This window comes from Streptomyces sp. AA1529 (genome assembly GCF_000280905.1).
Lineage (GTDB): Bacteria > Actinomycetota > Actinomycetes > Streptomycetales > Streptomycetaceae > Streptomyces.
On sequence record NZ_ALAP01000009.1, the window covers coordinates 1 to 57,671 of the forward strand.

Here is a 57,671-nt window from a genome sequence, read left to right on the forward strand (position 1 = left end):
GACCGATTCGCTTCCGGACTTCGGTCTCCCTCGGCCGGCGGACTGACGAGAACTCGGGACGACCGAATGGCGATCCCCATGACGAGTCCGAAGATTCTTACGGTGTGAAGAAATCGGCGAGCGCGCGGCCGATTTGGTCGGGGGCGTTCTCCGTGGGGATGTGATCCGCATTCGGGATGCGGATGAGCGTGGTACGGGGCATCTCTGCGGCGAACCGTTCGGCGTATTCCACCCTCTCGTGGAGGTCATCTTCCCCCCAGATCAACAACTTGGGGGTGGTGGACCGCTGCAACGCTGGAACGAGGTCAAGGGTGTAGCGGTTGTCGGCTGCGCCTGCCAGGGCCGTCCAGGAACTGCGCACCCGCTCTTCGGTCCACGGATCCGCGTAGTCCGCTGTCAACGACTCAGTGGCGATGCCGGCGAGCACCCTCGAAATCGCCTGCCGGCGGGCGGCCAGCACGCCCTCGCCCGTGTCTCCGTCCTGGAATCGGGCCACGTGGGGCGCGGGCCAGGAGTCGTAGAGGACCGAGTTGACCAAGGCGAACCGGGACACCTCGAGCAGGTTGTGGGCAAGAAGGTGCTGGGCGATGGCGCCGCCGATGTCGTGTCCTGCCAGGGCGATGGGACCGGAGAGGCCCAGTGCGGAGACGAATCGCGTCACCCAGTCGGCGAGGGCCGGGACGGTGGCCGTTTCGGGACTGAGCCGGCCTCCTGAGCGTCCCAGTCCGGGGAGGTCGACCGCGAGGGGCCGTAGCCCCGCCTCGGCGAGGTGGCCGAGTACGGGGAGCCAGACACGGCTCCAGTACGTTCCGTGCAGCATCAGCACGGGCGGGGCGTCCTGCCGTCCTGCGGTCAGATAGCTGGCCATCTCGCCGTCGACCTGGACCGCGGTCCTCAGCGGTGTCGCTTCGGTGGTTTCGCTCATGGGACCACTGTGTCCTGCGCGGATCATCCGGCCGAGAGTCCAGAAAGACACCAGGAAGTACTATCCTGTCATGTGCCCTCATCGGGTGGTGGCCCTGGTCAATCCGCCTCAGTCGCCCTTCGAACTCTCCTGCCCCGGCGAGGTCTTCGGCACCGCCCCACTGGACGGGCCGCCCCGCTACAGCTTCGGGGTCTGCGCCGAGAACCCCGGCCCACTGCCGACCACCGCCGGCTATGCGATGGTCGTCGACGCCGGGCTGGAGGCCCTGGAGCATGCGGATACCGTGATCGTTCCCGGCTGGCAGCCGCCCGGTGCGCCCGCACCACCAGCAGTCACCACCGCATTGCGGGCTGCCCACCGCCGCGGGGCGCGGATCGTCGCCATCTGCACGGGAGCCTTCGTCCTCGCCCAGGCCGGACTGCTCGACGGCCGTCGCGCCACCACCCATTGGCGCCACACCACCCAACTCGCCGCCGCCTTCCCCCAGGTGCACCTCGAGCAGGACGTGCTCTTCGTGGACCACGGCGACGTGGCCACCAGTGCGGGAACCGGCGCAGGTATCGACCTGTGCCTGCACCTGGTCCGCTGCGACCACGGCGCTGCATACGCCGCCCGGATCGCCAGGAACATGGTCCTGCCGCCGCACCGCGAGGGCAGCCAACTCCAGTACGCCGTACAGCCTGCACCGGCCAAGGCGGACGAGTCATTGGCACCCCTGCTGGAGTGGGCCACTTCCCGGCTCGACACCCGACTGACCCTCGACCGGCTCGCCGAACGCGCCGGGCTCTCCAGCCGGACCCTCGCCCGGCGGTTCACCGAGCAGCTCGGCACCAGCCCAGGGCAGTGGCTGCTCGATCAGCGTATCGACGCGGCACGCGTCCTGCTGGAACAGACCGACCTGCCGGTCGAAGCCGTCGCCGCCCGCGTCGGACTCGCCTCGGCGGTCAACCTGCGCCGCCGCTTCCGGGCGCATCTCGGCACCACTCCCGGCGCCTACCGACGCACCTTCAGCCAGATCTGAGGGCGAGGCCGGGCGTCTGGTCCGCCGGTGCGGGCGGCACCCAACCACCCTGCTGCCGCGCGGAATCGACCGGAGTCGACAGGGTCCCGTCCAGTGTTCACAGCCGTCCCGCCGCTTTGAGCGAGAGGTAGGCGTCGGTCAGTGCGGAGGCGAGACGGGACGGAGGCTCGTCCACGACCGTCACGCCGTGCCGGCGCAGACGCTCGGCCGTCTCGTGCCGTTCAGCCCGTGACTGCGCTGCCGCCGCCGCGCCGTACACCGCTTCGAGAGTGCCCCGTCCGCTCGCCATCTCCTCGATGCGGGGATCGGATACCGAGGCGACAAGAACGGTGTGCCGTCGGGTGAGGAGCGGCAGAGCAGGCAGCAGACCCTCGTCGACCGGTGCTCGGTCGAGTCCGGTCAGGAGGACCAGGAGCGATCCGCTGGGCGTCGTACGGAGGGCTCTTGCCGCCAGAGCCCGCAGGTCGGATTCCGTGAGAGCGGGCTCGAGAGGAGCCATGGCCGCCACGAGTGCGGGCAGAGTGCCGGTACCGGCCCGGCCCGTGACGCTCGTCCTGGTGACACGGTCATGGGCGAGCAGGTCGATGCGGTCGCCGGCGCGGACGGCCGAGGCGGCCAGCAGGAGTGCTGCGTCCATGGCCACGTCGAGGCGGGGAACGTCGCCGACGCGGCCTGCCGAGGTACGGCCCGTGTCGAGGACGAGCAGGATCCGCCGGTCCCGCTCCGGCCGCCAGGTCCGGACGGCCACATCCGCCCGGCGCGCCGTGGCACGCCAGTCGATGGAACGGGTGTCGTCTCCGGGCGAGTAGTCCCGCAGGCTGTCGAACTCGGTCCCCTCGCCGCTGGTCAGGATGCTGGTGCGGCCGTCGAGTTCGCGGAGGCGGGCCAGTTTGCCCGGCAGGAGTCTTCGGCTGGGGAAGGCGGGAAGGACGCGGACGGTCCAGGGGACCTCGTGATGACCTTGGCGGGCGGCGAGCCCGAGAGGGCCGTACGAACGGACCGTGACACGTACCGCTTCGCGGTCTCCGCGGCGGGTGGGCTGCAGCCGGGTGGTGACACGGCGCCGCTCTCCCGGGGGTACGCGGAGCGGATGGCGGCTCGCGGGCTCGGAGAGGTCCGGCGGCCAACTGCTGGGCGGCCAGGCGTCGCGGAGATGCGCGTGCAAGGTGCGACTACCGGGATTCGTGACGACGAGAGAGACGAGTGCCTGTTCGCCGAGTCGAACTGAGGTGTCACCGCTTCGGGTGAACAGGAGTCGGCGCACTGGCGCCGCCAGGAGCAGATCGGCCACGATGGCAGTCAGCAGGAGGAGTTCGACGGCGAGGACCCCGGTCCAACTGGGCAGCAGGAAGCCCACGACGAGCGTGGCCAGGGTGGCCGCGAGGGCCGTTCTGCCGGTGAGGGCCATGGTGGGAACCGGAATTCTCAGCGGGGAACTGGAGTGTGAGTGAGAACGGAGTGCAGCACGCTGTCAGGGGTGACGCCTTCCATCTCGGCCTCCGGCCGTAGCCGGACGCGGTGTCGGAGCGCGGGCGGGGCGAACGCCTTGACGTCGTCCGGCGTGACGTAGTCGCGGCCGGTGAGCCAGGCCCAGGCGCGGGCGGCGGAGAGCAGAGCGGTAGCGCCTCGGGGGGAGACCCCGAGGGAGAGCGAGGGGGAATCGCGGGTGGCACGGCAGATATCGACGACGTAGCCGGTGACGTCTGAGGACACCGTGGTCCGGGCGACGGCTGCGCGCGCGGCTTCGATCTCGGCGGGGCCCGCGACGGGGCGTACGCCCATGGCGGCCAGGTCCCGGGGGTCGAAGCCCTCGGCGTGCCGGGTGAGCACATCGAGTTCGGTCTCCCGCGAGGGAAGTGGGATGTTCAGTTTGAGCAGGAAGCGGTCGAGCTGTGCTTCGGGCAGGGGATAGGTCCCCTCGTACTCGACGGGGTTCTGGGTTGCGGCTACCAGGAAAGGCTCGGGAAGCGGGCGAGGCCTGCCGTCGACAGAGACCTGGTGTTCTTCCATCGCCTCCAGCAGGGATGCCTGCGTCTTGGGCGGAGTGCGGTTGATCTCGTCGGCGAGCAGCAGATTGGTGAACACCGGGCCCGGCTGGAAGGAGAACGTGGCCGCGCGCGAGTCGTAGATCAGTGAACCGGTGACATCGCCCGGCATCAGGTCCGGGGTGAACTGCACCCGCTTGGTGTCGAGTTCGAGTGCGGTGGCCAGTGTGCGGACGAGCAGCGTCTTGGCGACGCCCGGCACGCCCTCGAGCAGTACGTGCCCTCGGCACAGCAGGGCGATGACGAGTCCGGTGACTGCGGCGTCCTGTCCTACGACGGCCTTGGAGATCTCCTCACGGAGGGCTTCGAGGGCGCTGCGGGCGCTTTCTGCGGAGGGGGTGCTCACGGGGTGATGTCCTTGTCTGTCCTTCGACGGTGCTGCTGGGAGCCGGAGGGGGCGAAGAGTTCTTCAAGGCGGTCGAGTTCGTCCGCGAGGTGGAGCAGCGCGGTGTCGTTCGCAGGAGCGGAGCCGAAGAGGAGGGAGCGGATCCTGGCCTCGTCGTATGCCGGTTCATCCGGTGCGGGTGATGCTCGGTGGACTACTCGGGCGGCCAGGGCAGGGACGAGGACCTCGCGGTCGTGGGCCTGCGGGCGAGGCACCCCGGCCAGCAGGGCGAGCCGGCCGCGGCAGGCGGTCCGGAGGGTGTCGGCCGCGTGGCCGCGGTCCTCGGCTTTCCGGTAGAGGCGGGATCTTCCCTCAGTCGTCTCGGCCGCGGGTACGGCGACGGGGAGCTGTTCGGTGGCGAGTGGGCCCAGCCGTCGTGCCCTCCACAGGGCGGCGAGGAGGGCCGCGACGGCGAGCTGTACGGCCGCCCAGGACCAGCCGCCGGGCAGCAGGTCGAAGAAGCTGCGCTCCTGGTCGTCGGAGGGGGCTGCACCGCTGTCGGAGGGGAGGTACCAGAGGAGCTGTGCATGCGGTCCGAGGAGTTGGAGGGCCAGGGAAGCGTTGCCGTGGTGGTCGAGGTGTTCGTTGCGGAGGGGGTCGGTCGTGCCCAGGAGGACGGTGTCGCCGTGGGAGGGCGAGTGGAGGCGCAGCAGGGTGGCGCGGCCGTTCCGCGGATAGCAGCTCTCGGCGGGTCGGGCGGTGCTGCTGTAGCGGCGTCCGCCGAGATCCGCACCGCCGGCGCGGCGGGCCGCGGGCAGGTCGCAGTCCGGACGTGTCGGCTGGACGGGCCGGGCGGCGAAGGTGCGGACGCCGGGGGTGAGAGCGGAGGTCGTTCTCGTATCCGGTGCCAGCAGGACGGTGCGGCCGGAGTCCTCGGCCGCCTTGCGGACGGCGGTGCGCTGGCGCTCGGTGAGGGAGTCGGGGAAGGGGACCAGGAGTGTGGTGTCGGGGCCGGATTCTCGGCGCAGAGCTGCGGCGTCGGTGAGGACCGTGGTGTGCACGCCCCGGTGGGTGAGGAGACGGGCGAGGGCTTTGCTGCCGTCGGGGGAGGCCGAGCGGGGGTCCAGTGGGGCGGTGTGCTCCGCGGAGCGGAGTGCGGCGAGGGCCACCCCGGCGGCGGCGAGGAGCGCGGCGGCGAGCAGGAGCCCGCGGGCCCGCTGCCATATGTGACGTGCGAGGGGCGAGGTGGATGTGGGGGCCGTGGTGGTCACACGGCCCACCCGTGGGATGCCGGGGCTGCGGAGGTGCGGCTTGCGGGCGGGGCGGGGGTGGTGCGGAGGAGGGCGTCGTCCAGGTCGCGGAGGAGTGCGTAGTCGGCGGGGTCGGCCGGCCGGCCGGCGTAGCTGACCTCGTCGAAGATGCGGGCAGCGGCGCGCAGCCGATCGGCGAGCTGGGGGAGATCGACGGCGGCCTCGCCGGTGGCTTCGTCGGCTGTGCGGCCCGGGCGGGGGTCGAGCAGTGCGCGCTCCTCCAGGGAGCGGACCAGCGCGCGCATCCGCTCCTGGACGGCCGGGGTCCAGCGGTCGGCCCGGGCGTGTGATGCGGCGGCCGTGCGGTGGTCGGCCGCGCTGCGGAGCCGGTCGGGGAACAGGGCCGCGGAGCCCGTGGTGCGCTTTGCGCGGAGGGAGCCGAGACGGAGACGGAGAGCGAGGAGGAGCAGGACGAGGACGAGAGCCAGGACCGTGAGGCCCACCGACCCGCCCGGGGCGCCTTCGGCGGCGATGCGGAGCAGGTCGCCGAGGCGGTCCCACAACCAGTCGAGGGCGCGCTGCAGCAGGGAGGGGTCGTGCTGGTGGTACTCGGACCGGGACAGTTCCCGCTCGGCGTCCTCGCGGGCCGGCAGCCGGGGGGTGGTGACAGGGCCGCCGCCCTCGGCGGCATGGGCCGTCTGGTGGAGAGTGGCGGCACAGCAGCGGGAGAGCGCGTCGGTGTGTCCCCCCGGCACGGTGTCAGCTTCCCGCGGCGGGAGGCTCGGTGTCCTGGGTCTCGAAGCCGGGGACACCCGCCGCGCGGGCCAGTTCGAGGTCGAGAGCCTCACGGCGGATGCGTTGGTCGAGGTAGAGGAGGGCGGTGATGCCTGCGCTGAGGGGCAGGGCCACGGTCGAGGCCAGCACGGAGCCGATGCCGTTGATGACGAGGGAGGTCCAGGTCGTCGCGGCCGCGGGGTCGGTGAGGGTGTCGCCGCCGCTGACGAGTGCGGAGACGGCGGTGGCCGGCAGCGAGACGACGAAGGAGACGGCGGTGATCAGGACCAGGGTGAGCAGCTGAATGCCCAGGATGCGCCACCAGCTTCCCGTCACCAGTTTGGCCGAGCGCCGCATGGCGTCGAACAGTCCCTGCTTCTCCAGCATCAGCGCGGGCGGTGCGAGGCAGAACCGGACCCAGACCCAGGCCGCGGCGGCGATTCCGCCGAGCAGCCCGAGGAACAGCAGGAGGAGCGCCGGTCCGACGGGGCCCGCGAGCGCGACGAGGATCCCGGGGAGCAGGCAGCCGAAGAGGACGAGGCAGACCAGGAGGGGAAGGAGGAGGAGCAGGCCGAGCAGGCGGGGGAGCTGGGGGCGTGCGTCGCGCCAGGCCTCACCGGGAGTGACCTGGCGGCCGAGGACCGCACGGCTGACGACCACGGTGAGCATCGCGGTGGCGATCACGGTGCCGAGCATGCCGACGACCCAGGTCACGCTCAGAGTGCTGAGCGTGTCGGTGAGGGCGTTGTTCAGTTCCTCGAGGCTGGGTTCGTCGTTCTTGGTCAGCGCCTCGAACGCGGTGGAGTCGCCGAGCCAGAGGCGCATGGTGAGGACCGAGACGAGCTCGGTGAGGACGGCGACGACGAGGGCGATCCCCAGTGCGGTGCGCCAGTGGGCGCGCATGGCGCTGACGGAGCCGTCCAGGATCTCGCCGATGCCCAGGGGGCGGAGCGGGACGACGCCGGGCTTCGCGGCCTGCGGCGGGTGTGCCCAGGCGGTGGGCGGGCCGTTGTGGTGCCAGCCCTGGGCGGGGCCGGGACCCGCTGTCCGTCCTCGGGGGCCGCCGGGGTGCTGCCGCGGGATCTGTCCCCGGCCGCTGCGCCGGCCGCGGCTGTCGTCCTGGTCGCCCCAGTTCCATCCCCGGGGGGCGGCCGGTGGCTGGTCGGCGGCCCAGTTGCGGGGGCGGTCGTCCCTCGCGGGCCGCGGTGCCTCGGGTGCGGCGCGCTCCGTGTCGTCGCCCGTCGGCTCCCCGGTGTGCTGTCCGGGCGTGCCGGAAGGGCGGGGGTCGGGCGAAGCGGATCCGGGCGAAGCCCGGTCCGGGGAGTCGTTCACGTGAGGTCACCTCGTGCAATCCCGGGCCTGGTGGGCTGCCCATCGTGCCACGGGGTGGTGCGGGTGCGGCCAGTCGGGAGCCTGCGACGCCCTTCAAGGGGCCCGCGCCGAGCGGGCAGACTGGACGGATGGCTGACGCGTGTGTGCCCGTGATCCGTTACGAGGAGTCACCGGAGGGGCCCGCTGTGGTCCTTCTCGACCAGACCCGGCTGCCGGTGGAGGAGGCGGAGCTGGTGTGCGCGGATGTGCCCGCGCTGGTGGCCGCCATCCGGTCGCTGGCGGTGCGGGGCGCGCCGGTTCTGGGTATCGCCGGTGGTTACGGGGTCGCCTTGGCCGCGGCGCTGGGTTCCGACGTGGTGGAGGCCGCGGAGCAGCTGGCGCATGCCCGGCCGACGGCGGTGAATCTCGCCTACGGGGCGCGGCGGGTGAAGGCCGCGTACCGGGAGGCTGCCGGTGGCGGTGCGGCGCACGCGGCTGCCCGGGCGCTGGCTGCGGCGCGGGCGCTGCACCGGGAGGACGCAGAGGCGAGCGAGCGGATGGCCGGGCACGGGAGGGAGCTGCTGGCGGGTCTGGTGCCCGATGGCGGACTGCGGATTCTGACACACTGCAACACCGGGAGGCTGGTGTCCGGTGGTGAGGGCACGGCACTGGCCGTGGTGAAGGCCGTGCACCGGGCCGGTGGGCTGCGGCGGCTGTGGGTGGGGGAGACGCGTCCGCTGCTGCAGGGGTCGAGGCTGACGGCGTACGAGGCGGCCGAGGCGGGGATGGCCTACAGCGTGCTGGCGGACGGTGCCGCCGGGTCGCTGTTCGCGGCCGGTGAGGTGGATGCGGTGCTCGTGGGTGCCGACCGGATCGCGGCGGACGGTTCGGTGGCCAACAAGGTCGGCACGTATCCGCTGGCGGTGCTGGCGAGTCACCATGGGGTGCCGTTCGTGGTGGTGGCTCCGGTGACCACGATCGATCCGGAGACGGAGCGGGGCAGCGGTATCGAGGTGGAGCAGCGGGCGGCGCACGAGGTGACGGTGGGGCCCGGAGCCGGGCCGGGACGGGGTCCGGCGGGTGCTGGAGGGGGCCCGGCGCTGGCTCCGGTGGGGGCGCACGCCTACAATCCGGCGTTCGATGTGACGCCGTCCGCCCTGGTCACGGCAGTGGTCACGGATGAGGGGACAGCCTCTCCCGTGACGGCCGCCGGCATTGTGGAACTGTGTTCCACATCACGAAAGCGAGCGTCACGATTGGCTAATGGGATGATGAAGACATGAAGGGACGCGTCCTTGTCGTCGATGACGACACCGCACTGGCAGAAATGCTCGGCATTGTGCTGCGCGGAGAAGGTTTTGAACCGTCGTTCGTCGCGGACGGCGACAAGGCGCTCGCCGCCTTTCGGGAGACCAAGCCGGATCTGGTGCTCCTCGACTTGATGCTGCCGGGGAGGGACGGTATCGAGGTGTGCCGTCTGATCCGGGCGGAATCCGGGGTACCGGTGGTCATGCTCACGGCCAAGAGCGACACGGTCGACGTGGTGGTCGGGCTCGAGTCGGGGGCCGACGACTACATCGTCAAGCCGTTCAAGCCCAAGGAGCTGGTGGCGCGGATCAGGGCACGGCTGCGGCGCTCGGAGGAGCCCGCGCCTGAGCAGTTGGCCATCGGCGACCTGGTGATCGACGTGGCCGGGCACTCGGTCAAGCGGGAGGGCCGGTCCATAGCCCTGACCCCGCTCGAGTTCGATCTCCTGGTGGCCCTGGCGCGGAAGCCGTGGCAGGTCTTCACCCGGGAGGTGCTGCTGGAGCAGGTGTGGGGCTACCGGCACGCTGCGGACACCAGGCTGGTCAATGTGCACGTGCAGCGGCTGCGCTCGAAGGTCGAGAAGGACCCGGAGCGGCCGGAGATCGTCGTGACCGTGCGGGGTGTGGGCTACAAGGCCGGGCCGGGCTGAGCATGGTCCGGAACACCGCGCCGAACCGCACCGGTGGGGGGCGGGGAACAGGCCGCAAGTCCGACGTGTCCAAGTTCGGACGCCTGTGGAGGAGCGGGGTCCTGTTCTCCGACGGTCTGCTCCCCGAGGGGGCGACCGGTCCCGGTGCGCGCCCCATGGTGCGGTTCTTCGTGCGGTGGGTGCGCAGGCCGCTGCTGCCGGTGATGCGGCTGTGGCGGCGGAACATCCAGCTTCGGGTGGTCGTGGCGACGCTGCTGCTCTCACTCGGAGTCGTGCTGCTCCTGGGGCTCGTCGTCATCGGGCAGGTGCGCAACGGCTTGCTGGAGGCCAAGGAGCAGACCGCGCAGAGCCAGGCGTCCGGCGGTTTCGCCGCCGCCGAGCGGATGGCCGACAGCGCCGGCAGCGGCCCCAGCGGCGGTGAGGACAGCATCCGCGGCAGCAGGGGTGCGCAGAACTCCGGCACCTGGTTGACCAACCTGGTCGAACAGCTCGCCAGCAGCGGCCAGGGCGTCTATTCGGTGGTGGCACTCGGTTCCGACACCAGCGAGGCGCCCTTTCTCGGCAACAGCAGCCTCACCACGCGCGGCCCCCGCGCGGGCGGCGACATCCGTCCGGAGAGCATCCCCGCAGACCTGCGCAAGGCTCTCGACGACGAGCCCGGTCCGCACCGCCGGTACGCCCGGGTCTACCGGCAGGACTCGAGCCGCGAACCGGCGCTGATCGTCGGCAAGCGCCTCAACGACGCGCGCGGCAACCCCTTCCAGCTCTACTACGTCTTCCCCTTCACCCAGGAGGAGGAGTCGCTGAGCCTGGTCAAGGGGACGCTGGCGACGGCCGGGGTGTTCGTCGTGGTGCTGCTGGGCGCGATCGCGTGGCTGGTCGTGCGGCAGGTGGTGACGCCCGTACGGATGGCGGCCGGGATCTCCGAGCGGCTGGCGGCCGGGCGGCTCCAGGAGCGGATGAAGGTCACCGGCGAGGACGACATCGCCCGGCTGGGGGAGTCGTTCAACAAGATGGCGCAGAACCTCCAGCTCAAGATCCAGCAGTTGGAGGAGCTGTCCCGGATGCAGCGCCGTTTCGTCTCGGATGTCTCGCACGAGCTGCGGACGCCCCTGACGACGGTGCGGATGGCGGCCGATGTGATCCACGAGGCGCGTGAGGACTTCGATCCGGTGACCGCCCGCTCGGCTGAGCTGCTGCTCGGGCAGCTCGACCGGTTCGAGTCACTGCTGGCGGACCTGCTGGAGATCAGCCGGTTCGACGCGGGCGCCGCCAACCTCGAGCCGAGCGCCGTCGATCTGCGGGACGTGGTCCACCGGGTGGTGGAGGGCAGCGAGCCGCTCGCCGAGCGCAAGGGCAGCAGGATCCTGGTGAAGGGTGACGAGCAGCCCGTGGTCGCCGAGATGGACGGCCGCAGGATCGAGCGGGTGCTGCGCAACCTGGTCGACAACGCGGTGGAGCACGGCGAGGGCCGGGATGTGGTGGTGCGGCTGGCTACCGGGGGCGGTGCCGTGGCCGTGGCCGTGCGGGACTACGGCGTCGGCCTCAAGGAGGGCGAGGCCGAGCGCGTCTTCAACCGCTTCTGGCGGGCCGACCCGGCCCGGGCCCGCACCACGGGTGGTACCGGACTGGGGCTGTCCATCGCACTGGAGGACGCCCGGCTGCACGGTGGATGGCTGCGCGCCTGGGGCGCGCCGGGCGACGGATCGCAGTTCCTGCTGGTCCTGCCCTGCACGGCCGGGGAGCCGCTGCGCGGCTCTCCGCTGCGGCTGGAGCCGGAGGACTCGCGCCGGAAGCGGGAGCGGGCCAGGGAGCGGGAGCGGCAGGCGGTCGCGGCGGGGACCGCGTCGGCCCCGGCCGCCGACGGGTCGCGGAACGACGAGCGGGCAGGGCACTCCGGAGAGGAGCGGGGATGAGTACGGCCGAGGAGCCTGCACGGCGGCGTGGAACCGCCGCGCGGCGGCGGCGTGCGCTGATCGTGCTCGCCTCGTGCGGGGCGCTGCTGGCCGGGTGCGCGTCGATGCCGGACGGGGGCAAGGTCAAGCACGTCAGCTCCTCGCACCGCAGCGGAACCGACTCCCAGGTGCGGGTCTACAGCGTCAGTCCGCAGAAGGGCGAGGCGCCGACCCAGATAGTCCGGGGCTTTCTGGAGGCGACGACCAGCGACGAGGCCACATTCCGCACCGCGCGCGAGTACATGACCCCCGGCATGGCCCGCAGATGGGACCCGTTCGCGTCGACGACGGTGCTCTCGGACGCGCCGGGTGCGGTGAAGGCGCCGCCGGAGAGCACGGCTGTCAAGGGCGGCTACTCGGTGGAGGTCTCGGGTGACCGGATGGCCGAGGTGGACGGCAAGCACGCCTACTCGCCCTCCGAGGGAAAGTACCGCGAGGTCTTCCGGCTGACCGAGGTCAAGGGGGAGTGGCGCATCGACGAGATGCCGGACGGCCTCGTGCTCGGCGAGTCCGACTTCCAGCGCATCTACCGCCCCATCAACACCTACTACTACGCGCAGCTCGGGCCGGATGCGGATTCGATCACTGACGGACAGAACGTGCTCGTCGCCGATCCGGTCTATCTTCGGCGACGCATCGACCCGGTCACCGAGACGGTCTCCGCGCTTCTGCAGGGGCCGTCCGGCTGGATCGACCCCGTCGTCGGCTCCTCCTTCCCGCGCGGCAGCCGCCTGGCGCGCGGACAGCACCTCTCGCTCGACGACTCGGGTGTCCTGCGGCTGCGGCTCAACGCCCGCGCCGCCGAGGCCGGCGGCAGGAGATGCGCGCGGATGGCGGCGCAGGTGCTGTACTCCGTGCAGGACCAGGCGTCGGCGAAGGTCGGCAAGGTGGAACTGGCCGGTCCCAAGGACCGCTTGCTCTGTTCCCGGACCCGGGAGCAGGTGGCCGCCTTCCAGCCGGGCCGCCTCAACGGCAGCGCCAAGCGGGCGTACTTCATCGACGGCAAGCACCGCGTCGCGTCCTTCAAGAGCAAGAGCGCGTCGGCGCGGCCGGTCGAAGGCCCGCTGGGCAGCGGGCAGGTGGAGATGGGCGCGGTCGCGGTCAACCGGATCGAGAGCGAGGGCGCTGCCGTCTCGCGCGGCCGGCGCGCCCTCTACGTCGCCTCCCTGGAGGGCAGCAGCGCCACCACCGCGCTCGGCGATCCGGTGCTCACCAGCGCGGCGGAGAAGGAGAAGGACCGGCTGACGGCACCGAGCTGGGACGGACTGGGCGACCTGTGGGTCGCCGACCGGGACCCGGACGCTCCCCGGCTGCTGCGGCTGCGCAGCGGCAAGGAGCAGCCCGACGAGGTGAGAGTCCCGGACCTGGGCGAGGACGAGCGCATCGAGTCGCTGCGGATCGCCTCCGACGGGGTGCGGATCCTGCTGCGGGTGCGGGACGGCGAGGGCCATGCCTCGCTGCAGCTCGGCCGGGTGGTACGCGGGGGGACGGCGGAGAACTCCCGGGTGACGGTCGAGCAGCTGCGTCCGGTCGCCCCCCAGCTGGTGGACGTCTCGGCGGCCTCGTGGGCGGGCGGCAGCCGCCTCGTGGTGGTGGGGCGCGAGCAGGGGAGCGTGCAGCAACTGCAGTACATGGAGACCGACGGCTCGGTCTCCGACCAGCCGACGCTCCCGGGGATCACCGACGTGACGGGGGTCGCCGCCTCCGAGGACGAGAGCAAGCCGCTGCTCGCCGATTCCGAGGACGGCATCGTGCGGCTGCCGCCCGACGCGAACTGGCGGATGCTCACCGAGCACGGCTCGGCCCCCGCCTACCCGGGCTGAGCCTGCCCGGCGTGCCGCTCCGCAGCCCGGGCCGGCTCCGGCGCCCCGGACGCCTCCCGACCGCGGTGTCGCGGCGCGTGGGCGCTGCCGCCCGGGGCCGGCCCGCGGGCCTTCCGGGAGTTTTCCACAGGGGTGGTGGCGCCGGATCCCCGGTGCCAGAGTGGGGGCATGTCGAGGACCTTGCTGGGACTTCGGCGGGAACTCGCAGGTCTGGTGCTGCCCGTGGGGTGCGCCGGATGCGGTCGCCCGCGTACGCGGGACCGCTTGTGCGAAGAGTGCAGCAGCGTGCTGAATGGCGCGGTGCCGCGGCGGGTCCGTCCCTCGCGCGTGCCGTCCGGACTGCCGCAGGTGTATGGAGCCCTCACCTACACCGACGAGGCCCGAGCCGCGCTGCTCGCTCACAAGGAGCGCGGTGCCCTGGGGCTGGCCGCGCCACTGGGAGCGGTGCTCGCACGTGCCGTCGCACGCGCCTCGCGTGCGGCGGGCACCTCTGTGCCGGCCGCACCCGTGCCGGGCGGGCCGTCCGTCGCGGCAGGCCGCCCGTCGGCCCGGTGCCCTGTCCCGGCCCTGCTCGTTCCGGTGCCCTCCATGCGGCGGGCGGTCGCGGGGCGGGGACACGACCCGGTGCGGCGCATGGCGCGGGAGGCCGCGGCGGTGCTGAGAGGGGAGGGCATGGCCGCGCAGGTGCTGCCGGTGCTGTGCCTGCGCCGGAGGGTGGCCGACCAGGCGGGGCTGGGCGCAGCGGAGCGGACCGCGAATCTTGCCGGAGCTCTGGAGATGGTGCCAGGCGGCGTACGGCTGCTCGGCGGGGGCCGGGTCGTGCTGGTGGACGACGTGATGACGACGGGCGCGACGCTCGCGGAGGCGTCGCGGGCGCTGGGCGGGGTGGCCTCGGCCGCGGTGCTCGCGGTGCGCTCGGTCGAGTGATCAAGAAGAACGGAAAGTTGCCTGGCGTGACGCGATGGAACTATCAGATCGCGGACGTCGTTGCAGGTGGTACCAGGGTTCACTCCCCTGATCGGAGGTACGTGCCGGTAGGGGGTGCCGAGCCTCCCCCAGTGGAGGTACGTTCGGATTGAGTGGCGATCTCTCCTCCGGGGGAGAAGGAGGTGAAACTCGCAAGCCGACTCGAGCCGGAGAGCCAAACGGCGGGAGGGCCGAGCCTCCGGCGTCAGTGCACCAAGGATGGTCGCACCGAATTGTGGGACCGTCCGGGAACGGAGTTCTGCGTGGACATCGTCGTCAAGGGTCGCAAGACAGAGGTGCCCGACCGGTTCCGCAAGCACGTGGCCGAAAAGCTGGAGAAGGTTCAGAAGCTCGACGGCAAGGTGATCAACCTTGAGGTCGAGGTGGCCAAGGAGCACAACCCCCGGCAGGCCGACCGTTCCGACAGGGTTGAGATCACCCTGCGTACGCGTGGACCGGTCATTCGTGCGGAGGCAGCAGCCTCCGACCCGTACGCGGCGCTCGACCTGGCCTCCAGCAAGCTGGAAGCCCGGCTGCGCAAGCAGGCCGACAAGCGTCGCGTCCACCGCGGCGGCAGCCGCGCACCGATGAGTGTGGCGGCGGCGACCGCCCACCTCGCGTCGGAACTCAACGGAGAACTGGACGCCGCCGCCGGATCGGTGGCCGTGGCATCGGAGGCCGACGGCCAGCCCGTGGTCACCAAGATGGGACCGTTGGAGGTCCGCGGCGAAGGACCGCTCATCGTCCGCGAGAAGACGCACGCGGCAGCGCCGATGACGCTGGACCAGGCGCTCTACGAGATGGAGTTGGTGGGCCACGACTTCTATCTGTTCGTCGACTCCGAGACCAAGCAGCCCAGTGTCGTCTACCGGCGGCACGGCTATGACTACGGCGTGATTCATCTGGAGCCGGACCCGTTCGTACAGGAGCCGCCGCCCGGAGCGGGCGGGGCGTTGGGCGGCTGACACCGTCCGGCGCCGGTCAGGTGCGGTCCACCGGCGATCCGCCGGGCACGGCCCGGCACCCGCTCTGCGCCCCACCGGCTTGATGTTCGCGCCCCCGGCCGGATCTCGGGACCCGGCCGGGGGCGTCGGCATGAGTAACATCAAGGCCCGGGCCAATCTCCGTTGGCCGTAGCGGGGTTGGTGGGAGATCAGGGTGCAGGGGGAGGAACGATGGTGGACAGCTTCGGGCCCGTGATGCCCGTGCCCGACGCACACCCGGGCCCGGTGGCGGAGGAGGAGCCCTACGAGCGGGAGCGGCGCAAGGAGCCGATCCGGGTGCTGGTCGTCGACGACCACGCGCTGTTCCGGCGGGGGTTGGAGATCGTGCTGGCCCAGGAGGAGGACATCCAGGTCGTCGGAGAGGCCGGGGACGGGGCCGAGGCGGTGGACAAGGCGGCGGATCTGCTGCCCGACATCGTGCTGATGGATGTGCGGATGCCGAAGCGGGGCGGGATCGAGGCGTGCACCTCCATCAAGGAGGTCGCACCGAGCGCGAAGATCATCATGCTGACGATCAGCGACGAGGAGGCCGACCTCTACGACGCCATCAAGGCGGGTGCGACCGGATATCTGCTCAAGGAGATCTCCACGGACGAGGTCTCCACGGCGATCCGGGCCGTGGCCGACGGCCAGTCGCAGATCAGTCCCTCGATGGCGGCGAAGCTCCTCACCGAGTTCAAATCCATGATCCAGCGCACCGACGAGAGCAAACTGGTGCCCGCGCCCAAGCTCACCGACCGGGAGCTGGAGGTGCTCAAGCTGGTGGCCACCGGGATGAACAACCGGGACATCGCCAAGGAGCTGTTCATCAGCGAGAACACCGTGAAGAACCACGTCCGCAACATCCTGGAGAAGCTTCAGCTGCACTCCCGGATGGAGGCCGTGGTCTACGCGATGCGGGAGAAGATCCTCGAAATCCGCTGACGCGCGGGCAGCGACCGCCGGGGGCGGACCGGGAACACCGCGAACGAGCGGCGGGCCGCCGCCCGCGGGCCGAGAGCCGCCGGGCTGCGGGCGGGGCTCACCCGCCCAGCGCGTCGAGGGCGCTGCGGAGCCGGGGCCGCAGCTCCTCGGGGGCGCAGCGCTCCACCCGCACCGCGTCGCAGCCCACCCATGCGGCGGCTTCGCACAGCGCCTGCGCCATCGGCTCCACGGCTTTCGTGCTCTCCAGGGAGAGCTGGCGGGCGACCAGCGTGGTGCCCTCCCGGGCCGGGTCCACCCGGCCCACGAGCCGGCCGCCCGCCAGCAGCGGCATCGCGAAGTAGCCGTGCACCCGCTTCGGCTTGGGCACATATGCCTCCAGCCGGTGCTGGAAGCCGAAGACGCGTTCCGTGCGGGGGCGGTCCCAGACCAGTGAGTCGAACGGGGAGAGCAGCGTCGTACGGTGCCGGCCGCGCGGCGCGGACTCCAGGGCCGCCGGGTCGGCCCAGCCGGGCTTGGGCCAGCCCTGCACCCGGACCGGCACCAGCCCGGTGTCCGGCAGCACCGACTCCACCTGTTCGGCCTTGAGGCGGTGGTAGTCGGCCAGATCGGCCCGGGTGGCGACGCCCAGCGCCGAGCCCGCCTGGGCGACGAGCCGCCGCAGGCATGCCCGGTCGTCCAGGTCGTCGTGGAACAGGGCACCGGGGATCGCGCGCTCCGCGAGGTCGTAGACGCGCTTCCAGCCGCGCCGCTCGGTGACCACGACCTCCCCGATGTCCAGCAGCCACTCGACCGCGATCTTGCTCTCGGACCAGTCCCACCACTCGCCGCCGTTCCGGCCGCCGCCCAGGTCCGCCGTGGTCAGCGGCCCCTCCGCACGGAGCCGGTCGCGCACGGCGGCGCACGAGCCCTCCCGGTCCTTCATCCGGTGCCAGCGGTGGCCGCGGTCGCGGAAGGCACGGCGGCGGAAGGCGAAGTGCGGCCACTCCTCGATCGGCAGCACGCACGCGGCGTGCGACCAGTACTCGAAGCTGTGTGCTCCGGACCAGTAGGCCGACTCCACGGCCCGCCGTCCCACAGCACCCAGCCGGGCGTAGGGCACCAGCTCGTGCGAACGGGCCAGGACCGAGATCGTGTCCAGCTGGACCGCGCCCAGGTGCCGCAGCACTCCGCGCGCTCCTGCCCTGCGGTCCGGGGCTCCCAGCAGACCCTGCGCACGCAGTGCGATCCGCCGGGCCTCGGCGGCGGAGAGGGAGGCCTGCGGCGCGTGGGCGCCGCCGGCCGGGACAGCGGTGGCAGGCAGACCGGTCGTCATGCGGCACACCCTAGGCGGGACCACTGACACCCCCCGCGCCCAGCCGTCGGCCCCGAGCGGGCGGCGGGTGGCGGGTGGCGGGGCCGTCGGAGTCACGCGGACTGTTCCGCGGGAGCTATCCGCGCGGCGGCGAGGGCAGGTAGGGGGTCGGCTGCGGGTGGCCCAGGTCCGAGGGGAGCAGGGCGGCGACGCGGGCGTCACGGCGTGTTCCCCTGTGCACGATGCGTGCCCGCGCGATGCCCTCCTCCACGAAGCCGAGCCGTTGCGCCACGGCGCGTGACCCGGTGTTCTCCACCTGGGCCAGCCACTCCAGCCGTTCCACTCCCAGCGCGGAGAACGCCCAGTCCGCCACGGCACGCGCGGCCTCCGCCGTGTAGCCCTTGCGCCGGTGGCCGCGCGCTGTCCAGAAGCCCAGTTCGGCTTGGCGTTCGGCGGTGCGCAGGGAGAGCCGGACCAGTCCCATGGAGCCCACCAGTTCGCCGCCGGGGCCGCCGCCGTCCGCACCGCCGTCGCCGCCCTTGTCCGCGCCGTCGCCCGGGGCGCCGCGGGTGAAGACGCCGAAGTTGTACATCGTGTCCTCCCGCCAGCCGTTCGCGCTCACACCGCGGACGAACTCCTCGGCGTCCTTGAGCGTGTACGGTTCGGGCACCGGGACGAAGCGCTGGATGTCCGGATCGTCGCAGGCCGCGGCGAGCGCCGCCTCGTCCCGTTCCTCGAAGGGACGCAGCAGCAGCCGCTCGGTGCGCAGTGTGATCGGTTCCATGGACCGATTGTGCCGCCGGGGTCGGCGGCACCTTCGGGGGCTCCGGCACGTTGGGGGTACAGGGGCAGTCGTCCCTCGCATACGATGGCCGGTGCGGTACAGGCCCTCGGCAAGGAGAGGACCTCGGTGATCCGCACCGATATCCGCACTGACCGTGCAGACCGTGCCAGGCCCGACCGGCAAGGAGCCACCTTAAGTGTCCGTCTTCGGCAAGCTCATGCGTGCAGGTGAAGGGAAGATCCTGCGCAAGCTGGACCGCGTCGCGCGGCAGGTGAATTCCATCGAAGAGGACTTCGTCGACCTGTCCGACGCCGAGCTGCGCGCGCTCACGGACGAGTACAAGGAGCGGTACGCCGAGGGCGAGAGTCTGGACGACCTGATGCCGGAGGCGTTCGCGACCGTCCGCGAGGCCGCCAAGCGCGTGCTGGGCGAGCGGCACTACGACGTCCAGCTGATGGGCGGCGCCGCGCTGCACCTCGGCTATGTGGCCGAGATGAAGACCGGTGAGGGCAAGACGCTGGTCGGTACGCTGCCCGCGTATCTGAACGGGCTGTCGGGCGACGGCGTGCACATCGTCACGGTCAACGACTACCTGGCGCAGCGCGACTCCGAGTGGATGGGGCGGGTGCACCGCTTCCTCGGGCTGCAGGTCGGCTGCATCGTCGCCAACATGTCCCCCGCCGAGCGCCGCGAGCAGTACGCCTGCGACATCACCTACGGCACCAACAACGAGTTCGGGTTCGACTACCTGCGCGACAACATGGCGTGGTCGAAGGACGAACTGGTGCAGCGGGGCCACAACTTCGCCATCGTCGACGAGGTCGACTCGATCCTCGTCGACGAGGCCCGTACGCCGCTGATCATCTCCGGCCCCGCGGACCAGGCCACGAAGTGGTACAGCGACTTCGCGAAGCTGGTCAAGCGGCTGGAGAAGGGCGAGCCGGGCGACCCGCGCACCCAGAAGCCGGAGACCGGCGACTACGAGGTAGACGAGAAGAAGCGCACGGTCGGCATCCACGAGTCCGGCGTCGCCAAGGTCGAGGACTGGCTGGGCATCGACAACCTCTACGAGTCGGTCAACACCCCGCTGGTCGGATACCTCAACAACGCGATCAAGGCCAAGGAGCTCTACAAGAACGACAAGGACTACGTCGTCATGGACGGCGAAGTCATGATCGTCGACGAGCACACCGGCCGTATCCTCGCCGGACGCCGCTACAACGAGGGCATGCACCAGGCGATCGAGGCCAAGGAGGGGGTGGACATCAAGGACGAGAACCAGACGCTCGCCACGATCACCCTCCAGAACTTCTTCCGCCTCTACAACACCCTTTCGGGTATGACCGGTACGGCCATGACCGAGGCCGCCGAGTTCCACCAGATCTACAAGCTCGGCGTGGTCCCCATCCCGACCAACCGCCCGCTGGCCCGGTTGGACCAGGCCGACCTGATCTACCGCACCGAGGTCGCCAAGTTCGACGCGGTCGTGGACGACATCGCGGACAAGCACGAGTCGGGGCAGCCGATCCTGGTCGGCACCACCTCGGTCGAGAAGTCCGAGTACCTCTCCAAGCAGCTCACCAAGCGCGGCGTCGCGCACCAGGTGCTCAACGCGAAGAACCACGAGCGTGAGGCGCTGATCGTCGCGGAGGCGGGCCGCAAGGGCGCGGTCACGGTCGCCACCAACATGGCCGGCCGCGGTACCGACATCAAGCTCGGCGGCAACGCCGAGGGCATGGCGGAGAACGAGCTGCGCGAGCGCGGGCTGGACCCGAACGAGCACCCGGAGGAGTGGGCGGCGGCCCTGCCGACCGCGCTGGACAAGGCCGAGAAGTCGGTCAAGGCGGCCGTGGACGAGGTCAAGGAGCTGGGCGGCCTCTACGTGCTGGGTACCGAGCGCCACGAGTCGCGCCGGATCGACAACCAGCTGCGCGGCCGCTCCGGCCGGCAGGGCGACCCGGGCGAGTCCCGCTTCTACCTGTCGCTCGGCGACGACCTGATGCGGCTGTTCAAGGCGCAGATGGTGGAGCGCGTGATGGCCATGGCCAACGTTCCCGACGACGTCCCGATCGAGAACAAGATGGTGACCCGCGCCATCGCCTCCGCGCAGTCCCAGGTCGAGCAGCAGAACTTCGAGATCCGCAAGAACGTCCTCAAGTACGACGAGGTGCTCAACCGGCAGCGCGAGGTCATCTACGGCGAGCGCCGCCGGGTCCTGGAGGGCGAGGACCTGCACGAGCAGGTGCGGCACTTCATGGACGACACGATCGAGGCGTACGTCCAGGCCGAGACCGTCGAGGGCTTCGCCGAGGAGTGGGACCTGGAGCGGCTGTGGAGCGCCTTCAAGCAGCTGTACCCGGTGCAGGTGAGCATCGAGGAGCTGGAGGAGGCCGCGGGTGACCGCGAGGGTCTGACCGCCGACTTCATCATCGAGGCGATCAAGGACGACGTCCGCGAGCAGTACGACGCGCGTGAGCAGGAGCTGGGCTCCGAGATCATGCGTGAGCTGGAGCGGCGCGTGGTGCTCTCGGTGCTCGACCGCAAGTGGCGCGAGCACCTCTACGAGATGGACTACCTCCAGGAGGGCATCGGCCTGCGTGCGATGGCCCAGAAGGACCCGCTGGTCGAGTACCAGCGGGAGGGCTACGACATGTTCCAGGCCATGATGGACGGCATCAAGGAGGAGTCCGTCGGCTATCTGTTCAACCTGGAGGTCCAGGTCGAGCAGCAGGTCGAGGAGGTGCCGGTCGAGGACGAGGCACCGGCGCCGTCCCTGGAGAAGGAGGGGGCGCGCGACACCGTGCCGGCCGGTGCGGGTGCGGGGCCGGCCCCCGCGATCCACGCCAAGGGGCTGGACCAGCCGCAGCGTCCCGACCGTCTGCACTTCTCGGCGCCGACCGCCGAGGGCGGCGTGGTCGAGCGCGATCTGGACACCAGCGAGACGGCGGACGAGGACGGCGGCGGTCCGGTCCGCTCGTCGGCCGACGGCCTCACCCGCGCCGAGCGCCGCAAGGCCCAGAAGGGGCGCAAGAAGCGGAAGTAGCGCGCCGCCCGCGCCGCCCGCCGTCGGGCGGCCGTCCGGGGGCGTTCCGCATCTCTACACGGCTGAGGGGCCGGGCACCGGGTGCCCGGCCCCTCAGCCGTGTCCGGGCGGCCGCTCGCCCCGTGCTCCCGGTCGTTCCGGGGCCGCTCAGGACCGGGTTCCCGGCCTCGGCTGCCGGTTCCCGGCCGTGCGGCGTCCGGCTTCCCGGCGTGCCGGGCTTCTCGACCGGTCCGGGTCCTCCGGCGGGGTCCGGCTGCTCGGCGCCCCCGGACCCCGTCGGGGGCCGGGCCTCTTCGGGGGCCGCTCCCCGACGGGCTCGGTTCCGCACGGCGGTGCTCGGCCTTCCGCTGCGGGCCCGACTGCGCCTGTGCCGTGCCCGGCCCTCGGGGAGCCCGCCGCGCGGCCGGGCGCGGTCAGCCATCGGCCGGGATGTCGAGTTCGACGGCGGTGCAGCGCCAGCGGTTGTCCGGGCACCATTCCAGGCGGAACGCGAGGGCGCGCTGGTGGGCGCCGGTGGCGACCCGCGCGAAGGCCTCGATGACACCGGCCCGCGGCTGGGTGCCGCGGGCCTCCAGCACCTCGGGTGCCGTGCGGTCCGCGCCCCGCGGGCGCAGCGGTGCCGAGGGGGCCAGGGCGGTCAGCCGGTCGTAGGCGGGTCCTCGGACGTGGGCCAGCAGGGTGTGGACGGGGCACTGGCCGCTCAGCACCAGCAGCAGCCGGTGGGCGAACCAGAACGGGGGCCGGCCCTGGCGGGCGCGGTGGGCCGCGGCCCGGAGCGCGGAGTCGGCGGGGCGGCGGCTGTCGCGCCGGGCCGGCGGCCGGGTGGGTGCCGGGCGCGGGCCGCGCCTGCGGGGCTGACGTCCGGATACCGGGTAGGAGACGGGCGTCGTCATGGGCTCCCTCGGGGTGTGTGCCGGGACCGGCAAGCGAATACCGGGCGGTAACTGGCTGGACGGCAACGGTTCTAGCGGCGGAACGGGGGGTGCCGCAATGCGCGGGGGCGGCCCGGTGCGGGGCTGCGGCAGATTCCCCTATCCGGTGGGGGCGGCCCGTGGGTGTTGACTCCGCGCCGTGTTCACCTGCGGATTCGTTCGGGCGCCGAGCAGCGCGCCGTACGGCGCGTGCCCGTATGCTGACGGGGCATCCGGTCCCGGCGATACACGAAAGCGGCAGCCCATGCGTGTCTATGTCCCTCTGACCCTGCCCGCACTGAGCGAGGCGCACGGCGCGGGTGAGCTGGGACCGGCGCCCGTCGAGGCGTACGCGGTCACCCCCGGGCTGCGCGCGTGGTGGGGCTCGGAGGACGCGGAGGAGCTGGAGTACGCGGCGCTGCGGCAGGCCGCCGGTGCTTCGCTACGGCTGCTCGCCGACCAGTACGAGGCGGCGCGCCGCCGGGTCGTCGTCGCGCTGGAGGCCGCCGACGGGGCGGTCGTCCCCGACGAGGAGGACGACGGGTCCCGGGGCGGCGCGGAGGCGGACGCCGGGGCCGTGGGCCGGGTCCGGCTGACCGCCGCCGTCCCGCTGACCGAGGCGGCCGCCGTCCACCTCGACGCGGAGGACGCGGTCGACGACGTGACCGCCGCGGTCGGTGCGCTGTCCGCGGCGCTCGCCGGTGACGAGCGGGCGGAGCAGGTGGTGGACCGGGCCGACGACCACGAGCTGCTGTGGTTCGCCACCCAGGAGATCCCCGCGCTCGTCGGCTGAGGACCGCCGAGGGCCCGCCGCCGACCGGCCCCGCACCGCGTGCCGGCCCGGCGCCCCGGCGAGCTGTCGCCCGCGGGGCGGGAAACCGGTGTCGCGATGTCAGTGCCGTCTCCTACCGTCGGCTGCATGGTCCTGGGGCGAGAAGAGCGGTCCGCGCACATCGTGTGGGACTGGAACGGCACACTGCTGCACGACATCCATACGGTCATCGAGGCGACGAACGCCGCGTTCGGCGAGCTCGGTATGCCGAGCATCACACTGGAGCGGTACCGGGAGCTGTTCTGCGTACCGGTGCCGCGCTTCTACGAGCGGCTGCTCGGCAGAATGCCCACCGACGACGAGTGGCGGGTCATGGACGAGACCTTCCACCGGCACTACTGGGCCCTGGCTCCGCGGGCGGGGCTCGCCGAGGGAGCCGCCGAACTGCTGGCCGCCGGGCGTTCGGCCGGCCGCACCCAGTCGCTCTGCTCGCTGGCGCCGCACGACCGGCTGCTGCCGCTGGTGCGCACCTACGGCATCGAGGAGCATTTCGTGCGGGTGGACGGCTCGGTCGGTCCCTCCGGTGGCGGCAAGGCGGCGCAGATGGTGCAGCATCTCGCCGCGCTCGGCGGGGTGGAGCCGCGCCGCACGGTGGTGATCGGGGACGCCGTGGACGACGCCTCGGCGGCCGCGCACGCGGGGGCCCGTGCGGTGCTGTTCACCGGCGGCTCGCACAGCCGGGCCAGTCTGGAGGAGGCGGGGGTCCCGGTGGTCGACACCCTGCACGAGGCCGTCCGGACGGCGGAGCTGCTGGCGGCGGAGCCGTGACCGGCCCCGTCCGGGGCGTGGGAGCCGGCCCGGCAGAGCGCGCGGCGGCCAGGCGCCGCAGCGGCCGCACGGAGCACGGCCGCACGGAGCACGGCCGCACGGAGCACGGCCGCACGGAGCACGGCCGCCGGATCAGGGCCGGCACGGAGCACGGCGGCAGCGGCCGGCATGACCCGGCGGCCCGAAAGGGGGAACCGTCCGGGCCGCTCGCACCGTCTCCCCGAGCGTGCCCCCGGAACGCCGCTTTGCCAGAAGTTTTCCCGGACCCGGTCCAACTGGCCGGTTCGGAGAAGACGATCTCGGCGTTCTCCCTATTCGTACATATAAGGCCCATGACGTGTCGGCCGCCGGGGGCGATAGCCTTACCCACGTGATCAGCGCGATATCCACCGGAGGATCAGCGCCCGAGCGATCCTCCGTACAGCGCCCCCCGCGACAGCGCGGGCGGGGCGCCGCTGGTCGTCTCTCCCGGCACAGCGGCGGACCCGAGCGGAGACCCCGCGTCGTTCCGGTGCCGTGCCTTCATTTTCCCGACGTCACGCAACGGCGCGCGACAGGAGCCAGAGGACATGCAGAGCAAGCTGGAAGAAGCAAAGGCCGAGCGACTGGCGGAAGCCGCACGGGTGGCTGAACGGAGCCCGGCCCAGGGGCGCCACCCGGTCCAGGGGCCCCAGGACGACGCCCTTGGTGCGTATCTCCAGCGGTACTACCTGCACACGGCGCCGGAGGATCTCGCCGACCGCGATCCGGTCGACATCCTCGGAGGTGCTCTCGCCCACTACCGGCTGGCCGAGGAGCGGCCGCAGGGCACGGCGAACGTCCGCGTGTACTCGCCGTCGATAGACGAGAACGGCTGGTCGTGCACGCACTCGGTGGTGGAGGTCGTCACCGATGACATGCCGTTCCTGGTCGACTCGGTCACCAACGAGCTCTCGCGGAGGGGACGCGGTATCCACGCCGTGATCCACCCGCAGATGGTCGTCCGCCGGGATCTGACCGGGAAGCTGCTGGAGGTGCTCTCCGTCGGCCGGGACGACCTCGCGCAGGTGCCGGACACCCAGTTGCCGGACACCCGGGCCGCCTGGGCCGGCGAGCCCGCGGCCGGTGCGCAGGACGGAGCCGGGGCGGCCGGGAACGGGAAGCTGCCGCACGACGCGGTGGTCGAGTCCTGGATCCACGTCGAGATCGACCGCGAGACGGACCGGGACGACCTCAAGCAGATCGCCGCCGACCTGCGCAGGGTCCTCTCGGACGTGCGGGAGGCCGTGGAGGACTGGCAGAAGATGCGCGGTGCGGCCCTGCGCATCGCCGACGAGCTGCCCGGCGAGCCCACCGACGAGCTCCCGCGTGAGGAGATCGAGGAGGCCCGGGAGCTGCTGCGGTGGCTGGCCGACGACCACTTCACCTTCCTCGGCTACCGCGAGTACGAACTGGACGTCGAGGAGGGCGCGGACGGCTCCGGGAAGGGCGACGCCGGCGACGAGCTGAGCCTGGCACCGCTGCCCGGCACGGGGCTGGGCATCCTCCGTGCCGACCCGCAGCGCAGCACCGAGGAGAGCCACCCGGTCTCGCCGTCCTTCAACCGGCTGCCCGCCGACGCGCGCGCCAAGGCGCGCGAACACCAGATGCTGGTCCTGACCAAGGCGAACAGCCGGGCGACCGTGCACCGCTCGTCCTACCTCGACTACGTGGGCGTCAAGAAGTTCGACGAGGCGGGCAATGTCGTCGGGGAGCGCCGTTTCCTCGGGCTGTTCTCGTCCGCCGCTTACACCGAGTCGGTGCGCCGCGTCCCGGTGGTCCGCCGCAAGGTCGCCGACGTGCTGGAGACCGCGGGCTTCACGCCCGACAGCCACGCCGGGCGCGACCTGCTGCAGATCCTGGAGACCTACCCGCGCGACGAGCTGTTCCAGACCTCGGTCGAGGAGCTGCGCTCCATCGTCACCTCCGTCCTCTACCTCCAGGAGCGCCGCAAGCTGCGGCTCTACCTGCGCAAGGAGGAGTACGGGCGGTACTACTCGGCGCTGGTCTACCTCCCGCGCGACCGCTACACGACCGCGGTGCGGCTGCGGCTGACCGAGATCCTCACCGAGGAGCTGGGCGGCACCAGCGTCGACTTCACCGCGTGGAACACCGAGTCGGTGCTCTCCCGGCTGCACTTCGTCATCCGGGTGCGCCCCGGTGCCCAGCTCGCCGAGCTGACCGACGCGGAGATCGAGCGCATCGAGTCCCGGCTGGCCGAGGCGGCCCGCTCGTGGGCGGACGGTTTCAACGAGGCGCTGATCGCCGAGTGCGGCGAGGAGCAGGCCGCCGAGCTGTCGCAGAAGTACGCGCGGGCCTTCCCCGAGGGCTACAAGGCGGACTTCTCGCCGCGTGCCGCCGTCGCCGACCTCCAGCACCTGGAGGCGCTGGTGCAGGGCGGCGAGGAGAGCGACTTCTCGCTGAGTCTGTACGAGCCGGTCGGTGCGGGCCCGGGCGAGCGCCGCTTCAAGATGTACCGGACCGGCAGCCCCGTCTCCCTCTCGGCCGTGCTGCCGGGACTGCAGGCGATGGGCGTCGAGGTGGTCGACGAGCGGCCCTACGAGCTGCGCTGCGCCGACCGCTCGCACGCCTGGATCTACGACTTCGGGCTGCGGATGCCGGACGGCCGGCGCGGTCTGGAGGAGGAGGCCCGCGAGCGCTTCCAGGAGGCGTTCGCTGCGGTGTGGACCGGCCGCGCCGAGAACGACGGGCTGAACGCGCTGGTGCTCTCCGCCGGGCTGACCTGGCGGCAGGCGATGGTGCTGCGCGCCTACGCGAAGTACCTGCGGCAGGCGGGCGCCACCTTCAGCCAGTCCTACATCGAGGACACGCTGCGCGGGAACGTGCACACCACCCGGCTGCTGGTCAACCTGTTCGAGGCCCGGCTGGACCCGGCGCGCCGGTGGGCGGGGCACGAGCTGACGGACGGCATCCTGGAGGAGCTGGCCGGGGCGCTGGACCAGGTGGCCAGCCTGGACGAGGACCGCATTCTGCGCTCCTTCCTGACCGTCATCAACGCCACCCTGCGCACCAACTACTTCCAGCGGGACGCCGACGGCGAGCCGCACACCTATGTGTCGATGAAGCTGGACCCGCAGGCCATCCCGGAGCTGCCGGCGCCGCGCCCCAAGTACGAGATCTGGGTGTACTCGCCGCGGGTGGAGGGCGTCCACCTGCGGTTCGGCAAGGTCGCCCGCGGCGGTCTGCGCTGGTCGGACCGGCGGGAGGACTTCCGTACCGAGGTGCTCGGTCTGGTCAAGGCGCAGGAGGTCAAGAACTCCGTCATCGTGCCGGTGGGCGCCAAGGGCGGCTTCGTCGGCAAGCAGCTCCCGGACCCGGCCGCCGACCGGGACGCCTGGCAGGCCGAGGGCATCGCCTGCTACCGGACGTTCATCTCGGGGCTGCTGGATGTCACCGACAACCTCGTCTCCGGGGCGGTCGAGCACCCGCGGGACGTGGTGCGGCACGACGAGGACGACACCTATCTCGTCGTCGCGGCCGACAAGGGCACCGCCAGGTTCTCGGACATCGCCAACGAGGTCGCCGAGTCCTACGGCTACTGGCTGGGCGACGCCTTCGCCTCCGGCGGTTCGGCCGGCTACGACCACAAGGGCATGGGCATCACCGCGCGCGGTGCGTGGGTGTCGGTCGAGCGGCACTTCCGGGAGCTGGGCCACAACACCCAGACCGAGGACTTCACCGTGGTCGGCGTCGGCGACATGTCCGGTGACGTGTTCGGCAACGGCATGCTGCTCTCCGAGCACATCCGGCTGGTGGCCGCCTTCGACCACCGGCACATCTTCCTCGACCCCGACCCGGACGCGGCCACCTCCTATGCCGAGCGCCGCCGGCTGTTCGAGCTGCCGCGCTCGTCCTGGGCGGACTACGATTCCGGGCTGATCTCGCAGGGCGGCGGCATCCACCCCCGCAGCGCCAAGTCGGTGCCGATCACCCCGCAGGTGCGCGAGGCGCTGGGCATCGAGCCGGGGGTCACCAAGATGACGCCCGCCGAGCTGATGCGGGCCATCCTCACCGCCCCGGTCGACCTGCTGTGGAACGGCGGCATCGGCACCTATGTGAAGGCGTCGTCGGAGAGCGACGCGGACGTCGGCGACAAGGCCAACGACGCCATCCGGGTGGACGGCCAGGACCTGCGGGTGAAGGTGGTCGGCGAGGGCGGCAACCTCGGCTGCACCCAGCTGGGCCGGATCGAGTTCGCGCTGAACGACGGCCGGATCAACACCGACGCGATCGACAACAGCGCCGGGGTGGACACCTCCGACCACGAGGTGAACATCAAGATCCTGCTGAACTCGGTGGTGGCCGAGGGGGACATGACCGTCAAGCAGCGCAACGCGCTGCTGGCGGAGATGACCGACGAGGTCGGCATGCTGGTGCTGCGCAACAACTACGCGCAGAACGCGGCGCTGGCCAACTCGCTGGCACAGGCGGCGAGTCTGCTGCTGGCCAGCCAGCGGCAGATGCGCCGGCTCTCCAAGGAGGGCAAGCTCGACCGGCCGCTGGAGTTCCTGCCCTCCGACCGGCTGGTGCGGGAGCGGCGCGGCAACGGCCAGGGGCTGACGCAGCCGGAGATCGCGGTGATGCTCGCGTACACCAAGATCAATATCACTGCTGAGCTGATCGGGACCTCGCTGCCGGACGACCCGTACCTCGAGGGGCTGCTGTACGCCTACTTCCCCGAGCCGCTGCGCGAGCGGTTCGGCCAGCAGATCGCCAACCACGCCCTGCGCCGCGAGATCATCACCACGCTGCTGGTCAACGACACGGTCAACACCTCCGGCTCGACCTTCGTCCACCGGATGATGGAGGAGTCGGGGGCCTCCACGGAGGAGATCGTGCGCGCCCACACGGCCGCGCGGGCCATCTTCCGGCTGGGCGACATCTGGGACGCCGTCGAGTCGCTGGACAACGAGGTCGCCGCCGGCGTCCTGACCGACATCCGGCTGCGCTCCCGGCAGCTGGTGGAGCGCGGCACCCGCTGGCTGCTCAACAACCGCCCGCAGCCGCTGGAGCTGGCCGACACCATCGAGCTGTTCGCCGACCGGGTCGAGGCGGTCTGGGCGGAGCTGCCCAAGCTGCTCAAGGGCGACGACCTCAAGTGGCACCAGCGGGTGTACGACAAGCTGTCGGGCGCCGGTGTCCCCTCGGAGCTGGCGCTGCGCCTGGCGGGCTCGGCGGCCGCGTTCTCCGCGCTGGACGTGGTGGCCGTCGAGGGCCGTACGGACATGGGCCTGATGGATGTGGCCGAGGTCTACTTCGACCTGGCGGACCGGCTGGGCATCACCCAGCTCCAGGGCCGGGTCAGCGAGCTGCCCCGCGCCGACCGCTGGCAGTCCATGGCCCGCTCCTCGATCCGCGAGGACCTCTACGCGGCGCACCAGCTGCTGACGGCGGATGTGCTGGCGGCCGGGGACGGCGCCGCGTCGTCGGAGGAGCGGTACGAGGCGTGGGAGGGGAAGAACCACGCGATCCTCGTCCGCGCCCGGGCCACCCTGGACGAGATCCAGGCGTCCGAGACCTTCGATCTGGCCAACCTCTCGGTGGCGATGCGGACGATGCGCACCCTGCTGCGCAGCAACCGCTGACCCGGGTCCGGCCCGGACACCCCGACCGCCGCGCCGCGGGACCTTCCCGCGGCGCGGCGGTCACGCGTTCGGCCGCCTGTGCCGCGACGGGCCGCACCGGCGCTGCCTACGGTGAAGTGTGGGTGTGCTGGTGGACGGAGTGGACGACGCGAACGACGACGGCGGCGCGCACGGGAACGGCGACGCGGCCGGCGGCAGCCGTGCGGCCGGTGACGGCGGCCCGCGGCCGGACGCCGCGGGCGGCCCCCCGGGGGTGGACGAGGCCGACACGCTCGTGCTCGACCCGGTGGCCGGCGCCGGCCGCTCCGGGACCGGCACGGCGGTGGCCGTGCACCGCGCGGGCGGTACCGGGGGCGACGCCGCGCTGCGGCGGCAGCGCCGCGCCGTGCTGCGGTACCGGGCCGGGTCCGCGGCGGCGCTGGTGCTGCTGGCCGCCGGCTACCTGCTCCAGGTGCTGGGCATCGCCTACCCGCACGCCTCCCTCGTCGTCGTGGGCGCACTGCTCGGCCTGCTGACCGATGTGCTGCTGCCCCACGGCGCGCAGCAGGTGGCGCGGGAGCTGCGCCGGGCGCAGCTCATCCCGCCGGTGCGGCAGCTGCTGCGGGACGCACTGCTGCTGGGCGGGCTGGGCGGGCTGGGGGTGCTGCACCCGGCCGGGGCCGGTGCGCTGCTGCCCGGCGCGGTGCTGCTCTGCTGGCTCCTGCACTTCTCCTGCCAGGCCGTCGCGGCCGCGGTGCGCGACCGGCGGCGGCTCCCGGTGGTCACCCGCAACATCGACACCTCCGCGCTCCGGCTCTCGCCCGCGCCGCCCGCGCTGTTCGCCCAGCGGGCGACCGTGCGGCTGACGGCTGTCGCGGCGCTCACGACGACCGGGATGAGCGCCTCGGCCGCGTCCGGGAACCCGGTGTGGGCGTCGGTACTGGCCTGGGGCTGCTGCGCCGGGCTGCTGGCGGGGACCGCGCAGCTGGCCGGGCGGCTGCTGCCCGGCAGGGGGGTGGCCGGTGAGGAGGAGGCGCTGGCCTGGCTGGACGGCTGGCTGGCGGAGTACCGGCCGACGGTGGCGATGTACTTCTCGGGCGGGACGACGTCGGCGTACCAGGCGAACATGTGGCTCTCGACGCTGGCGGAGCTGGAGGGGCGGCCGCTGATCGTGCTGCGGGAGCGGTTCATGGTGCAGAAGATCGACGCCACCGACGTCCCGATCGTCTGCATCCCCAAGGTCTCCCATCTGATGCACCTGGAGCACTCCACGCTCAAGGTGCTGCTGCACCCGGCCAACTCCGGCAAGACCTCCCAGGCGCTGCGGATCCCCACGCTCAAGCACGCCTTCATCAACCACGGCGAGTCCGACAAGCTCTCCTCCTGCAACCCCTACGCCAAGGCCTACGACCAGGTGTGGGTCGCCGGGGAAGCCGCCCGCGAGCGCTACCGGCTGGCCGAGGTCGGCGTGGACGACAAGGACGTCGTCGAGGTCGGCCGCCCCCAGCTCACCCCTGTCCGGCACGCCGGCGAGCGCGCGGCGGGCGGCGGAGACGAGCGGCTGACCGTGCTCTACGCGCCCACCTGGGAGGGGTTCACCGACGATCCGGGCAACACCTCGGTGCTCACGGCGGGGGAGAACATCGTCCGGGCGCTGCTGTCCGACCCGAAGGTGCGGCTGCTGTACAAACCGCACCCGATGACCGGTTCGATCGACCCGCGCGCCGGCGCAGCCGACCGGCGCATCCGCGCGCTGGTCCTCCGCGCGGGCGCCGGGCAGGGCTGCCCGCAGCCGGATCCGGAGGCGCTCGCCGCGCTGGAGGAGGCGACCCGCGTGCTGGAGGAGCTGACCCGCGCCGACCTGCGGCAGCACGCGGACGAGGTGGAGCGGATGCTGCGCCAGCAGGCACCCGCGCCGGGCCGCGCCAGGGCGACGGCCGAGGCCCAGCGGAGATGGGAGGAGGCCTACTGGGCGGCCCGGCCCGCCGGACAGCACCAGGTCGTGGACGGGCCCAGGCCGGGGCTGTTCAGCTGTTTCAACGAGGCCGACGTGCTGGTCTCGGACGTCTCCTCGGTGGTCTCGGACTACCTCAGCAGCGAGAAGCCGTACGCGGTCGTCAACACCAGCGGTATGGACGAGGACGGCTTCCGCCGCGCCTTTCCCACCGTGCGCGCGGCGACCGTCCTGGGGCCGGACGGCGCGGGGGTTCCCGCGCTGCTGCGGACCGTGCGGCACCCGGAGGAGGACGCGCTCGCCGCCGCCCGCGCCGCGCTGAAGGTGCGGCTGCTCGGCCCGGCCGAGCCGCCCTCGCTGGTCCGCTTCGACCGTGCCGTGCAGGCCCTGGCGCGGGAGGCCGAGGCCCGGGCACGGCATGTGCGGGAGGGCGGCGGCCCGGGTGCCGCGCAGGCCGGTCCGGATCAGGCGCCGGTCGAGGCGCTCGGTGCCGACGACCGGTCCTGACGGCTCGCGGCGTCCGCCGCGGCTCCGCCCCGGGCGGCCTGTCCGGCCCCGGCCTGTTCCGCGCCGGGCTGCCGCACCTGCTCCGCCGGGTGCGGGGCGAGGGTCCGCAGGGCGAGGACGAGGTTGTTGTTGAGCGAGAAGTAGAGCTGCACGGCTTGGCCGCTGTCGCCGAGCCGGGTGGGCGGGGTGACGTCGGTCTTCTTGCGGTCCGGCAGGTCGCCCAGCAGCCGCCCCATGCGCATCCGCTCGGGGCCGGGGCCGGGGCGCAGCCACAGGTCCCACACGCCTTCCGGGGCGCCGTCGGCGAACGCTGCGGGCAGCTCGAAGGGCAGCTCCATCCGCGCGGTGTCCGTGCGGCCCGTGCCCTCCGCGCCGTCACCGCTCCACCGCCCGGGGAACTCGAACGCCTGGCGCGGGTTGTCGCGCGGTACCGCCGACAGCACCGGCCCGCCGGACAGCTCCTCGGTGCGCGGCGACAGCGCCGGGCGGGTGCCCTGGCCGTAGAGCCGCGCCGTGAGGGTGTAGCCGTGCTCGCCCGGCTCGATCGAGGTGACCTCCGCGTGCCGGGTGCGGGACCAGGCGCGCACGGCGAGGTAGCCCTCGCCGGTGACATAGGGGATCCGGGGGTTCAGGGTGCCGTCGCCGGTGAGCGGAGCGGGCATGGTCAGCAGGTGTGCCGTCTCCACGAGGAGGGCCTTGACCCGTCTGGCCGCGCCGTCGGAGGTGCGCTCCACGTAGGCGTCCCACCGGGCCTCGTACAGGTCCGCTCCGGAGCGCTCCAGCCGGAGGGCGATCCAGCCGTCCGCGTCCGCACGGTCGCGGGGCGGCAGCGGCAGGCGGACGGGTGCGGCGTCGTCCCGGTGCCGGGGGCGCAGGGCCAGCACCGCCGGGCCGTTGGGGAGCGTGTCGGCCCGGAGCCGGACCAGCAGCGCCCCGTCCCGCTCGGCCCGCGCCCGGGCCACCGGGCGCCGCATCCCCTTGGCGCCGCCGCCCGGGGCGCCGCCGTTCAGCCGCAGGGCACGGGCCAGCGGGCGCAGCGCGGGGACGAGCGCCCGCGGTACGAGGCGCCGGGCGGTCCGTACGACCCGCGCCCGGCTGCCCGGGCGGGGGGTGGACGCTGCGGGCGCGGGCTGCCGGGCGGCGGGCCCGCCAGGTGTTGCCGGTCCGGTCGGCGCGTCGCCCGCCGGCTGCGCGGTCTCTGCTGTCGGCGCCGGTGCGGCTGCCCGTGCCGGTCCGGGAGTCCGTCCGGGTCCGGCCGGCTGGGTCGGTCCTGCCGCCTGTCCGGGGCCGCCGCTCGGCGGTGCGGTCTCCGGTGCGGCGCGGCCGGGGGCGGCGCCCGCGCCGGCGCGTCCCGCCAGCAGCCTGGTCAGCAGGGCCTCGTACTCGCCCGCCACCCGCCGGGGGCAGTAGCGGGCGGCCTTCTCCCGGGCCGCACCGGCCATCCGGGAGCGGAGGTCCGGGTCCTCGATCAGGTGCAGCAGGGCGTCGGCGTAGCCGCGTACGGTCGTCTCCTCGCTGCCGCCCAGCGGGGCGAGCAGCCCGTCCTCGCCGTTGGTGATGATCTCTCCCGGTCCGTACGGGCAGTCGGTGCTGACGACGGGGACGCCGCAGTGCATGGCCTCCACCAGGGTCATGCCGAAGGACTCGGCGTCGGAGGAGACGGCCGCGATGGAGCCCTTCGCCCACTCCGTCTCGATGGGGGAGTGGACGCCCATCAGGAACGCCCGGTCGTGGAGGCCGCAGTCGTTCAGGGTGGCCCGCAGCGCGTCCTGTTGCGGGCCGCGCCCGTACAGCCGCAGCGACCAGTCCGGGTGGACACCGGCGACCAGTGCGAAGGCGCGCAGCAGCCGGTCGTACCGCTTGACCTTGATGAGGCGGCCCGCGGCGACGATGAGCTTGGCCTCCCCGTCGGAGGGCTCGACCTGCGAGGCGGGTACCGCGTTGGGCACGCAGGTGATCTCGGCCCGTACCTCGGGCAGGGCGGCGCGGTAGTCCGCGGCGTCCGCGTAGGAGACCGTGACGAAGGCGTCCAGGTGGGCCAGGGCGGCGTCCTGGTGGCTGCGGATGTGGTCGCTGTGCATCGCGTGGGTGAGGTGTTCCTGCCCGATGCGCAGGTAGCGGTCGGTTCCGTAGGCGGCGAGGTAGTCGTTGATCTTCGGCCGGGTGCCGATGACGACGTCGGCGTCCAGCTGCTCCAGCAGCTCCTTCACCCGCAGGTCGCCCAGCCGGGTGGCGATGCCGCGCTCGACGTGGTCGCGGCCTTCGATGAAGCGCTCGCTGGGCCGCCGGTAGTCCGGGTGGTCCCCGTCGTAGCCGGGGGAGGAGCGGCGCAGGTCGATGAGGGAGGTGAGGGTGACGCGGGGGTCGAAGACGAGTGCCGGATCCTGGCGTGACCGGCGGAGGCTGATCACCTCCACCTGGTGCCGATCGGCAAGCGCTCCGGAGAGGTTCACCGTCGACCTGATCGTCCCGCCGATTCCGTAGGCGTTGTCCAGCAGGAACACGATCTTCATCCGCGGCTTCCCCTTCTCCGTGCCGGCATGTCCACATGCTCGAAAACAGGTGATTTCCACCGACTATTTGAGGTGCGGAAGGGGATGGGATGCGCTCGTAACACTCGTATGTCCCTCGTTCGGCCCTCGTGGCGGCATGCCGCGACCGGATGGACCGCCGCCGCGCCTACTGTCCGATCAATGGCCTCGAAGATCATCGACCCAGCCGGGCCGGGCGGCACCGACGGCGGTCCGCCCGCCGGTTCCGGCGCGCCCGCGGACGGTGCGGACGCCGAGGGAGCCGCGGGGGCCGCGGAGGCCGCGGAGGCCGCCCCGGCGGCAGCCGGAACGGTGTCGGCGGTCGCCTCCGAGGCACCGGCCGGCCCCGGGGCGCGGGCCGACCCCGGGGCACCCGCCGGTGCGGCCCACGGCACTGCCGGCAGCGCGGCCGACACCGGCAGCGCCGCCGACACCGGCAGCGCGGCCGACGGCACGGGGCGCCCCGCCCGGGACCCGTTCCTCGACAACGCGAAGTTCCTGCTCATCGTGCTCGTCGTGATCGGCCACAGCTGGCCGATGGGGCTCGTCGAGGGCTCCCGCACCGTCAAGGCCGGCTATCTGTGGATCTCCTCCTTCCACATGCCCGCCTTCATCCTGCTGAGCGGCTACTTCTCCCGCGGTTTCACCGGACGCCCCGCGCAGCTGCGCAGACTGGTGGCCGGGGTGCTGGTGCCGTACCTCGTCTTCGAGGTGCTCTACACCGCGGTGGAGACCGCCGCCTGGGGGAAGCCGTTCCGGCTGACCCTGACCGAACCCACGTTCGTGTGCTGGTTCCTGGCCGCACTCTTCGTCTGGCGGCTCACGGTCCCCCTGTGGCGGGTGATCCCCCGGCCGCTGCCGGTCGCCGTGCTCGTCTCCCTCGCGGCCGGCACCTCCACCCTCGGGGACGACCTGGCGCTGCCCAGGGTGCTGATGTTCCTGCCGTGGTTCGTCCTCGGACTGGCCCTGCGGCCCGCCCACTTCGCCCGGCTGCGGACCAGCGCCCCGCTGCGGTGGTGCGCCCCGCTGGTGCTCGCCGCGGGCGGCGCCGCGGCGTACGCGCTCGCGCCGGGCACCGATGTGCACTGGCTGTGGATGAGCCACGGCCAGGCCGAACTGGGCGCGAGCACACTGCCCTACCTTCTGGTGCGGCTCGCGCTGTTCGCGGTCACCGCCCTGATGACCGGCGCCTTCCTCGCGGTGGTGCCGCGGCGCACCCGCTGGATCACCGCGTTCGGGGCCGTGACGCTGTACCCCTACCTGCTGCACGGACTGCTGACCACCGCCGCGCACGGCTACGGCTGGGAGGCGCCGCTGCGTCCGCTCGGCCCGCTCGGTGCCGGCCTGCTGACGGTCTGCGGAGCCGCCGTCGCCGTACTGCTGTCGACCGCGCCCGTACGGCGGCTCGCGCGGCCCCTCATCGAGCCACCGGTGCCGGGCCTCACCCGGCCGCGGCGCCGGGGACGCTCGCCCGGAACGAGTGAGCCAAGGACGGCGTGATGGCCTGGGACCCTTTCACCGACAGCTTCGTGACACCGTCGCGCACGGCACCCGGCGGCGCGGAACCGCAGCGGACCGCGCCGCCGGACGGCGAAGCCGCAGCGCGCTCCGCGCCCACCGTCTCGGCCCTGGGCTCCTGCGCCGGGCCGGACGGCTCCAGCGGCACGCTCCCCGGGCCGCCCGGACCCGCCGCCGGGCTGCCCGCGCCCGCCCCGGCGCCGCCCTCCTCGGGCACCCGGCGGCCGGGGGAGCGCGGCGCGCCGGACGAGGCCCGAGGGGCGCGCGAAGGCGACACCGGCGGCCCGGAGAAAGCGGCCGGGGAACCGCACCGGAGGTGGGCCCGGGGATCCCACCGGCCGGCCCGCGGCGCCTCCGCCGCGGCGCGGCAGAGCGGACGCGACCCGTTTCTCGACAACGCGCGGTTCCTGCTGGTCCTGCTCGTCGTCCTGGAGCACAACTGGGCACCCGTCGCCGACGCCATGCGCGGTGTCGAGGCCGCCTCGCTGCTGGTGTACTCCTTCCACCTGCCCGCCCTGGCGCTGCTGTGCGGCCACCTCTCGCGCAACTTCACCGGGCGGCCCGACCAGATGCGCAGGCTGCTGACCCATCTGCTGGTCCCCTACCTCGTCTTCGAGGCCGCCTTCGGGGGGATGCGCACCCTCTTCTGGGAGCAGCCCTTCGCCGTCACCCCGACCCGGCCCTCCTTCGTGTGCTGGTTCCTGCTGGCGCTGTTCGTCTGGCGGCTGACGGCGCCCCTGTGGCGGGCCGTCCGCTGGCCGGTGGCCTTCGCCGCGCTGCTGTCGGTCGCCGCCGGGTTCACCGACCTGGGAGACGAACTGGCCCTGTCCCGGTTGCTGATGTACTGGCCGTGGTTCGTCCTGGGGCTGCGGCTGCGCGCCGACCGGCTGCGCCCGCTGCGCAACCGCGCCGCGCGCAGATGGGCACTGCCGGTGCTGGCCGCCGCCGCGGCGGGCGCCTGGTGGGCGGCGCCCCGGGTGAGCCGCGACTGGCTGCTGATGGAGGCGGGCGCCCACGAACTGGGCCTGCGCCCGCTGCCGTACGTGGGCGTGCGGCTCGCGCTGTTCGTGCTCGGCGGGGTGCTGGTGGCCGCGTTCCTCGCACTGGTCCCCGCACGCCGCACCGGCTACACCGTGCTGGGCGCCTGCGCGCTCTACCCCTTCCTGCTGCACGGGCTCGTCGTCGAGGCCGTCCGGCAGACCGGCGGCTACCAGGTGGTGGTCACCGGCGGCCTGCTGGCGGTGGTGGGGACGACGGTGCTGGCCGTGGGGCTCACGATGCTGCTCGGGCTGCCGCAGGTGCGGCAGGTCCTCTGGCCGCTGGTGGAGCCGTCGTTCCCCGGATGGCTGCACGGGCGGGCCGCGCCGGAGGCGGGCGACGCCGCCGCGCCCGACGGGCGGCTCCCCCGGGTGCGCGCCCCGCAGGGCGGCAGCGGCCGGTGGCCGGCGGACGGCCGGGCCGTGGCGCCCCGCTCGGCCGGGACCCCGGTGCCGGGCCGGATCGCGAACGGCGGCTGAACCCCGGATGGCCGCGGCACTGCGGCTCGCCGAAGCTCTGCCGACGCGCGGCGCGGCGGGCTCCGGTGCGTCCCGGCGGGCGGTACAGGTGCCAGGGACGCCCGTACGCACCCGTACCGAGGAGAGCGCCTTCCCATGACGACCACCGCCGCGTCCGGCCGGGCTCTGCCCGACGCCGAAGCCTCCCCAGCCGATGCCGCCGACGGCCGGGAACCGCCCAGGCCCCGGACCTTCGAGGAGGTGCCCGGCTGGTTCTACCGCACCGACCTGATCCTCTTCGACTGGTTCCTGACCCGGCAGCGCGAACTCCGGCACCGCGGCGACCTGCTGGAGATGGGTGCCTATCTCGGCAAGAGCGCCGTCCTGACCGGCGGCTACCTCAACGGCCCGGACGAACGGTTCACCGTCTGCGACCTCTTCGACTCCGAGGCCGCGCCCGACGACGCCAACGGACGCGAGCTGCGGCGCTCCTACCCCACGCTGACCCGGCGCGCCTTCGAGGCCAACTACCTCTCCTTCCACGACGAGCTGCCGCGGATCCTCCAGGCGCCGACGACAGCGGTGCCCGACGAGGTCACGGACGGCAGCTGCCGCTTCGTCCACGTGGACGCCTCCCACCTGTACGCGCACGTGCGCGGGGACATCGCCGCCGCGCGGGGCGCCCTCGGCCCGGCCGGGCTCGTCGTCCTGGACGACTACCGCTCCGACCACACACCCGGTGTCGCCTGCGCCACCTGGCAGGCCGTGCTGGAGGACGGGTTGCGGCCGGTCTGCGTCTCCGGCCACAAGTTCTACGGCACCTGGGGAGACCCGGAACCCTGGCAGGACGCCCTGCACGCCGAGCTGCGGGCCCGCGGCAAGTGCTGGCTGCAGTGGCAGGAGGTGGCGGGCCGGCGGCTGCTGCTGGTGGGGGCGCGCAAGGCCGCCCCGCCGGTGCTGCCCGTCTCGCGGCACGCCGGGTCCGGTGCCGCCCGGGGGACCGCGCTCCGCGCCGCCGCCGTCCGGCGGCTCGCCGTCGACCTGCTGCCCCCGCTGATGACCCGCGCCGTGCGCCGCGCCCGCCGCTGACCCGCCCGCCGCGACCGGCCCGGCGCTGACCGGCCCGGCGCTGACCGGCCCGGTGGGGCGGCGCGCTCAGCACAGCCGGCGTTCGGCCACCAGCGGGTCCGGCGGGATGCGCAGGGTGGTGCGGGACCAGGAGCCCCGCAGGTTGCTCCAGAACCGGCCCGGCGTCAGCGGCGCCCGGGTCGAGTCGAGGAGGTCGGGGAGCGGGCCGCAGGTCAGCGCGTGCCGGGCGGCCCGCACCCGGCGCGGGTCGACGCCCCGGGGCACCGGTGCGCCCGGCGCGGTCAGGTCGGCGAGGATCCAGGCGCGGTTCAGCGGCTTCTCGTGCCCCGCCTTGCGGTGCGAGACGGGTTCGGTGTGGGCGCCCAGCGGGTTGCCCAGGCCGAGGATGTCCACGACCCGGCCGTCCAACGGGAGGACGGCCCCGGCCAGCCCCAGCCGCGCCTCCGCGCCCGCGACCGGCGCCCGCACCCGCGGGGCCAGCGGTACCAGCGGGAATCCCGCGTCGCGGGGCAGCCGCAGCACCAGCGTGTGCCCGCCCTCGCGCAGGGCGTGCCGCGCCACCAGGGTGAAGTCCCGCGGCGCCGCCGTGTGGTCGTACTGGCTCACCGGATGGTGCGCGCCCAGCGCCTGCTGGTAGATGCTGTGCGAGTCGAAGACGATCCGCTCGTCCTCGAGGCTGCCCAGCGGCGGGCGGAGCGCGACGAGGCAGACCATGCCCCAGCCCGCCACCGCCGCCGTCAGCACGGTCGCCGCACGGCCGAACGGCAGCAGGAGGACGGGCAGCAGCAGCAGGAAGAGGGCGGGCAGCACCATCCGGCCGTGCATGAAGTCGCCGCCGACCTTCACCACGAAGAGTGCCGAGAGCAGCCCCGCCAGGACGGGGGCCACCGTCAGCGCGGCGTCGGCCCCGCGCGGCACGCCCGGCGCACAGCCGCCGCTGCCGCTCCCGTCCGCGCTGCCGCTGCCGCCGCTGATTCCGCTGCCGCCTCCGTCTCCGCTCCCGTGTCGGGTACGGACCAGGTGGAGCACTCCGTACGCGGCGAGGAGGCCGAGCGGTACCCACAGCAGGTACGGGTCCAGGGTGTTGCGCAGGTAGTACCAGCCGTAGCCCCACTGGCTGCCGGAGGCCTCCTTGGCGATGGCCGGCAGCGGCACGAGTACGCCGTAGTACCCGGCGCGGAAGAGTTCGTAGCCGCCCGGCAGCGCGACCGCCGCGCCCGCCCAGGCGAGCGCGGTGCGCGGCCGGGGCCGCCGCACCACCCACAGCGCGGCCAGGAACACGGCGCCGACCAGCACGAGGTCCGGCCGCACCAGGGGGCCCAGGCCGAACACGAACGCGGTGGCGGGCAGCGCCCGCCCGGGTGCCGTCAGCGCGCGCCGCAGCCCGCGGAGCGCCGACGCCTTCCGGTTCCGCTCCGGGATCGGTCCAGGGTCCGGTTCCCGGTCCGGTTCCGGATCCGAGCGCGCCCGGACCAGCAGCCACCAGCAGCCGCCCAGATAGCCGAAGGTCAGCCCGCTCTCCAGCCCGGAGGTCGCGTAGTCCCAGGTCGCGCAGAGCGGGAGCAGCACCAGTACCCCGACGGGCAGCAGCGCACCCGCGGGCCGGCGCAGGCGGATCATCCGGCGGGTGCCGTCCAGCGCCAGCAGGAAGCCCGCAACGGTGCACAGCAGCCCCAGGGCGACCGCGAGCCGCAGCGGGTCGTCCACCCCGGGCACGGTGCTCCCGGCGGCGAGCAGCCACTGCCAGAGGGTCCCGGTCGAGGTCTCGGCGCGCTCGCCGACGTTGTAGACCGGGCCGTTGCCCGCCAGGATCTGCCGCACGGTGCGGGTGTAGATCAGCGCGTCGTCGTTGGTCCAGCGGTGCCGGTACCCCAGGACGAGGACGGTCGCGCCGCAGGCGAGGACGGCGAGCGCGTTCCAGCGCTGGACCAGTGTGCCGGGCAGACCGAAGGCCCGTGGTCCCTGCGCCGGTTGGGGTACCGGGATCTCATCCGAGCGCGACATACCGCCAGCCTCTCCCCGGGCCAGCCGGGGCCCGTGCCTGCGGCGCGCCGCCGGGGTGCCGCTCACCCGGTCGGCGGAGGCGTGCCGCGGGGAAGCGGGCGGACTCCGGGGGCGCCGCGCGCGCCGGTCGCCGGACACGCCGCGTGCTGCGGCCATATTCGGCCTCGGGCCGGTTCGGCGGGCCGGACCGGGCTGGAGTGGTCCGGTCCGGCCGAAGCGGCCCGGGACACCGCCGGTCCCGACGCGTCCGCTGTGTCCGCTGCGTTGTTCCGTCCCCGTACCGCCCCGCACAGAGAGCGAGCCGCGATGCCCCCCGTCGATCCCACCCCCGAACCGGTCTCTCCCGCTCCGGTGCCCCCGAACCCGGCCGCCGGCTCCGGGCCGGCCTCGTCCTTCCGCCCGCCGCACCACACGCGCGTGGGGGACTTCCGTGCGATGCCGGGCGCGCAGGTCTCCGAGCGCGCCGCCGTCGGGGACGGCAGCACCGTGTGGGAGCTCGCGCAGGTGCGCGAGGACGCGGAACTCGGCGCGGAGTGCGTGATCGGGCGGGGTGCCTACGTCGGCGCCGGGGTCCGGATCGGCGACCGCTGCAAGCTGCAGAACCACGCCCTGGTCTACGAGCCCGCCGTCCTGGGCGACGGGGTCTTCGTCGGACCGGCCGTGGTCCTCACCAACGACCGCGCCCCGCGCGCGGTGGAGCCGGACGGTGCGCTCAAGCGGGCGGGGGACTGGGAGGCGGTGGGGGTCACGGTCGACGACGGCGCCTCGCTCGGCGCGCGTGCCGTGTGCGTGGCGCCGGTCCGGATCGGCCGCTGGGCGATGGTGGCGGCGGGCGCCGTGGTGACGGCGGACGTGCCCGACTTCGGCCTCGTCGCGGGGGTTCCGGCACGCCGTGTCGGCTGGGTGGGCCGCTCCGGGGTGCGGCTGCGTCCGGTGCCGGAGCGGCCGGGGGAGTGGGAGTGCCCCAGGACGGGCGAGCGGTACCGGGAGCGGCCCGCGGAAGGCGCCGCCGGGGCGACCGGCGGCGGCCCCGGGCTGCGGGAGGTGCGGCCCGTGGAGCACGGGGCGGGGGGCCGGGACCGCTCGTGACGGAGCGCAGGGGAAGGCGCAGCCGCGCCCTCGTCCGGGGTGCGGGTGTAGGCGATCCGGGTGATTTATAAGCAAATCATGCAAGAGGGCGGCCGGATGCGGGTCCACATAGGGCGAATCTGCCGGGGGAACCGGAGGGCACATCCGCATGCAAGGGCTGCGAAAAGACATGATTCCGGCTGCCAAGCCCACGATTCCGGCCGCCAAACCCGTACTCGGGGACGACGAGGTCGCCGCCGCGGTGCGGGTCCTGCGCGACGGCCGCGTCGTCCAGGGACCCGAAGTGGCCGCGTTCGAAGAAGAGTTCGGCGCACTGGTCGAGGGCCGCCCGTGCGTCGCCGTGAACTCGGGCACCTCTGCGCTCCACCTCGCGCTGCTCGCGCTCGGCATCGGGCAGGGCGACGAGGTCGTCGTCCCCTCGTTCTCGTTCGCCGCCACCGCGAACGCGGTGCGGCTCGCCGGCGCCGAACCGGTCTTCGCCGAGATCGACCCGGAGACCTTCTGCCTGGACCCGGACGCCGCCGCCGACGCCGTCGGTCCGCGCACCGCCGCGCTGCTGCCGGTGCACCTGTACGGCCATCCGGCGCCCATGGGGCGCCTCACCCAACTCGCGCAGCGGCACGGGCTGGCCGTCGTCGAGGACGCCTGCCAGGCGCACGCCGCCGCGCTGCACGGGCGGCCGGTGGGCACCTTCGGTGACGCGGCCTGCTTCAGCTTCTACCCGACCAAGAACATGCACGCCCTGGAGGGCGGCATGGTCGTCGTCCCGGACGCGGAGCGGGCCCGCACCCTGCGGCTGCTGCGCAACCAGGGCATGGAGCAGCGGTACGAGAACGAGATCGTCGGTGCCAACATGCGGATGACCGACGTGGCCGCGGCCATCGGCCGCGTGCAGCTCGAACGGCTGCCGGAGTGGACCGAGCAGCGCCGCACCAACGCCAAGGCGCTCGACGCGGGCCTGGCCGGCGGGCTGGTCACCCCGCAGGTCGCCGACGGCGCCCGGCACGTCTTCCACCAGTACACGGTCCGGGTGCCGGGCGGCTCCGCGGTACGGGACGCGGTCCGGCGCGAGGTGCAGGCCGCGGGCGTGGGGTGCGCCGTCTACTACCCGACGCCCATCCACCGGCTGAAGCCCTACGCGCACCTGGGCGCCGACCTCCCGGTCACCGACCAGGCCGCCGCCGAGGTGCTCTCGCTGCCCGTGCATCCCGCGCTCACCTCCGAGGACCTGGACCGGATCGTGGCCGCGGCGGACGGCGCGGCGCGCCGTGCCGGGGTGACGAAGTGACGGCGGCGAGGGCGGCCGCGGCGGCGCCGACCGCGGCGGCCGCACCCGTGGCGCCCGCGGCCAACGAGCCCAGGACCGCCCGCGCGGCCCGTACGGGGTCCGGCCCCGGGGCCGCCGCGGCGGCCGCGCCCGAGGAGCAGCACGCGGGGCACGGCGCCGGGCGGCGGCTGCGCGCCGGACTCGTCGGGCTGGGGGTGATGGGCCGCAACCACGCGCGGATCCTCGCCGCGCTGGACGGTGTGGAGTTCGTCGGCGTCGTCGACCCGGCCGGAGCCCCGCACACCGGCGGGCCCCTGCCGCCCGGCGTGCCGGTGCTGCGCGAGGTGGCCGACCTGCTGGCGCTGGGCGTCGACTACGCGGTCGTCGCCTGTCCGACCGCGCTGCACGAGGAGGTCGGCCTGCAACTCGCCGCGCACGACGTGTGCGCGCTGCTGGAGAAGCCGCTGGCACACACGCCACAGGCCGCACGGCGGCTGGTGCACGCCTTCGAGGAGCGCGGCCTGGTCGCCGGGGTGGGGCATGTGGAGCGGTTCAACCCCGCGCTCCAGCAGCTGCGCAGCCGGCTGGAGGCGGGGGAGCTGGGGGACCTCTTCCAGGTCGTCACCCGGCGGCAGGGGCCCTTCCCGCACCGCATCGCCGACGTGGGGGTGGTCAAGGACCTGGCCACCCACGACATCGACCTGACGGGCTGGATCACCGGGCAGGGCTACGCCTCGCTCTCGGCCCGCACCGTCTCCAAGAGCGGCCGCGAGCACGAGGACATGGTCGCCGTCGTCGGCTCGCTGACCGGCGGCACCATGGTCAGCCACCTGGTGAACTGGCTCAGCCCGCTCAAGGAGCGCTTCACCGCCGTCACGGGCGAGCGGGGCTGCTTCGTCGCGGACACCCTCACCGCCGATCTGACCTTCCACGCCAACGGCGCGGTGGCCACCGAGTGGGAGGCCCTGCGCGCCTTCCGCGGGGTCGCCGAGGGCGACGCGGTGCGGTACGCGTTCCCCAAGCGTGAGCCGCTGCTCGTCGAGCACGAGCGGTTCCGCGACGCGGTGCGCCGGGGCACCGGGGAGGGCAGCGGCATCGTCACCGCCCGCGAGGGGCTGCGGACGGTGGAGGTGTCGGCGGCCGTGCTGGAGTCGGCACGCGAGGCGGGCCGGGTACGCGGCGGGGCGCCTCCGGCGGCGGGGGACACGGCCGGACCGCAACCCCTCGTGGTGGCCTCGCCGGTCGGTGTGTCCGCCCCGGCGCCGGACCCGGACGGACCGGCGCCCCACCAGACCGCCGCCTCCCACGCCCCGACGGCTTCCCACGCCCCGACGGTCTCCCAGGACCCGGCGGCCCCCACCATCGCGGAGCACACGGCATGAGGCACACGCACCGCAGCATCCGGCGCCGGACGGCGCCCGGCAGCAACGCCCCCGAGGCGCCCGGCGCGGCCGCCGGGCGGATGGCCGGGAGCGCGGACCGGCAGAGCGCGGAGCGTCCCCGGGGACGTCCGCGGCTGGCCGTCGTCGTCGGCAACACCATCACCGGGGACTCCCGGGTGCAGAAGACCGCCATCGCCGCGGCCCGGGCGGGCTGGGACGTGACGCTGGTCGGGCGCAGCCCCTCCCGGCGGCGCGAGGAATCGGTGCTCGGCCCGGTCCGCGTCATCAAGGTGCCGGTCTCGGCGCAGCTGCGGGCCGTGGTCGCCGCCGAGCGCCGCCGCCCCGGAGTGCGCAGCCGGCTCACCCAGTTCGGACTGCCCGACGACGCCGCCTGGGTACGGGCCCGGGCCGCGCACGCGGCCTGGGTGCGCGAGCAGACGGCACGGGTCGGCTGGCTCGGCGGCCCCGCACCCGAGCGGCCGGCCCCCCGGGAGCCGCGGGCCGCCGCACTGGCCCGGCAGCTCGCCCGGGAGGCGCTCCGCGGATGGGTACGGGCCCGCCGGTACGCGCACCGGGGCCGCGGCCGCGCCTACCGGTGGGAGCGCCGGAAGGTCGCGGGTGCGACGCGGCCCACCGGCGACTGGCGCACCGACTGGCCCGAACTGCTCGACATCGACCTGGCGTTCGGCCCGGTCGTCGAGGAGCTGGAACCGGACGTCATCCACGCCAACGACCATCTGATGATCGCCGTGGGTGCGCGCAGCACCGCCCGGCTGCGGGCCCGCGGCGTGCCCACCCGCTGGCTGTACGACGCACACGAGTACGTCCGCGGCGTCGAGTGGCCCGACGCGGTGCGCGCCGCCGCCTTCCCCGGGGTGGAGGAGGAGTTCATCGGCCGCGCCGACGCGGTCGTCACCGTCTCCGAGGAACTGGCCGGCATCCTGCGCGAGGCGTATGCGCTGCCCGCCGAGCCGCTGGTCGTCGCCAACGCGCCGGTCCGCGAGACGGTCAGCGCCACGGCGGGCGAGTGCGTCCGCGTCCGGGACGTGTGCGGGCTGAGCCCCGACGTGCCGCTGCTCGTCTACGCCGGATGGATCGGCCCCGAGCGGGGGCTGGACACGGCGGTGGAAGGACTGGCGGAGCTGCCGCACGCCCACCTCGCGCTGGTCGCGGGCAAGGAGAACGCGACGCTCCAGGGGCTGCTGGCCCGGGCCGAGGAACTGGGCGTCCGGCAGCGGGTGCACGTGGTGCCCTACGTGCCGCAGGAACAGGTGCCCGACTACCTCTCCTCCGCCGACCTCGGCCTGGTCTGCTTCCGGCACGTGCCCAACTGCGAGATCTCGCTGCCCACCAAGGCCGCCGAGTACCTGCACGCCGGACTGCCGATGGTCACCAGCGGGGTGCGCACGCTGCGCAACTTCGTCGAACGCACCGGTGTCGGCGAGGTGTTCGTCACCGAGGACGTCCGCTCCTTCGTGGCGGCCGTGCAGCGCGGCCTCGCCAAGCGGAGCACGCTGGCCGCGCGGATCACCGAACCGCTGCTGCGGGAACTGTCCTGGGAGCAGCAGTCGGCGGGGCTGCTGGACCTCTACGAGCAGCTCGCGGGCCCGGCCGCCACGGCCCGCCTGGCGCCCCGCGGCGTGCCGTGGTCCGCTGCCGAGCAGCCCGGGCCGGGCGGCCCGGGCCGTGCCGCCTCCCCGGCGCCGGCGGAGTCCGGTGCCGCTCCCTCCGCGTGGCGGTCGCTGGGCAGCACCCCGGTGCGGCTCGGCTTGGGCTGCGCCAACTCGGCCGGACAGCTCGCCGGATTCGCGCGGGCGCTGTGCGAGCGCCGCCAGGACCTGTCGGCCGAGGTCGTGATGCACACCCACGACCAGAGCGTCATCTACCCGGCCGACATCTACGCGATCGGCGAGCGCACCGGCGACCTGGGGTTCCAACTGGAGCGGGCACACCGGGTGCTGGGCTCCTACACGCACTATCTGGCCGACTCCTTCACCCCGGCGCTGGGCCGGCTCAACGGCGGCCACATCCAGGACGACCTGCCCTCGCTGTCCGCCGCCGGGATCAAGGTGGCGCTGCTGGCGCACGGCAGCGATGTGCGCGACCCCCAGCGGCACATGAGCCGCTACGAGCACTCCCTCTTCCACGCCGCCGACGAGGCCGTCCTCACGGCACTGACGCGGAAGAGCGCCCGCAACCGGCGGGCTGCGGCGCAGAGCGGACTGCCCCAGTTCGTGACCACACCCGACCTGCTGGAGGAGCTGCCCGGGGCCCGCTGGGCGCCGCTGGTGGTCGACACCGCGAGCTGGGCGAGCGAGCGGCCCGCCATGGAGCGCTCCCGGCCCGTGGTGGTGCACGCGCCCTCCAAGCGGTGGACGAAGGGCACCGAGAAGGTGGTGCCGGTGCTGGAGGAGATGGACCGGCGCGGTCTGATCGAGTTCCGGATGCTGACCGGCGCGCCCTGGAGCGAGGTGCGGGAACTGGTCAAGGGCGCGGACGTGGTCGTCGACCAGTTCGCCGTCGGCACCTACGGCACCTTCGCCTGCGAGGGGATGGCCGCGGGCCGGCCCGTCATCGCCTTCCTGGACGAGCGGCTGCACCGGTCGGTCGGCATCCGGCCCCCGATCGTCAACGCCACCCCCGCCACGCTGCGCGGCGCGGTCGAGTCGCTGCTGGAGGACCGCGACTCCGCCCGGCGTACCGCACAGGAGTCCGCCGAGTACGTCCGCACCTACCACGACGGCACCTACACGGCGGACGTCCTGGACGGCTTCCTGCGCTGAGCATCCGCGCCGCCTTCCGCGGCGGCGCGCGGCGGCCGACAACGGACGGCCGACAACAGAAGGGGACACCCGTGGAGTTCGACAGCGGCGCCGGGACGGGCGGCACACCGGGCGCGGAGCGGCGGTCCGCCCCCGCCGGGCGGCGGGGCCGGATCGTGATGCTGGTGTGCAACGGGGTGGAGGGCGACTCCCGGGTGCAGAAGACCGCCCGGTCGGCCGCCGCGGCCGGCTGGGAGGTGGTGCTGCTGGGCCGCTCCCCCGACGGGCGGCCCGCCTCCTGGCGGCTGGGCGGGGCGCAGGTGCGGCTGCTGCCCGTGCCCACGCCGCTCGACCGGCCGCCGCGTACCGCGCGCCGTCCGCTGCTGACCCGGCCGCTGGCCTACCGGCCGGCCACCGCGCCCTACCGCGCGCAGCGCGTCAAGGCGTGGCGTGACGAACTGCGCACCCGCCGCGCCGCGCTGGCCGCCGACCGGCGGTCGGCGGTGTACGCCGCGGCGCGGCTGGCCGGTCCGCGGGCCGCCGCCCGGCTCGCCCAGCGCTGGGTGGGCTTCCGCACCCGCCAGCTCGACCGGGGGACGGCGCTGCGCGGCACCGGCACCCCGCTGGACCGGGCGGCCGTGGCCGTGTGGCGGCGTGCCCGCAAGGAGCGCTGCTGGCGGCGGCTGTGGCCCGCCCTCTACGACTTCGAACTCGCCTACGGGCGGGTCGTGGACGAGCTGCGGCCCGACCTGATCCACGCCCACGACTTCCGGATGCTGGGGGTGGGCGCCCGCGCCAAGGTCCGGGCGGCGGCGGCCGGGCGGCCGGTGAAGCTGGTGTGGGACGCGCACGAGTATCTGCCCGGCGTCCGGCCCTGGCAGCACGACGTGCGGTGGCTGCCGGCCCATCTGGCGCACGAGCGCGAGTACGCGCCCTGCGCGGACGCCGCCGTCACCGTCTCCGGCACCCTGGCCGCGCTGCTGCGCGAGGCGCACGGGCTCGCCGAGGAGCCGGCCGTCGTCCTCAACGCGCCGGAGGCGCACGCCGCGACCGGACCGGCCGGCACCGGTGACCCCGCGCCGGGGAGCCCCGCGCCCGGGAGTCCCGCTTCCGCGCGCACCCGGCCCGGGCCGGCTGCCGACGGGAGCGGTGCGGCCGACGGCGGAAACGGCGGAAACGGCGGGGACGGCGGGGACGGCGTGCCGAGCCTGCGCGCGCTGTGCGGCATCGGCACCGGGACCCCGCTGGTCGTCTACAGCGGCGCCGCGGCCCCGCAGCGCGGGCTGCGCACGATGGTGGAGGCACTGGCCGAACTGCCCGAGGTGCACACGGCGCTGGTCGTGCCCCGGCCCTCCGCCGGGTATCTGCGCGAACTGCGCGCGCGGGCCGCGGAGCTGGGGGCGGCCGAGCGGCTGCACGTCCTGCCGTACGTGCCCTACCGGCAGGTCGTCCCCTTCCTCGCGGAGGCGGACGCGGGCGCGATCCCGCTGCACCACTGGACCAACCACGAGATCGCGCTGATCACCAAGTTCTTCGAGTACGCGCACGCCCGGCTGCCGCTGGTGGTCAGCGACGTCAGGACGATGGCCGGCACCACCCGGGAGACCGGCCAGGGCGAGGTCTTCCGCGCGGAGGACACCGCCGACTACGTGCGCGCCGTGCGTGCGGTGCTCGCCGCTCCGCAGCGCTACCGGGCGGCCTACGAGCGCCCGGGCCTGCTGGAGCAGTGGACCTGGGAGGCCCAGGCCCGCACGCTCGACCGGATCTACGCACGGCTGCTGCACCAGGTGGCGCCGGAGCGACCCGACCATCAGGAGCAGCCGGAAGGAGACGGGAATGCGGATCTGCGTGGTGGCGCTCGGGAAGATCGGGCTGCCGCTGGCCGTCCAGTTCGCGGCCAAGGGACACCAGGTGACGGGCGCGGACACCGACGCGCGCGTGGTCGCGAGCGTCAACGACGCGGCGGTGCCCTTCCCCGGTGAGGAGGGGCTGGCGGAACGGCTGGCCGAGGCGGTGGAAGCGGGCCGGCTGTCCGCGACGACCGACACCGCGGCGGCGGTCTCCGACGCGGAGGCCGTCGTGCTCGTCGTCCCGCTGTTCGTCGACGAGCGCGGTACCCCCGACTTCCGGGCGATGGACGCCGCGACCCGCGCCGTCGCCGCCGGGCTGCGCCCCGGCACGCTGGTCAGCTACGAGACGACGCTGCCGGTGGGCACCACCCGGGACCGGTTCGCACCGCTGCTGGCGCAGGACTCGGGGCTGCTGCCCGAGCGGGACTTCTCCCTGGTCTTCTCCCCCGAGCGGGTCTTCACCGGCCGGGTCTTCGCCGATCTGCGCCGCTACCCCAAGCTGGTCGGCGGGATCGGACCGCACTCGGCCAAGGACGGGGTGCGGTTCTACGAGTCGGTGCTCGACTTCGACGTCCGCGAGGAGCTGCCCCGGCCCAACGGGGTGTGGGATCTGGGCTCGGCCGAGGCCGCCGAGCTGGCCAAGCTCGCCGAGACCACCTACCGGGACGTCAACATCGCGCTGGCCAACCAGTTCGCACGGTTCGCCGACCGGTCCGGGGTGGACATCGGCGCCGTCATCGACGCCTGCAACACCCAGCCCTACAGCCACATCCACCGCCCCGGCATCGCGGTGGGCGGCCACTGCATCCCGGTCTATCCGCGGATGTACCTGTGGAACGATCCGGAGGCGGCCCTCGTCCGCGCCGCGCGCGAGACGAACGAGGCCATGCCGGCGCACGCCGTCGACCTGCTGGCCGACGCCTACGGCGAACTGCGCGGCGCCGAGGTGCTGGTGCTCGGCGCGGCCTACCGGGGCGGGGTGAAGGAGACCGCGTTCTCCGGCGTCTTCCCCACGGTGGCCGCGCTCCGCGAGCGGGGTGCGCGTCCGTACGTGTCCGACCCGCTGTACGCGCCGCACGAACTGGCCGACATGGGGCTGCGCCCGCACACCGGCCAGCCGGTGACCGCGGCCGTGGTCCAGACCGACCACGCCGCCTACCGGGAGCTGTCCGCCGACCGGCTGCCCGGCGTGCGGGTCCTGGTCGACGGCCGCCGCGTCACCGACCCGGCGCTGTGGGCGGGGGTGCGGCGGGTGGTCGTCGGGGACGGCGGCGACCGGGAGGCGGTGGCGGTATGAGCGCCGGCACCCCGGCGGCGTCCGGGGCCGCCGGACGGGACGGGGCCGCCGGCCCCGATGCCGACACCGCCTGCCCCGATGTCAGCGTCGTCGTCGCCGCCTTCGACACCATGCCCTACCTCACCCGCTGTCTCTCCTCACTCGTCGAGCAGACGATCGGAGCGCGGCGGATGGAGGTGATCGTCGTCGACGACGGCTCCACCGACGGCAGCACCGAGGAGATCGCCCGCTTCGCCACGCACCACCCCGGCCTGTTCAGCACCGTGCGCCGGGCCAACTCCGGCGGCCCGGCCGCGCCCTGCAACCAGGGCCTGGAGCGGGCGCGCGGGCGCTACGTCTTCTTCCTCGGCGCCGACGACCACCTCGCCCCCCAGGCGCTGGAGCGCATGGTGGCCATGGCCGACGACTGCCGGTCGGACGTGCTGCTGTGCAAGATGGTCCCGGTCGGCGAACGCACCGTCCCCACCGGCGTGTTCGGCCGCTCCGCACCGATGATCCGGCTGGTCGGGGACGGGCTGCCGTGGGCGCTGTCCAACACCAAGCTCTTCCGCCGCTCCCTGGTCGAGGAGCACGGCATCCGCTACGACGAGTCGATGCCCGCCTTCAGCGACCAGCCGTTCGTGCTGGAGGCGTGCGTGCGCGCGGCCCGGATCTCGGTACTGGCCGACCAGCCGCACTACTTCGCCGTCCGCCGCGCCGACTCCAGCAACATCACCTATCGGGCCGGGCCCGAGGTCCGGCTGCACTGCGCCGAGCGGCTCTTCGAGGCCGCCTGCCGCTTCCTGCCGCCCGGTCCGCTGCGGGACGCCTTCCACAAGCGGCACTTCCACGTCGAGGTCTTCCAGCTCTTCGGCGCGGACTTCCCCGCCCTCGACCACGAGGTGCGGCAGGCCGTGTGCACCGGGGCCGCCCGGCTGATCGGCGGGTACGGCGACGGGGTGCTGGAGCGGCTCGACCCGCGCCGCCGCCGCACCCTGGAACTGGCGTGGCGGGGCGATGTCGCCGCGCTGTGCGCCGAGATCGCCGCCGACCCCGAGCGGACCCCGCGCCCGGTCACGCCCGCGGGCCGCGCCTCACTGGTGCGCTGGCTGCGCGGCCCGGGCGGCGCCGGCCGGCCCCCGCGGGGCGGGGCCCGCCCCGCGGTCGGTTGAGCGCCTCGGGCCCACCGGTCAGCTGAGCGCCTGGGGCCTGTCCGCCTCCGGTCCTGCCGCCTCCGCCGCGAGGATCGCCTCGGCCTGCTCCGGGGTGGGCGCCGGGCGCCGCTCGGCGAGCGGCACCACCGGCGGCAGCGCCGCCGCGTCCTCGCCCAGCAGCACCCCGCGCACCGCGCGTTCGGCGGCGTGCCCGTCGTCCCAGGGGCAGAACCGCTCCCGGAAGGCACCGCGCAGTGCCCGGGCCTCCGGGCCGCGCCAGGTGCCGCTGCGGAAGACCGCGGTCAGCTCGTCCTCGGTGCGGGTGACCGGGCCCGGGGTCTCGCCCGCGCGGCCGGAGAGCAGGTCGAAGTAGGTGCCCCGGGCATCGCGGTAGCTCTCCCAGTCGGGCGCGTGGACGACCAGCGGCCGGTCGAGGTTGGCGTAGTCGAACATCAGTGACGAGTAGTCCGTGATCAGCGCGTCCGCCGCCAGGCACAGGTCCTCGACCGAGGGGTGCCGGGAGACGTCCCGCACCAGCCCGCGCGCGTGCAGATCGCGCAGCACCGCGTCCCGTCCGTAGTAGTAGTGGGTGCGCACCAGCAGCACGTACTCCTCGCCCAGCCCGGCGCTCAGCCGCTCCAGGTCGAGACGGGGGACGAAGCCCCTGCGGTAGTCGCGTGCCGTCGGCGCGTACAGCAGGGCGAGCCGGCCGCGCGGGATGCCGAGCCGGGCGCGGACCGCGGCGACCTCCTGCGCGGTGGCCGTCGCGAACCGGTCGTTGCGCGGGTAGCCGGCGGACAGGTCCTGGTAGCCGGAGGGGAAGACCCGGTCCCACACCTCGGCCGAGTGCGGATTGGCGGTGAGGCTCACGTCCCACCGCTCCACCCGGCGCAGCAGCTTGCCGAAGTCCATCTGCGCGGCAGCCGGGTACGGCTGCTGGTCCAGGCCCATCGTCTTGAGCGGGGTGCCGTGGTGGGTCATCAGATGCACCTGGCCGGGCCGCTTCACCAGGTGGTCGGGGAAGTTGACGTTGTTGACGAAGTACCGGGCGCGGGCCAGCATCCGCCAGTAGCGCCGGGAGCCGGGCAGTACATGGTCGGTGCCGGGCGGCAGCGCGGGCACCGCGTCCGGGCGTACCACCCACACGCTGTGCAGCTGCGGCGCCAGCCGCCGGGCGGCGGCCTCGATCGCCTGCGGGTTGCAGGCCACGCCGCGGTTCCAGTAGGCGGAGTAGACGGCCACGTCCGGATAGGCGGGCAGCCGCCGCTGCACGGTGTAGTAGAGCCGGTGCCCGGCGCGGGCGAGCCGCGGGCGGGCCGCGCGGGCCGCCGCGCGGGCGCGCCCGGCGGTGCGGCGCACCGCCTCCCGCGCCGCGAACAGCGGATAGGCGTCGAGGGCCAGCAGCCGGCAGTCCCGCGCCCGCCGCGGCGGCGGAGTGAATCCGTCGGGCACGTGCTCGCGGTAGAGCCGCGCCGCCTCCCGGAAGAAGGCGCGCCGGTCGGCCGGGCGCACCCGCTCCTTGCGCCGGATGCAGAAGACCAGATGCGAGACGGCCCGCTCGAACAGCAGCGGCCGGTGCCGCGCCAACTCGGGGCGGCGCTCCAGGAAGGCGAAGAGGGAGGCGTACTGCGGGAAGATGTCGAAGTGCGCCCGGCCCGGGGAGCGGGTGATGGCGCCCTGGTGCCGCTGCCGGTAGTCGACGCAGACGCGCGGCAGGCAGCCGATGGACCCGGCGCACACCAGTGCCTCGTTCGAGAGCGGCGCGTCCTCGTACAGCCCGGGTTCGAAGCGCAGCCCCTCGCGCAGATAGAAGGCGCGCCGGTAGGCCTTGTTCCAGGCGACGTGGAAGAGGGCGAGCAGCTCGGGGTGTTCGGCGGCGGTGAAGGTCTGGGTGCCGGTCCCGGCGAGCTGGTCGCCGAAGCAGCTCGCCTCGGCGCGCCCGTCCCAGTAGGAGCGCTGGTGGTCGAAGACCAGCACGTCCGGGCCGCCGCAGGCAGCCAGTTGCCGGTCGATCGCGGCCAGGGCGCCCGGCAGGAAGCTGTCGTCGCTGTCGAGGAAGAGCAGGTAGTCGCCGCGTGCGTGCTCGACACCGGTGTTGCGGGCCCGGCCCAGTCCCCCGTTCTCGGCCAGGTGCAGCACCCGCACCCGGGAGTCGCGGGCCGCGTACTCGTCCAGGATGGCGCCGCTGTGGTCGGGGGAGCGGTCGTCGACGGCGATCACCTCCAGGTCGGTGCAGGACTGGCCGAGCACCGAGTCGAGGCACTCGCGCAGGTAGCCCTGGACCTTGAACACGGGTACGACGACGCTGAAGCGGGGCATGACCACCAGTCCTTCGCTGCGGGGGGAGCAAGAGGCGTGCGGGGAGCGGCGCCCGGTCGGGGCCCGCCGGGGCCCGCCGCGGGCGCGGGACGCCGCTCGGCGAGCGGTACGAGGGGCGGCACCGCCGCGGGGACGGCGGCACCCGGCGGCGCGGCGGCACCGGCGGGGGAGCCGGCAGCGCGGCCCGTACCGGCTGCGGGGCCGGTGCCGAGGAAGACGTGCCGGACCACGCGTTCGGCCGCGTGCCCGTCGTCCCAGGGGCAGAACCGCCGGCGGAAGGCGGCGCGCAGGGCGCGCGCGTGCTCGGTGGCGTGCGCGCCGGTGGCGAGGATGTCGATCAGTTCGTCCTCGCTGCGGGCCACCGGGCCCGGCGCGGCCGCCGTCACGTCGAAGTAGGTGCCGCGGGTCTCCCGGTAGGTCTCCCAGTCGGGGGCGTGCACCACCAGCGGCCGGTCGAGGTTGGCGTAGTCGAACATCAGTGACGAGTAGTCGGTGACCAGCACGTCCGAGGCCAGGAACAGCTCCTCGACCGACGGGTGCGCCGACACGTCGAGCAGCCCGCCGGTCGGCCCGCAGGGCAGCCCCTGGCCGGCGTTGAAGTAGTGGGCGCGTGCCAGCACGACGAAGGACGGGCCCAGCGTCGCCACCAGCCGCGCCAGGTCGAGCCAGGGCTGCCGGCCGGGCCGGTGGTCGCGGTGGGTGGGTGCGTACAGCACGGCCGTCACCCCGTCGGGTATGCCCAGCGCGGCGCGGAGGCGGGCGACGTCGGCGGCGGTCGCGGTGTGCAGGGCGTCGTTGCGCGGGTGCCCGAACTCCAGTGTGGTGTACGGCGAGGGGTAGGCGCGCTCCCACACCAGCGTGGAGTGCGGGTTGCCGGAGAGGCTGTAGTCCCAGCGGTCGGTGTGCTCCAGCAGTCTGCCGAAGTCCATGCCGTCGGCGGCGGCCGGATAGCCCATCAGGTCGAGCCCCATGTGCTTGAGCGGGGTGCCGTGGTGGGTCTGGAGGAGGAGCTGGCCGGGCCGTTTGCGGAAGCTGTGCGGCAGATTGACGTTGCTGACCAGGAAGCGGGCCCGGGCGAGCGCCGTCCAGTGGGCCGCCGAGCCCGGCTGCAGCCGCCGTACGCCGGGCGGGAGGGTGTGCGCGTGGTCGGGCGGACATATCCACGCGGTGCGGATGTCCGGGACCAGTTCGCGGGCCTTGGCCTCGATGGCCGCCGGGTGGCAGGAGTAGCCGCGGTCCCAGTAGGCGGAGAAGACGGCCAGGTCCGGATCGAGGGGGCGGTGGCGCTGGAGCAGGTAGTGCCCGCGCAGCAGCGCCTTGCGCAGCACGCGGCGTGCGCGGCGCAGCCGGGCGCCCAGCAGGCGGCGGACGCGGCCCGCGTGCGCCAGCAGCCGGAAGGCGTGGTGCGCCCCGTGCCGTACCAGCATCCGGCGCAGCCGTCTGCCGGGCGGCGCGGCCGGGCGGCCCGTGCCGGGTGCGGGCCGGTGGCGGCGGCAGTGGGCCCGGGCGCGGTGCAGGAACTCGGCGCGCGCCGATCCGGGCAGCCTGCCGGGGGTGCTGTGGATGGTGGCGAAGTGGTCGGTCATCCGCTGGTGCAGGGGGTGGTGCCAGCGGTCCAGTCCGGGACGCGTCGCCAGGAACGCGAACAGCCGGTCGTACTGGTCGAAGACGTCGAAGTGGCGGCGGCCGGTGGTCGTCAGGATGCTGCCGCCGCGGCGCTGGCGGTAGTGCACGCACACCCGGTCCAGCGTGCCGAGGGTGCGCGCGGTGAGCAGCGCCGGGAACGTCCAGGGGGTGTCCTCGTAGGTGCCGGGCGGGAAGGCGAGCCGCTCGCGCAGCAGGAAGGCGCGGCGGTACGCCTTGTTCCAGGCGACGGCGGTGAGCCGGAGCAGCTCGGGCCGCTCGTCGAGGGTGCACACGCCCGGCCCGGCGCCGGGGGCGAGCAGTTCGGGGTGGGCCGGGGGGCCGAGCGAGCCGTCCCAGTGGGCGGGAGCGAAGTCGAACAGCAGGATGTCCGGGTCGCTGGTCTCCGACAGGCGTTCGGCCAGGGCGCGCAGGGTGCCCGGCGCCATGGTGTCGTCGCTGTCGAGGTAGAGGACGTAGTCGCCGCGGGCCCGGGCGGTGCCGGTGTTGCGTGCCGGGCCCAGGCCGATGTTCTCCGCCAGATGGATGACGGTCACCCGCGGGTCGGCCGCGGCGTAGGCGTCCAGGATCTCGCCGCTGGAGTCCGGTGAGCGGTCGTCGACGGCGATGAGTTCGAGGTCCCCGAAGCACTGCCCGAGCACGGAGTCCAGGCACTCGTGCAGATACGCCTGCACCTGGTGGGCGGGGACGATCACGCTGAAACGGGGCATGGCGGTTCCGCGGGGTCGACGGGGGCAGGGGCGGCTGTCGCGCTCGACTGGGGTGAATCATCTGATTTATCCCATACGTCGGACGAGGGCACATCCCGGCGCCGTCCCGTCACCCGCCCCGCCGCCGTACGGTCCCCCGTCCCGTCCTCCGCGCCGCCCGACCGGAACCGGCCCGCAGCGCCGTTCTCGCGCCGCCCCGGAACGCCGCCGCCCCGGCGCCCGCGGACCTCAGCCCGGCAGCCGCCGGAAAACACTGCGCGGCAGATGCCGCAGCACGCTCATCACCGGGCCCAGCGCGGCCGGCACCCACACCGTCCGCGCCCGGCGCCGCACCCCCTGCTCGATCGCCTCCGCCACCGCGCCCGGCGTGGTGGCCAGCGGCGCGGGCGTGCGCCCCGCCGTCATCCGGGTGTGCACGAATCCGGGCCGCACCACCAGCACATGCGCCCCCGAGCCGTGCAGCGCGTCCCCCAGGCCCTGCGCGAACGCGTCCAGCCCCGCCTTGCTGGATCCGTAGAGGAAGTTGGCCCGCCGCGCCCGCTCCCCGGCGACCGAGGAGAGCACCACCAGCGACCCGTGCCCCTGGGCGCGCAGCGCCTTCGCGCACACCAGTCCGGAGGAGACGGCGCCGGTGTAGTTCGTCCGGGTGAGGCGCACGGCCGCCATCGGGTCCTGCTCGTCGCGGAACTGCTCGCCCAGCACCCCGAAGGCGAGCAGGACCAGGTCGATGTCGCCTTCCGCGAAGACCTTCTCCAGCACCTCCTCGTGCGTCTCGGGGGCCAGTGCGTCGAACGGGACCGTGCGCACGGCGACCTCCGCGCCGTGCGCCGCCGCCTCCTCCCGGAGCCCGGCCGCCGCCGCGTCCAGCCCCGGCCCCGGCCGCCCCGCGAGCCAGACCGTGCGGGCCCGGCGGGCCATGAAGCGGCGCACGGCCGCCAGCGCGATCTCGGACGTGCCGCCCAGGACGAGCAGCGACTGCGGGGAACCGAACGCGTCCTTCATGTGTGCTCCAAGGTGTTCTTCCGGGATGCCGGTTCGGAAAGCGCGGGGCCGGGGTGCGCGGAGCCCGCCGGATGCGCCGAACGTGGCCTGCGCCGTGCGGGGACGCGCCGTGCCGGAGCCCGCGGGGCGGGGAGATGTCCGGGCGGGCGCGGGGTCACAGGGCCAGCCGCCGGGCCAGGTCCGAGGTGAAGACGCCGCGCGGGTCCAGCCGGGCGCGCAGCTCACGGAAGTCGGCCAGCCGCGGATACATCCCCGCCAGCAGCTCGGGCCGCATGCGCGCGTCCTTGGCCAGGTACAGCCGTCCCCCGGCCAGCGCGACCTCCTCGTCCAGCAGATCGAGGAAGTCCGCCAGCCCCGGCAGCCCGGTCGGAATGTCCAGCGCCAGCGTCCAGCCCTCCGCGGGGAAGGAGAGCCACCCCGGGTCCCCGGCGCCGAACCGCTTGAGGACGGCGAGGAAGGAGGGGCAGGAGCGGCGCGAGATCAGCCGCACGATGCGGCGCAGCGCGTCGTCGTGCTCCCGCCCCACCACGCACTGCCACTGCACGAACCCCGCGCTGCCGTAGACCCGGTTCCAGTGCGGCAGCCCGTCCAGCGGGTGGAAGAAG

General features: G+C 73.9%; 37 protein-coding genes and 1 pseudogene (1 of these 38 running past the window's edge). 23 read left to right on the forward strand and 15 right to left on the reverse strand.

The annotated features are described in order from the left end of the window. Positions 1-97: 97 nt before the first annotated feature. The gene (locus tag A949_RS0101395) at positions 98-925 is read right to left on the reverse strand and encodes an alpha/beta fold hydrolase (RefSeq protein WP_019354217.1); all 828 of its coding nucleotides are present in this window, start codon (positions 923-925) and stop codon (positions 98-100) included. 70 nt (positions 926-995) lie between these two features. On the opposite strand from A949_RS0101395, the gene A949_RS0101400 reads away from it, so the two are divergent. Further along, positions 996-1,946: a GlxA family transcriptional regulator gene (locus A949_RS0101400; RefSeq protein ID WP_078565302.1), complete on the forward strand. Its 951-nt coding sequence runs from the start codon at positions 996-998 to the stop codon at positions 1,944-1,946. A gap of 97 nt (positions 1,947-2,043) precedes the next feature. On the opposite strand, the gene A949_RS0101405 is transcribed toward A949_RS0101400, so the two are convergent. From A949_RS0101405 to A949_RS0101425, 5 genes are read right to left on the reverse strand one after another with little or no spacing between them, the layout of a single operon-like run. Next, positions 2,044-3,354, reverse strand: a complete 1,311-nt coding sequence (locus A949_RS0101405) for a DUF58 domain-containing protein (RefSeq protein ID WP_019354219.1) — start codon at positions 3,352-3,354, stop codon at positions 2,044-2,046. A 17-nt stretch (positions 3,355-3,371) separates the two neighbouring features. After that, positions 3,372-4,337, reverse strand: a complete 966-nt coding sequence (locus A949_RS0101410; protein ID WP_019354220.1) for an AAA family ATPase — start codon at positions 4,335-4,337, stop codon at positions 3,372-3,374. Then, entirely contained in the window at positions 4,334-5,587 is a 1,254-nt protein-coding gene (locus A949_RS0101415; RefSeq protein WP_019354221.1) for a DUF4350 domain-containing protein, read from the reverse strand. The genes A949_RS0101410 and A949_RS0101415 overlap by 4 nt, the downstream gene beginning before the upstream one ends. After that, entirely contained in the window at positions 5,584-6,321 is a 738-nt protein-coding gene (locus A949_RS0101420) for a DUF4129 domain-containing protein (protein ID WP_019354222.1), read from the reverse strand. The genes A949_RS0101415 and A949_RS0101420 overlap by 4 nt, the downstream gene beginning before the upstream one ends. Before the next feature lie 4 nt (positions 6,322-6,325). After that, positions 6,326-7,672, reverse strand: coding sequence for a glycerophosphoryl diester phosphodiesterase membrane domain-containing protein (locus tag A949_RS0101425; protein ID WP_019354223.1), 1,347 nt, complete (start codon positions 7,670-7,672; stop codon positions 6,326-6,328). A 128-nt stretch (positions 7,673-7,800) separates the two neighbouring features. Between A949_RS0101425 and mtnA the strand changes: the two genes are divergently transcribed. The 7 genes and pseudogenes from mtnA (at position 7,801) to A949_RS0101460 (ending at position 16,280) form a co-directional block, all read left to right on the forward strand. Next, the gene (mtnA, locus tag A949_RS0101430) at positions 7,801-8,934 is read left to right on the forward strand and encodes an S-methyl-5-thioribose-1-phosphate isomerase (protein ID WP_026004241.1); all 1,134 of its coding nucleotides are present in this window, start codon (positions 7,801-7,803) and stop codon (positions 8,932-8,934) included. Next, complete coding sequence (gene mtrA, locus A949_RS0101435; protein ID WP_019354225.1) at positions 8,931-9,608, forward strand: two-component system response regulator MtrA; 678 nt, start codon at positions 8,931-8,933, stop codon at positions 9,606-9,608. Before mtnA ends, mtrA begins: the two co-directional genes overlap by 4 nt. Positions 9,609-9,610: 2 nt before the next feature. Further along, positions 9,611-11,524 (forward strand): MtrAB system histidine kinase MtrB, encoded by a 1,914-nt coding sequence (gene mtrB / locus A949_RS0101440; protein ID WP_019354226.1) that lies wholly within the window; start codon positions 9,611-9,613, stop codon positions 11,522-11,524. After that, positions 11,521-13,386: pseudogene (locus A949_RS0101445) on the forward strand (LpqB family beta-propeller domain-containing protein); the annotation flags it as partial. The gene mtrB and the pseudogene A949_RS0101445, both read left to right, overlap by 4 nt. A gap of 348 nt (positions 13,387-13,734) precedes the next feature. Further along, positions 13,735-14,313 (forward strand): ComF family protein, encoded by a 579-nt coding sequence (locus A949_RS0101450; protein WP_337462896.1) that lies wholly within the window; start codon positions 13,735-13,737, stop codon positions 14,311-14,313. Positions 14,314-14,615: 302 nt separating this feature from the next. Further along, positions 14,616-15,317, forward strand: coding sequence for a ribosome hibernation-promoting factor, HPF/YfiA family (gene hpf, locus A949_RS0101455; protein WP_019354229.1), 702 nt, complete (start codon positions 14,616-14,618; stop codon positions 15,315-15,317). Positions 15,318-15,527: 210 nt separating this feature from the next. After that, a complete protein-coding gene (locus tag A949_RS0101460; RefSeq protein ID WP_019354230.1) occupies positions 15,528-16,280 on the forward strand; it encodes a response regulator in 753 nt (250 codons plus the stop codon). Between the two features lie 97 nt (positions 16,281-16,377). Here A949_RS0101460 and A949_RS0101465 read toward each other — a convergent pair whose 3' ends face one another. Both A949_RS0101465 and A949_RS0101470 read right to left on the reverse strand, forming a co-directional pair. Then, positions 16,378-17,592, reverse strand: a complete 1,215-nt coding sequence (locus A949_RS0101465; RefSeq protein WP_019354231.1) for a winged helix-turn-helix domain-containing protein — start codon at positions 17,590-17,592, stop codon at positions 16,378-16,380. A gap of 115 nt (positions 17,593-17,707) precedes the next feature. Further along, positions 17,708-18,355: a GNAT family N-acetyltransferase gene (locus A949_RS0101470; RefSeq protein ID WP_019354232.1), complete on the reverse strand. Its 648-nt coding sequence runs from the start codon at positions 18,353-18,355 to the stop codon at positions 17,708-17,710. A gap of 196 nt (positions 18,356-18,551) precedes the next feature. Here A949_RS0101470 and secA point away from each other — a divergent pair, with 196 nt between their 5' ends. Then, positions 18,552-21,398: a preprotein translocase subunit SecA gene (secA, locus tag A949_RS0101475; protein ID WP_019354233.1), complete on the forward strand. Its 2,847-nt coding sequence runs from the start codon at positions 18,552-18,554 to the stop codon at positions 21,396-21,398. Positions 21,399-21,811: 413 nt separating this feature from the next. Here the strand turns inward: secA and A949_RS38790 are convergent, their stop codons facing one another. After that, the gene (locus A949_RS38790; RefSeq protein ID WP_019354234.1) at positions 21,812-22,291 is read right to left on the reverse strand and encodes an Rv3235 family protein; all 480 of its coding nucleotides are present in this window, start codon (positions 22,289-22,291) and stop codon (positions 21,812-21,814) included. A 283-nt stretch (positions 22,292-22,574) separates the two neighbouring features. On the opposite strand from A949_RS38790, the gene A949_RS0101485 reads away from it, so the two are divergent. From A949_RS0101485 to A949_RS0101500, 4 genes are all read left to right on the forward strand, one after another. Further along, positions 22,575-23,102 (forward strand): DUF6912 family protein, encoded by a 528-nt coding sequence (locus tag A949_RS0101485; RefSeq protein ID WP_019354235.1) that lies wholly within the window; start codon positions 22,575-22,577, stop codon positions 23,100-23,102. Positions 23,103-23,228: 126 nt separating this feature from the next. Continuing rightward, entirely contained in the window at positions 23,229-23,909 is a 681-nt protein-coding gene (locus A949_RS0101490) for an HAD family hydrolase (RefSeq protein WP_037705765.1), read from the forward strand. A gap of 569 nt (positions 23,910-24,478) precedes the next feature. Further along, positions 24,479-29,533 carry an NAD-glutamate dehydrogenase gene (locus A949_RS0101495; RefSeq protein WP_019354237.1) on the forward strand — a complete coding sequence of 1,685 codons (5,055 nt, stop codon included), beginning with the start codon at positions 24,479-24,481 and terminating at the stop codon, positions 29,531-29,533. Positions 29,534-29,657: 124 nt separating this feature from the next. Continuing rightward, positions 29,658-31,973, forward strand: coding sequence for a hypothetical protein (locus tag A949_RS0101500; protein ID WP_019354238.1), 2,316 nt, complete (start codon positions 29,658-29,660; stop codon positions 31,971-31,973). Here A949_RS0101500 and A949_RS0101505 read toward each other — a convergent pair. Beyond that, positions 31,931-34,486, reverse strand: a complete 2,556-nt coding sequence (locus tag A949_RS0101505) for a glycosyltransferase (protein ID WP_019354239.1) — start codon at positions 34,484-34,486, stop codon at positions 31,931-31,933. The two genes, A949_RS0101500 and A949_RS0101505, sit on opposite strands and share 43 nt — an antisense overlap. A 180-nt stretch (positions 34,487-34,666) precedes the next feature. Between A949_RS0101505 and A949_RS32045 the strand changes: the two genes are divergently transcribed. From A949_RS32045 to A949_RS0101520, 3 genes are all read left to right on the forward strand, one after another. Further along, positions 34,667-36,004: an acyltransferase family protein gene (locus A949_RS32045; RefSeq protein WP_019354240.1), complete on the forward strand. Its 1,338-nt coding sequence runs from the start codon at positions 34,667-34,669 to the stop codon at positions 36,002-36,004. Then, positions 36,004-37,539 (forward strand): acyltransferase family protein, encoded by a 1,536-nt coding sequence (locus A949_RS35320; RefSeq protein ID WP_019354241.1) that lies wholly within the window; start codon positions 36,004-36,006, stop codon positions 37,537-37,539. Before A949_RS32045 ends, A949_RS35320 begins: the two co-directional genes overlap by 1 nt. Positions 37,540-37,674: 135 nt before the next feature. After that, positions 37,675-38,607 carry a class I SAM-dependent methyltransferase gene (locus A949_RS0101520; RefSeq protein WP_019354242.1) on the forward strand — a complete coding sequence of 311 codons (933 nt, stop codon included), beginning with the start codon at positions 37,675-37,677 and terminating at the stop codon, positions 38,605-38,607. Between the two features lie 66 nt (positions 38,608-38,673). On the opposite strand, the gene A949_RS0101525 is transcribed toward A949_RS0101520, so the two are convergent. Continuing rightward, on the reverse strand, positions 38,674-40,611 hold the full coding sequence (locus tag A949_RS0101525; protein ID WP_019354243.1) for a hypothetical protein: 1,938 nt from the start codon (positions 40,609-40,611) through the stop codon (positions 38,674-38,676). A gap of 435 nt (positions 40,612-41,046) precedes the next feature. Here A949_RS0101525 and A949_RS32055 point away from each other — a divergent pair, with 435 nt between their 5' ends. The 7 genes from A949_RS32055 to A949_RS32065 all read left to right on the forward strand — a co-directional run bounded on the left by A949_RS32055 (position 41,047) and on the right by A949_RS32065 (position 51,409). Then, positions 41,047-41,700: an acyltransferase gene (locus A949_RS32055; protein WP_106428712.1), complete on the forward strand. Its 654-nt coding sequence runs from the start codon at positions 41,047-41,049 to the stop codon at positions 41,698-41,700. Between the two features lie 169 nt (positions 41,701-41,869). Next, positions 41,870-42,988 carry a DegT/DnrJ/EryC1/StrS family aminotransferase gene (locus A949_RS0101535; protein ID WP_019354245.1) on the forward strand — a complete coding sequence of 373 codons (1,119 nt, stop codon included), beginning with the start codon at positions 41,870-41,872 and terminating at the stop codon, positions 42,986-42,988. 167 nt (positions 42,989-43,155) lie between these two features. Continuing rightward, the gene (locus A949_RS0101540; RefSeq protein ID WP_272944181.1) at positions 43,156-44,349 is read left to right on the forward strand and encodes a Gfo/Idh/MocA family protein; all 1,194 of its coding nucleotides are present in this window, start codon (positions 43,156-43,158) and stop codon (positions 44,347-44,349) included. Then, positions 44,346-47,132: a glycosyltransferase gene (locus A949_RS0101545; RefSeq protein ID WP_019354247.1), complete on the forward strand. Its 2,787-nt coding sequence runs from the start codon at positions 44,346-44,348 to the stop codon at positions 47,130-47,132. Before A949_RS0101540 ends, A949_RS0101545 begins: the two co-directional genes overlap by 4 nt. Positions 47,133-47,203: 71 nt before the next feature. Then, positions 47,204-49,093, forward strand: coding sequence for a glycosyltransferase family 4 protein (locus A949_RS36015; protein ID WP_019354248.1), 1,890 nt, complete (start codon positions 47,204-47,206; stop codon positions 49,091-49,093). Further along, positions 48,990-50,258, forward strand: a complete 1,269-nt coding sequence (locus A949_RS0101555; RefSeq protein WP_237735710.1) for a nucleotide sugar dehydrogenase — start codon at positions 48,990-48,992, stop codon at positions 50,256-50,258. The genes A949_RS36015 and A949_RS0101555 overlap by 104 nt, the downstream gene beginning before the upstream one ends. Then, on the forward strand, positions 50,255-51,409 hold the full coding sequence (locus A949_RS32065) for a glycosyltransferase family 2 protein (protein WP_019354250.1): 1,155 nt from the start codon (positions 50,255-50,257) through the stop codon (positions 51,407-51,409). Before A949_RS0101555 ends, A949_RS32065 begins: the two co-directional genes overlap by 4 nt. Positions 51,410-51,427: 18 nt before the next feature. Here the strand turns inward: A949_RS32065 and A949_RS32070 are convergent, their stop codons facing one another. The 4 genes from A949_RS32070 to A949_RS0101580 all read right to left on the reverse strand — a co-directional run. Next, positions 51,428-53,710 (reverse strand): bifunctional glycosyltransferase/CDP-glycerol:glycerophosphate glycerophosphotransferase, encoded by a 2,283-nt coding sequence (locus A949_RS32070; RefSeq protein WP_019354251.1) that lies wholly within the window; start codon positions 53,708-53,710, stop codon positions 51,428-51,430. Beyond that, a complete protein-coding gene (locus A949_RS0101570; protein WP_019354252.1) occupies positions 53,608-56,064 on the reverse strand; it encodes a bifunctional glycosyltransferase/CDP-glycerol:glycerophosphate glycerophosphotransferase in 2,457 nt (818 codons plus the stop codon). The genes A949_RS32070 and A949_RS0101570 overlap by 103 nt, the downstream gene beginning before the upstream one ends. A 228-nt stretch (positions 56,065-56,292) precedes the next feature. Then, the gene (locus A949_RS0101575) at positions 56,293-57,066 is read right to left on the reverse strand and encodes a decaprenylphospho-beta-D-erythro-pentofuranosid-2-ulose 2-reductase (RefSeq protein ID WP_019354253.1); all 774 of its coding nucleotides are present in this window, start codon (positions 57,064-57,066) and stop codon (positions 56,293-56,295) included. A 154-nt stretch (positions 57,067-57,220) separates the two neighbouring features. After that, positions 57,221-57,671 carry the 3' end of an FAD-binding oxidoreductase gene (locus tag A949_RS0101580; RefSeq protein WP_019354254.1) on the reverse strand. The gene runs 956 nt beyond the window's last position, so only the last 451 of its 1,407 coding nucleotides appear in the window; the start codon falls outside the window, past its right edge; the stop codon is at positions 57,221-57,223.

Excerpts from the sequence above, each read along its gene's own strand:
- A949_RS0101495 (WP_019354237.1), top strand. The coding sequence starts at position 24,479 with ATGCAGAGCAAGCTGGAAGAAGCAAAGGCCGAGCGACTGGCGGAAGCC.
- A949_RS0101485 (WP_019354235.1), top strand. The coding sequence starts at position 22,575 with ATGCGTGTCTATGTCCCTCTGACCCTGCCCGCACTGAGCGAGGCGCAC.
- A949_RS0101400 (WP_078565302.1), top strand. The coding sequence starts at position 996 with ATGTGCCCTCATCGGGTGGTGGCCCTGGTCAATCCGCCTCAGTCGCCC.
- A949_RS32070 (WP_019354251.1), bottom strand. The coding sequence starts at position 53,710 with ATGCCCCGCTTCAGCGTCGTCGTACCCGTGTTCAAGGTCCAGGGCTAC.
- A949_RS0101490 (WP_037705765.1), top strand. The coding sequence starts at position 23,229 with ATGGTCCTGGGGCGAGAAGAGCGGTCCGCGCACATCGTGTGGGACTGG.
- A949_RS0101395 (WP_019354217.1), bottom strand. The coding sequence starts at position 925 with ATGAGCGAAACCACCGAAGCGACACCGCTGAGGACCGCGGTCCAGGTC.
- A949_RS38790 (WP_019354234.1), bottom strand. The coding sequence starts at position 22,291 with ATGACGACGCCCGTCTCCTACCCGGTATCCGGACGTCAGCCCCGCAGG.
- A949_RS32065 (WP_019354250.1), top strand. The coding sequence starts at position 50,255 with ATGAGCGCCGGCACCCCGGCGGCGTCCGGGGCCGCCGGACGGGACGGG.
- A949_RS0101570 (WP_019354252.1), bottom strand. The coding sequence starts at position 56,064 with ATGCCCCGTTTCAGCGTGATCGTCCCCGCCCACCAGGTGCAGGCGTAT.
- mtnA (WP_026004241.1), top strand. The coding sequence starts at position 7,801 with ATGGCTGACGCGTGTGTGCCCGTGATCCGTTACGAGGAGTCACCGGAG.
- A949_RS0101535 (WP_019354245.1), top strand. The coding sequence starts at position 41,870 with ATGATTCCGGCTGCCAAGCCCACGATTCCGGCCGCCAAACCCGTACTC.
- A949_RS32045 (WP_019354240.1), top strand. The coding sequence starts at position 34,667 with ATGGCCTCGAAGATCATCGACCCAGCCGGGCCGGGCGGCACCGACGGC.
- A949_RS0101525 (WP_019354243.1), bottom strand. The coding sequence starts at position 40,611 with ATGTCGCGCTCGGATGAGATCCCGGTACCCCAACCGGCGCAGGGACCA.
- A949_RS0101520 (WP_019354242.1), top strand. The coding sequence starts at position 37,675 with ATGACGACCACCGCCGCGTCCGGCCGGGCTCTGCCCGACGCCGAAGCC.
- A949_RS0101470 (WP_019354232.1), bottom strand. The coding sequence starts at position 18,355 with ATGGAACCGATCACACTGCGCACCGAGCGGCTGCTGCTGCGTCCCTTC.
- A949_RS0101575 (WP_019354253.1), bottom strand. The coding sequence starts at position 57,066 with ATGAAGGACGCGTTCGGTTCCCCGCAGTCGCTGCTCGTCCTGGGCGGC.
- A949_RS35320 (WP_019354241.1), top strand. The coding sequence starts at position 36,004 with ATGGCCTGGGACCCTTTCACCGACAGCTTCGTGACACCGTCGCGCACG.
- A949_RS32055 (WP_106428712.1), top strand. The coding sequence starts at position 41,047 with ATGCCGGGCGCGCAGGTCTCCGAGCGCGCCGCCGTCGGGGACGGCAGC.
- A949_RS0101465 (WP_019354231.1), bottom strand. The coding sequence starts at position 17,592 with ATGACGACCGGTCTGCCTGCCACCGCTGTCCCGGCCGGCGGCGCCCAC.
- mtrA (WP_019354225.1), top strand. The coding sequence starts at position 8,931 with ATGAAGGGACGCGTCCTTGTCGTCGATGACGACACCGCACTGGCAGAA.
- A949_RS0101505 (WP_019354239.1), bottom strand. The coding sequence starts at position 34,486 with ATGAAGATCGTGTTCCTGCTGGACAACGCCTACGGAATCGGCGGGACG.
- A949_RS0101545 (WP_019354247.1), top strand. The coding sequence starts at position 44,346 with ATGAGGCACACGCACCGCAGCATCCGGCGCCGGACGGCGCCCGGCAGC.
- mtrB (WP_019354226.1), top strand. The coding sequence starts at position 9,611 with ATGGTCCGGAACACCGCGCCGAACCGCACCGGTGGGGGGCGGGGAACA.
- A949_RS0101405 (WP_019354219.1), bottom strand. The coding sequence starts at position 3,354 with ATGGCCCTCACCGGCAGAACGGCCCTCGCGGCCACCCTGGCCACGCTC.
- A949_RS0101460 (WP_019354230.1), top strand. The coding sequence starts at position 15,528 with ATGGTGGACAGCTTCGGGCCCGTGATGCCCGTGCCCGACGCACACCCG.